This window comes from Nonomuraea sp. NPDC001699, from assembly GCF_053596455.1.
On the sequence record NZ_JBSFGF010000002.1, the window covers coordinates 953494 to 1007787 of the forward strand.

The following is a 54294-nucleotide window of genomic DNA, read 5'->3' on the forward strand; positions in this document are numbered from 1 at the left end:
CGTGTTCGGCGGACGCCCGCTGGCGGTGCCCCTGTGCGGCGACGACCCCGGGGCGCTCGACCTGGTCCGGGGCCTGGTCCGCGACCTCGGCTGCACCCCGCTGGACGGCGGCGGCCTCGACCGGGCGGCGCAGCTGGAGGCGACGGCCGCGTTCGTGATCGGGCTCTGGTTCGGCGGCGCGGACGCCCAGGCGATCCTGCCCCCGCTGGCCTCCTCGGGGGCGCACGACCCGTCGTGAGCGTACGCCGCAGGGCGTAGCCGGGATGACGACGGAGGGCGGATGCCCGGCGACGGCGGCGGCGCGATCCTGGGGGCGTCCACCCGAGGTCGAAGGAGAGTCCAGTGGTCACCCAGGTCGTCAAGGGGAGCGGGTACCGGACCGCGTTCAAGGCCCTCGCCACGCTCAGCATGCTGGCGGTGCTGCTGCAGGCCGTCACGGCGGGGCAGCTCATGAGCGGGGCCGGCACGGGCCTGCACGGGGCGGGGGCGGGCGCGGTCCACCTGCTCGGGCTGCTCCAGCTCGTCGCGGCCGTGCTGATGTGGCGGCCGGGGCGCGGCGCCGGGTGGCCCGCGCTGGTCAGCCTGGGGGTGCTGCTCCTCGGCTTCCTGCAGTCGATGCTCGGCGGGTCGGGGGCGGTGGCCGCGCACGTGCCGCTGGGCATGACGATCTTCGGGCTCAGCGTGTGGCTCGTCGTCTGGGCCTGGCGGCGGTGACCGTCCCGGCGGGACCGGCCGGGGGCGGTCAGGTCCCGCCGGGGTGGCGGGCCAGGTGGTCGGCCTGGCGCACGGGCTCGGGGAGGCGGTAGCGGGGGGTGAGCAGCAGGGTCTGGGACGTGGCGGTGTCCAGGCCGATGCGGTGTCCCTGGGAGACGTAGACCGGTTTCGTGTCCCGCCGCGTGCGCAGCGCCCGGCCCACCGTGACGCCCTCGTGGACGATCGGCGTCCAGTCGCCGCGCTCCCGGCCCGGCGGCTCGTGCTCGCCCACGAAGGGCGTCTTGGCCACCCCGATCGCGGGCAGGCCGGTCAGCACGCCCAGGTGGCAGGCCAGGCCGAAGCCGCGCGGGTGCGCCAGGCCGTGGCCGTCGCAGACCAGCAGGTCGGGGGTGACGGCCAGGCGTTCGAGCGCCTCGACCAGGGTGGGCAGCTCGCGGAAGGCGAACAGGCCGGGCACGTACGGGAAGGCCGCCTTGCCGTGGGCCACCGCCCGCTCGACCGGTTCCAGGGTCGCCGCGTCCAGGACGACCGCCGCCGCCGTCACGTCGTCGTCGCCGTGGTAGTGCACGTCGAGGCCGGCCACCAGGGTGAACTCCGTGGGCCCGGAGAGCTCGACGCGTCCGCGCAGCCGGTCCTGGACGGCCTCGGCCTCGGCGACGTCGTCCGGCCAGGGGTGAAGTCTGTTTACCCGCACCCTGCCCAAGTTAGGGCCTTTCGCGCCCGGCCTTGACCGCAAGGCGCCGGACCGGGCCGTCCCCGTGCCGGGACCGCCGAGCCACCACCGCCCGGCCCGGGCCGCCGTGGCAGGGGCCGGGCGGTGGCGGTGGGTCAGTAGGCCTTGATGTCGTAGGAAGCCGCCACGGCCGTGGCATACCCCCAGGCGCAGTGCGCTTCCGACTGCGTGCCGACCCACTGCCACGAGCCGTAGGACTTGACGGTGTAGGAACCGTTGGAGCAGGTCGCGATGGCCCGCACGTAACCCGCACCGCCGGTGCAGTTCGCCCAGGAGTAGGCGGCGTTGTAACCGATCCCGGCGCGGCAGTTGGACGGGAGGGGCTCGGCACTGGCGGCGGAGGGGGTGAGCGAGACGGCGGCGGCCGCGGCGACCAGGGCGGCGGCAAACTTGATCTTCATGGCCAGACGCTAACTCACGGCGGCGGCCTTGACGCCTCTCTGGACCAGGGATGATCGTCCGGATCTCGTCATATGATCAGCGGCCGGGCTCCGTAGGCGCCCGCGTCGCCGGCGGCCCATGAGAGCGGGCGCAGCGGGGAACTCCTTCGGGGGACTCCCCGTTCGCACGGTGAGGAGAAGGAGGCGCGCCATGAACGAGGAGGCACGAACAGGGCGCTCTCCTGGCCCGTGGAAGGCTGTCGTCACCGGCTTGGGGCTGGTCCTGGCGACGATAAGCGCAGTGGTGGGCATTCTGTCCTTTCTGGGCGACGAGGCGGAGCGGGCGGAGGCCCGGCGGGACCGAGCCAGGACGTCGCCGGCGGTTCAGCAGCCAGAGCCTGCCCCGACCGTCAGCCCCAAAAGCCTGGAACTGGCCGAGACGCTCACCAGCGGCACAGGGTGCACGCCCGAAGGGAACATCGCCCTCGACCGCCACGCGAACGGCACCCTGACCTACAACTACTTCCACACACGAGGCGCGGTCACCACCACGGGGACGTTGAAGAAGACGGGAAACTGACCCCCGCCAGGCCGGCGCCACCGGCCCGCAGTCCTGCCGTGGCGCTCAGGCCCGGTCGGCGGGTGTCCGGCCGCTGACGATCTTGGCGAAGCGCAGCGCCACCTCGCGCCAGACCGGCGTGGAGACCGGCTCGTCGGCCACCGCCCCGGCGTAGACCTCCGCGGGGTCGAAGCCGTCGGGCGTCCACTCGCGTACCCGCGCGGGCAGTACCTCGGGATGGAACTGCACCCCCCACGCCCGCTCGCCGACCCGGAACGCCTGGTACGGGCAGGCACGCGTCTCCGCCAGCCACACCGCCCCGGCGGGCAGCCGGGTGACGGCGTCCTTGTGGTGCTCGATCGCGGGCACCACCGGCGGCAGCCCCTGGAACAGCGGGTCGTCGGCCGCCTCGGGCCGGAGCGTGACCGGCAGGCTGCCGTTCTCCGGCGCGCCGGTGTCGCCGGTCACCTCGCCGCCGGCCACCTCGGCGAGCATCTGGCCGCCCAGGCAGATGCCGAACAGCGGCACGCCCTCCTCCAGCGCCTGGCCCACCAGCCGGCGGGCGCCGGCCAGCCACGGGGCCCGGTCGTCCTCGGAGGGCAGGTAGCCCCCGCCGAGCATGATCATGGCGTCGTGCCGGTCCAGCCGGTCGGGCAGCGGCGCGCCCTCGTGCGCGAGCACCACGTCGAGCCGCAGCCCGGCCTCCTCCAGCCAGCCGCCGAGCCGGCTCGGACCGCCGCTCCTGCTGTTCTGCACGATCAGGACGTCACCCATCGCGGGTCTCCACTCTCCGATGTCCGGGGTTCAGGGCAGGTTCGCCGCTCGGGCGGTGTGCCGCAGCAGCAACGCGGTGGTCACCGGGCCGACGCCGCCGGGCACCGGGGTCAGCGCGCCCGCCACCTCCGAGACCGCCGCGAAGTCGACGTCGCCGGTGAGCCCACCGTCGTCGGTGGGGTTGGTGCCCACGTCGATCACCACCGCGCCCGGCGCGACGTGCGCGGCGCCGATGAGCCCGGCGCGGCCGACGGCGGCCACGAGCACCTCGGCCCCGGCGGTGACCGAGGCCAGGTCACGGGTGCGCGAATGGCAGACGGTGACCGTGGCGTGCCGGTCGAGCAGCAGGTGGGCCAGCGGCTTGCCGACCACCGTCGAGCGGCCGACGACCACCGCCCGCCGCCCTTCGAGCGGCACCTCGTAGTGGTCGAGCAGGGCCATGACGGCCGCCGCGGTGGCGGGCGGGAACGCGGGCAGCCCGGCGGCCAGGCGGCCGAGCGAGAGCGGGTTCGCGCCGTCGACGTCCTTGCGCGGGTCGATGGCGGCGGCCAGCGCCTGCGCCGAGGCCCCGGCGGGCAGCGGCGTCTGGAGCATGACCCCGTGGACGGCGCCGTCGGCGCTGAGCCCGGCCAGCGTCTCGTGGATCCTGTCGGGGTCCGCGTCGGCGCCGAGGTCGACGATGTCGCAGGCGACGCCGACGCCCGCGGCCGCCTTGGCGATCGAGCGCACGTACCACAGGCTGGCCTCGTCGGCCGTGGCGACCACGACGGCCAGCCTGGGCTGCGGTCCGGCGGACGCCTCGGCCTGCGTCTGGGCCTTGATCGCGGTGGCCAGGTCGCGGCCGGTCAGCGTCCTCATCGGGTGATCTCCTCGCGTACCTCGGCGGTGATCCGGTCGGCCCCGGCGACGGCCGCCTCGACCCCCGCCAGGCGGGCGGTCAGCTCCTCGCGGACCGGCTCGTCCTTGATGCCGCGCAGGTTGACCTCGACGTTGATCCGGGCGGTGGTGAGCGCGGCGCGGGCGGCGTCGGCGGCTGCGGCGACGTCGGTGACGACGTTGCGGTTGCCGATCGGCAGCAGCAGCTCGCAGAGCTCGACCAGCCGCGTGGCGGTCTCCACCACCCGGGCCGGGGGCTCGGCCGCGCCGGCCAGGGCGCGGGCGATGGAGACGCTGCGCTCCTCGCCCTTGGGCAGCCGGTAGGCGTCGGAGACCATGGTGAAGGCGGCCGCGTCCTCCTCGGCCAGCCGTAGTGCCCCGGCCCGCAGGGCGTCGGTCTCGCCGATCACCGCGGCGACGGTCTCGGCGTGCTCGGCGTACCGCTCGCCGGTGGTGTAGCGGGCCACCATGCCGAGCAGCGCGGCGGACTGCGCCGCGTGCAACGCGGCGGTGGCCCCGCCGCCGGGGGCGGGCACCTTGTCGGCCAGCTCGGCCAGGAAGTCGACGATCTTCGAGTCGCGCATGGCCGCATTCTGCCAGGCCCGGTACGCCGCTACTCGCGGTGCATCGGCCTGGTGACGTCATGGGCCGCGGTGCCCGGCGGCAGGTACGGCGACCCGGCCGCCCCGTAACCGGAGCCGTAACCGGAGCCGTAGTCGGAGGTGTGGACCGACGGCCGCCCCAGGGACCGCCACCGCGACGGGAACAGCGACACGACCAGCAGGGCCACGCCGAGGAACAGCATGACCCCGGTGTACAGGGCGGTCTGCATGCCCGCCGCCAGCGTCCCGGTGACCAGCCCGTCGGGGATCACCCGGACGCCGGCGCTCAGCTCCACCGCGGGCACCAGGCCGAGCGCGGTGAGGGCGAGGCCGCCGAGGAGCGAGGCGATGGGCGACAGGCGCGAGCCGGCCAGGAACGCCAGACCGGCCCCGGCCGCCGCGACCACGCCGAGCCCCAGCCACGAGATGGTGTACCTGGTGGCCATGGTGAGGCCGATCTCGCCGATGCCGTACATGAGGCAGGCGGCGATCAGTGGAGGAAGGAGCAGCCCCGCGACCACTCCCAGACCATGACGGGCACCGTTGGACATGATTAACCCCGTTTGTTCGGCTGGCTCACCAACCTACCGTGATCGCCCGATCAGCGCTTGATGGTGTACTTGTCCCCGTACACCTTCCAGGTCAGCGGCGGCCTGAGGTCGAGGTTGCCCTTCCTGAGGAAGACGCGCTGCATGGTGTCGACCCGGGTGGTGTCGTCGTGGGCGTCCTCGGCCTTCATCGCCGCCTTCCTGGCGTCGAGGAACGCGTTGAGGTAGGCGACCTCGTCGCCGCCGCGGGCGGGGGAGGCGGCCTTGGCCAGCGCGGCCTTCCTGATGCCGCCGAAGCTCAGCTTGTCGGAGCCGGGGCCGTGCATGACCATGGCGTCGTAGTAGGCGAACTGGCCCAGCGCCCGCAGGCCGTCCCTCTTGGCCCGGCGGACGGCCGGGTCGAAGTAGACCCGGTCGCGCTCGTGGTTCTGGGCCCGCCGGAAGGCCGGGTCGGCGGCGGCCTTCTTCCAGTCCCTGACGAACGGCTTCCCGAGGCCCTTGTGGGAGTCGGTGCCGTTGACCTTGCGCAGCGCCGGCAGGTATTTGGCCAGCACGTTCCCTGGCCTGCGCCGGGTGTAGAGCTCGACCAGCTTCAGCATGTCTCCGGTGCCGGAGCAGAAGCCGATGATGCCCGCGGTGTAGCCCCGTTCGTCCTTGATGTCCTCGATGTAGCCGTACTGGGCCTTCCAGTCCAGCGAGGAGTTCTCCGCACTGGACACCAGCCGCATGGCGATGTCCTTCTTGTGCGGATCGTTAAGGTCTGGGGTAGACGCGCCGGTCAGGACGAGGGACAGCGAGAGGAACGTAGCGGTCAGCACCGCTGCAAACTAGCGCAGCGGGCGCAAAGCCGCGAGCTGCTCCGCAAACGGGACGACCTCCCCATCGTCGCTCGACTTCCGCGGAGCCCGGCCCGTCAGCAGGCCGGCCAGCTCCCCGGCGGCCCGGTCGATGCGCTCGCCGAGCCCGTCGGTGAAGGCGTCACCGCCGCCGCCCCAGTCCTCCGAGGCGGCGTAGACGGCGGTCGGCACGACGATGGCCCGCAGGTACGCGAACAGCGGGCGCAGCGCGTGCTCCAGCACCAGCGAGTGGCGCGGCGTGCCGCCCGTGGCCGCGACCAGCACGGGCGTGCCCGCCAGGGCCGTGTTGTCGATCACGTCGAAGAACGACTTGAACAGGCCGCTGTAGGAGCCGCTGAACGTCGGCGTGACCGCGATGAGCCCGTCGGCCTCCGTCACGGCCTCGATCACCTCGCGCAGCCGGGCGCCGGGGAAGCCGGTCACCAGGTTGTTGGCGATGTCCACGGCCAGGTCGCGCAGCTCGACCACGCGCACCTCGGCCTCGCCGGCCAGCCGCCGCCGGGTGGCCTCGGCCAGGCGGTCGGCGAGCAGGCGGGTGGAGGACGGCTGGGTCAGACCGGCCGTGACGACGACGAGCTTCATGGGGGGATCTCCCTTTCTGGAGGTCAGACCTCGACGGCCTGGGACGTACGGGCCTGGAGCAGCGAGGCGTGCGTCGGCGCGTCCGGGACGCCGGCCGGGCGGTCCTTGGCCAGCTCCTTGCGCAGCACCGGCACGACCTCCTCGCCCAGGAGGTCGAGCTGCTCCAGCACGGTCTTCAGCGGCAGGCCGGCGTGGTCCATGAGGAACAGCTGGCGCTGGTAGTCGCCGAAGAACTCGCGGAACTCCAGCGTCCGGTCGATGACCTGCTGCGGGCTGCCCACGGTGAGCGGGGTCTCGGCGGTGAACTCCTCCAGCGACGGCCCGTGGCCGTACACGGGGGCGTTGTCGAAGTACGGGCGGAACTCGCGGACGGCGTCCTGGGAGTTCTTGCGCATGAACACCTGGCCGCCCAGGCCGACGATCGCCTGCTCGGGTGTGCCGTGCCCGTAGTGGGCGTACCGCTGGCGGTAGAGGTTGATCAGGCGGATGAAGTGCTCCTTGGGCCAGAAGATGTTGTTGGCGAAGAAGCCGTCACCGTAGTACGCGGCCTGCTCGGCGATCTCCGGGCTGCGGATCGAGCCGTGCCACACGAACGGCGGCACCCCGTCCAGCGGGCGCGGCGTGCTGGTGAACCCCTGCAGCGGCGTGCGGAAGCGGCCCTCCCAGTCCACGACGTCCTCGCGCCACAGCTGGTGCAGCAGCGCGTAGTTCTCGACGGCCAGCGGGATGCCCTGGCGGATGTCCTGCCCGAACCACGGGTAGACCGGCCCGGTGTTGCCGCGGCCCAGCATGACGTCCACCCGGCCGTCGGCCAGGTGCTGGAGCATGGCGAAGTCCTCGGCGATCTTGACCGGGTCGTTGGTGGTGATCAACGTCGTGGCGGTGGACAGGATCAGCCGCTCGGTCCTGGCCGCGATGTAGCCGAGCATGGTGGTCGGCGAGGACGGCACGAACGGCGGGTTGTGGTGCTCGCCGGTCGCGAACACGTCGAGGCCCACCTCCTCGGCCTTGAGCGCGATCGCCACCATCGCCTTGATCCGCTCGTGCTCGGTCGGGGTCCTGCCTGTGGTGGGGTCCATGGTCACGTCGCCCACGCTGAAGATTCCGAACTGCACTTTAGTCACCATCCATGACTGTTGAATCTTTGACAGGTACCGTAGCGTCCGGCCGCGTGCGGTTATTCCATCATCTCGTGAGGCGTCCCCGTCAGGCGCCCGCGCGGGCACGGAAGGCCGCCGCCTTGGCCCGGTTGCCGCAGCCGCGCATGTCGCACCAGCGGCGGGTGCGGCGGTGGGAGGCGTCGACGTACAGGCGGGTGCAGGGGTCGGCCTCGCACTCGCGGATCAGTGCCGCCTGCGGGCCGCCGAGCAGCTCGATCGCCGCCCGCGCCGTCGCGGACAGCGCGCCGGTCAGCCCGCCGCCGCGCCGCAGGCCGCGCTCGCCGAGCACGACGTCCGCGGGCGCGGGCCGGGCGGTCTCGTTGAGCAGGTCGCGGTCGGCCCGGTCGTACGGGCGGCCCTCGCGGGCGGCCGTGGCCAGCCGGTAGACCGCCTCGCGCAGGGCCGCCGCCCGCGCCAGGTCGTCGTCGCCGGTCGCGGGCGGCTCGTCGAGGAGCCCGGCGGCGACCGTCCAGCGGGCGAGGTCGGCGGGGGCGGCCATCAGGTCGATGCGCGCGCCCCGGCGGTGGCCGATGGTGCCGGCGAGGTCGAGGCCGAGGTTGCCGCTGACGAAGGTGAAGTCCACGACTCCGATGGTAACCGCATTGACAAGTTACTTTCGGCGCTGCGAAGGTTGCTAACCACTGAATGCGGTTATTTGGGGGCGTACGTGACGACACTCATCACCACTCGCGGCGGGACGCGCCGCTTCGGCGCGCGGCACCGATGGGTCGTGCTGTCCGTGGGCGTCGGCGCCCAGGCCGGCTTCTCGGCCATGTTCTCCGGCATCCCGGTGACCGCGGTCTTCATGCGCTCCGGCTACCACCTGTCGCTGGGGTCGCTCGGCCTGGTGCTGTCCTGCCTGGGGCTCGGCGTGGCCGCCTCCGACATCGCGTGGGGCATGCTGACCGACCGGTGGGGCGACCGCCGCGTGCTGCTCGCCGGCCTGACCGCCACGGGCGCGCTGCTGGTGGTGATGGCCGCCGCCGTCACGCCGTCCGAGAACGTGGGGGTGGCCCTGCTGGCCGCGTGCCTGCTGGCCGCCGGTGCGCTCGGCGGCAGCGTGAACGGCGCCTCCGGACGGGCCATCATGACCTGGTTCGCCGACGGCGAGCGTGGGCTGGCGATGAGCATCCGCCAGACGGCCATCCCCGTCGGCGGCGCGGTCGGGGTCGCCCTGCTGCCCTGGCTCGCCGAGCGGTACGGGTTCCGCGCCGTCTACGCCGTACCGGCCGTGTTCTGCCTGCTGGCGGCGGCGGCCACCTGGCGCTGGCTGCACGAGCCGGCCCACGCGACCGCCGCGGCCGCCCCCGAGCCCGGCCCCTCACCGCTGCGCCGCTGGGACGTGTGGCGCCTGGCGCTGGCCAGCGGGCTGCTCACCGTGCCGCAGTTCGCCGTGCTGTCCTTCACCGCGGTCTTCCTGCACGACGTCAAGGGGGCCGGCGCCGCCCTGGCCAGTCTCACCGTGCTGATCGCCCAGCTCGGCGGCGGCGCCGCGCGCATCTGGACCGGCAGGCGCACCGACCGCCACGGCGGGCGGCGCACCTGGATCCGCGCCATCGGGACGCTCTCCGGGGTCGTGATGGCCGCCGCCGCGGTGCTCACCTCCGCGCCCACGCCGGTCACCGTCGCCGCCCTGGCGCTCGGCGGCCTGCTGGCCAACTCCTGGCACGGCATCGCCTACACCGAGATCGCCGCCATGGCGGGAGCGGCCAGGGCGGGCACCGCGCTCGGCCTGGAGGGCACCGCCTGCTTCGCCTCGGGCTTCCTGACCCCGCTGCTCGTCCCCGTGGTGCTCGCCCTCGCCTCGTGGGAGGCGGTGTGGGGGCTGGCCGCGCTCGCCCCGCTGCTGGCCGTGCCGCTGGTGCCCGGGACCGCCGTCACAAGGCGTCGACGGCCGGGGATCGCCTTCACAGGGCGTTGATGGCCGCCGGGCCGAGGATGTGCTCGGGAGCGCCGCGCTCGGCCACGGTGATCATCGCCTGGCCGATGCGCTCGGTCGTCGTCACCTCCGCCGGGAACAGCCGGCGCAGCAGCGGGTAGAGCGGCGCGACCACGACGTAGGCCAGCCGGTACCAGCGGGTGCGCGAGGTGATGCCGTGCATCGGCTGGATGTATCCCGGACGGAACATGTAGGCGTGGAACGGCAGCGCGAGCAGCGCGTTCTCGGTCGCGCCCTTCACCCTGGCCCACATCGCGCGGCCGTGCGCGTCGGTGCCGGCGCCCGAGACGTAGACGAAGGTCGAGGACGGGCTCAGCCGGGCCAGCGTGGTGCCGGCCGCCAGCGTGTAGTCGTAGGTGACGTGCCGGTAGTCCCGCTCGCTCATGCCCGCAGAGGACACACCCAGGCAGAAGAAGCACGCGTCGTAGCCGGACAGCTCGTCCTCGATGGGGGACAGGTCCGACAGGTCGGCGTGGACGATCTCGCGCAGCTTGCCGTGGACCGTCCCCGTGGGCGACCGGCCGACCGTCAGCACAGCCGTCACGCGCTCGTCGAGCAGGCACTCCCTGAGCACGCCGCGCCCGACCATGCCGGTCGCCCCGAAGATGATCACTCTCATGGTTCAGCCAGATCCCACCCGCCGCGCCGCCGCAGCACCCCCAGATAGTACGCCGCCGACAGCACCGCGATCCCGGCCGTGACGTACAGGCTGGGCCGGCCGATCACCGGGTCCAGCGCGTTCAGGTAGATCACGTACGCCAGCGCCGCCAGCGCCGCCACCGGCGCGAGCGGGAACCACGGCATCCGGTACGCCGCGTGGCCGGTCGTGCCGTTGCGCCGCCCCGCGAGCGCGCCCAGGCACAACGCGGCGTACACGGCCACGATCGAGGTGCCGGTCACCACCAGCAGGAAACGCTCGTCGATGAAGCAGCAGGCCGCGCTGACCACGCCGGTCAGCGCGGTGGCCACCCACGGCGAGCCGTACCGGGCGTGGATGGACGACAGCATGCGGCTGACCGGCGCGGGCCAGGCGCGGTCCCGTCCGGTGCTGAACAGCATGCGCGAGGTGATGAGGATGATGGCCAGCACGGCGTTGAGTATGGCCAGCGCGACGGCCAGGGAGATCACCGTGTTGGCCACCGAACCGGCGCGGGCGGTGACGAAGTACTGCATCATGTTCTCCGCGCCGAACAGGCCCTCCAGCGTCGGCGCGCCCACCAGCACCGCCGTCACCGGCACCAGCTCGGCCGCCACGGTGACGCCCAGCGCCCACAGCACGGTCCTGGCGATGCTCTTCGGCGCGTCGTGGACCTCCTCGCCGAAGTAGACCGCCGAGCCGTACCCGTTGTAGGAGAAGATCGCCACGGCGGTCGCGGCGCCGATCAGCCCGAGCGAGGCGGGCACCAGCGCGCCGCCGTCCCCGGCGACCACGGGGTGGGCGATCAGCTCGATCGGCGACCGCTGCGGCCGGAACAGGCCGAGTGCGGACACGACCACCAGCGCGATCATCTCGATGGCCAGGAAGATGCCGGTCACCCAGGCGTTCAGCTTGATGTCGAAGACCGCCACGACCGTGGTGAGCAGGCACGTCACGGCCGCCACCAGCGGCCCGTCCAGGCCGGGGAGGACGACCGACAGGTACGCGCCCACGCCCAGCGCGATGACGGCGATGATGAGCAACTGCGTGATGAGGATCAGCCCGAGCACCACGAACCCGGGCAGCCGGCCGAGCGTCCGGGCGGTGATGGCGTACTCGCCGCCGGTGAGCGGGAACGCCGAGCCCAGCTCGGCGTAGACGAAGGCCATGAACACGCCCACGACGGCGCCGGCCAGGTAGCTGAGGATCGCGCCGCTGCCGGCCTGGGAGATCACGCCGGGGGCGATGATGAAGACCGAGGACGCGGGGGTGATGGCGGACAGGGTGAGGAGGAGGGTGCCGAGGAGCTTGAGTCCCCGGTGCAGGTGTGGATGGGCGGCCGTTGTTGCCACGACGCCTCCTTGGGGGGTTCCTTGAGCGAGTATCAAAGAACTAACCGGGGCCTGCGTCAAGGAGGGCTTGCGTTTTTTGAAGGGCCTATGAAGAATCGCGGCCATGGCGCGACCCAGCCGGGCCCGGGAGAAACGGGCCGAACTCGTCACCGCCGCCCGCCGGGCGGTGCTCGAACGCGGCATCCTCGACCTGCGGCTGCGCGACGTCGCCGAGGTCGCCGGCATGTCGGCCGGCTCGGTGCTCTACTACTTCCCGAGCATGGCCGACCTGCTGCAGGAGGTGCAGCGCGAGGCGGTCGACCGGTTCTGCGCCGCCCGCGAGGCCGCCGCCGCGCGCGAACCCGACCCCCGGCGGCGCCTGGTCATCACCATCGGCAGCGGCCTGCCCGCCGGTCCGGACGACGAACTGTGCGTGCTGCTGTACGAGCTGGGGGCGCACGCCCGGCGCGACCCGGCGTACGCGGCCCAGCACATCAGGCTGTACGAACGGCAGGTGGGCCTGTACGCCGCGATCCTGGAGGCGGGCTCGGCGACGGGCGTCTTCACGTTGACGCGGGACGCCAGGACGATCGCCCGGAACCTGGTGGCGCTGGAGGACGGGCTGGGGTTGCACCTGCTGGACGCGGTGCGGCCGTTCGACACGGAAACCGCCCGCGACCTCCTCCTCTCCTACGCCACAGACACCACCCAATGCCCCCTCCCGACCCCATAGACCTCGCCCTTCTCCACGTCAGCCACGCGCCTCCCTCTCCGCGTTCCGGAGTGTGTGGCCCTGTTACCCCCAGCCACCCCGCGCCACCGACCAGTACGAGGGAACATTCGTCCAATCCTTCGCCGCACCCCGGCCGAGACAGTGGCCCCATGACCAGTTTCACCGGCGACAGCACCAAGAGCACGACCCTCTCCCTGGACGACGGCGACCTCCACGTCTACCAGGACGGCCCCCGCGACGCCCCCGCCCTCCTCCTCATCCACGGTTCCGCGTCCTCGGCCCGCTCCTGGGACCAGTTGGTCCCCCTGCTCACGGGCTCCCACCACGTCATCCGCATCGACCTGCTCGGCCACGGCCGCTCCGCCAAACCGGACGACCGTGACTACACCACCCCGGATCAGGCCCGCCGGGTCGGCGAGGCACTGGACCGGCTCGGCGTACGGCGGGCCGTGGTCACAGGCCACTCCAGCGGTGGCGCGGTCGCCACCGCCCTCGCCGAGGAACGTCCCGACCTGGTGTCCGCGCTCGTCCTCATCAACACCGGCCCCAGCCTGGACGCCTTCATCGCCCCGGCCTCGGCCGCGTTCACCCCCTCACAGTGGCCGCCGACCGACGAACAGCTCCGCGGGTTCGCGAGCACCGGCTTCAGCCGTCCGGGCTACCAACTGCCCGACGAGCTCCTGGACGAGGTGCGCTGCATGACCCTCCACACGCTCGCCGCGACCATGCAGGGCACCCGCGACTACCTGCAACAACGGCCGCTCCCGGACCGGCTGGCGCCCCTCGGCGAACCGCTACTGGTGATCTTCGGCGAGGACGACCGCCGATGGCGTTCCTCGTCCGCCGCCGACTACCGCATCGTGCCTGGCGCGGAGGTCGAACTGCTGCCCGGCCTCGGCCACACCCCCATCCTTGAGGACCCCGAACGGACCGCCGTCCCACTCCTGGCCTTCACCACAACCCACGCCAAGCAGCCCCACTGAACACACCGAAGCGGGCACACCGAACGCCCCCGCCGCAAAGCGGCTGCATGCACCGACAAGACGCCGACCCACAGCCGGCCACGAAGCCGCTCCGCCACCGGCCAAGGCGCAGACCGAGGGCCGGGCGGCTCCGTACGGGCCGTCGCGTCGATCCAGGGTGGCCGTGCAGGTGTTCCCTCCGACCCAGCCCCCGAGGCGGACCCCGCAGGGGGTCCCGGCAAGCTCACTGGGCCGTGCGCCAGCTCTGCTCCTCCACCAGTTCCTCACTCCGCCAGCCACCGGCCGTGCGCCGCATCCGGTGGTGGTACCACCCACCGCCGTGCACGAACCCCTTGGCATCGGACGCGGCCATCTCCCGGGTCGGGGCGAGGGTGTCGGTGAACGGCGCGCTCACCTGCGCCTGGTCACCGGTGAGGACGATCCGCGCGGCCCCGATCAGGTGCAGGCGTCCCGGCCAGTGCGGCAACACCTCGGCGAGCCAGCTCTTGACCTCCGCGAGACCGCCCCTGATCCCGCCCGCGGACCGGTAGTCGATGACCGCGTCGGGGCTGAACACCTCGTCGAGCAGGTCCCACTCACCGGAGTCGACGGCCCGCGAGTAACGGGCCAGCAGGTCGGCGATCTCCAGGCGGTCGGCGATTTCCTGAGCGTCCATGCCCCTGATCGAACCAAACGCTTGCTACCAACACCAGGCCCGCAGTCCGGGAACAGCCGGAAACGCATCAGCCAGGCCGGCGATCCGCCGACCTGGCTGATGAGAGATGGTGGACGATACTGGGAATGTGCCATCTGGGAGCAAAAGTGCCTTGTAGATAGCCCATTGAGACCTCCTGGAGTCAGCACATAGTCAGCACGCCGCGCGATCTTTAACGGGCGTGATGGCCTCCTGGTAGGCCGTTTCCATGACCTCAAGGGCACGGTCCCATGCCTCCTCCAGTAGATGGGCGTAGGTCTTGTTAGGTCTCGTTGATGTCCTTGTGGCCGAGCCAGTGGGACAGGTCGGTGATCGGGATGCCCTGAGAGAGCTGCATCGAGGCATATGCGTGCCTGAGGCCGTGGATGGTGAAGCTGTCAGGGATGCCCGCGACCTTGAGGGCGGCTTTGAACTTGACCCGGAACACCTCGTGGTTGACGTACGGGTGCTTGCGGCCCTGGAAGAGGTAGCCGTCTGGGTTGGTGCCGTGTGTGTCCAGGTGGGTGGTGACGACCGCGTGGACGAACGGCGGTAGTGGTGCGTCTCGGTATTCGCCTTCCTCGCGGTGCTTGAGCGGGCCGAGGCCGTGTTTCTGGGTGACCTGCTGGGAGATCCTGATCCTTCGGCCGCCGAAGAGGAGGCAGTCTTCGCTGAAGGCAAGTGCTTCGCCGATGCGGAGGCCGCATCCGGCCATGAGCCAGATGGCCGCCGCCCAGTCTTTCGGCATGGCGTCGGCAAGCTTGGCGATCTGTGCCCAGGTGGGGACGTAGAAGTCCTTCTTCCCGACCGCTGAGGGAAGTTCGATCTCCGTGCAGGGGGAGTCGGTGAGCAGTTTGTCTCGTACGGCTTCGTCAAGTATGGAGTTGAGTACGGCGTAGCAGCCGTTGATCGTGCTGGCGGCGTAGCCGTCGTTCCGCATCTTGGCGATGAGGTCTTTGACGTGCTGGCGCTTGATGGCGCTGAGTTTGAGGTGGCCGAGGGCGGGTTTGATGTGGTTGCGGAGGTAGGAGCGGTATCGCTCCAGGGTGTTGGGCTTGAGTACGCGTCCGGTGAGCCATTTGTCGGCGTAGTCGGAGAAGACGACCTTCCCGGCTTTGGGGTCGATGACGCGGCGTAAGCCGCTGACCTTGTCGGACTTGATTTCCAGGATGAACGCTTCGGCGTCCTTGCGCATGTGGTGGGGGTAGGACTGCTCTTGCTGTTTGGCGTCGCGCCCGCCGAGGCGGTAGCGGACTACCCAGGAGTGTCCGCACTTGCCCCACACCCGTTCTGCGGTCTTGCGGTCGTCGGCCTTGCGAAGGTCGAGTGCGCGCCCGGCCTTGGTGTCGGCGCACTCACACTTCTTGATCAGGCTGGCCACGTTAGTTAGTTCCCTCGTCTTCCTTGAGTTGTGCCGAGTATTCGGTGAGGACTTGTTCGGCTTCGGCGCTCCACTTTCCGCCCGGCATGCCGGGCATCGGGGCGCTGAGCATGCCCCGCTCTCTCGCGAGGCGCACCCAGTTCTCGGCAGTCCGCCGATCGGCCCCGGTCGCCTGTGCGAGCGCGTTGACGGGGCTCTTGGAGCGGAGGGCCTGGATGGCGTAGGCGAAGGCCACCATCACGTAGAACAGATCTGGTCGCCCCCGGCTGCCAGGCCGAGGGTCTTCCTCGACCATCCGTGTGATTTCACGTGTTGCGGCGTGCAGGACGGAGTTGTGCCGCTGCTGATTCACGGTCTGGAGCTTCTTCCGGCCCTCGATCACTTGCGCGAGTGGGATCGCGCGCAGCGTGCTCGTGGTGATCCCGCGCGCCAGTTCAGTCGGGTCGGCACCGGGGGCAGGCTTGATCGACAGTTCGATGGGGCCGCCCTGCGCCGCATCGTCGGGCCAAACGTAGGTGATCAGCCATGGGCCGACCTGTGCAGTGGCCTGGCTGCCGCCCGCTTGGGGGGCGTCGGTGTGCTCTGTCATGCGATCAACTTATGGGCTAAGTGTGGTGCTTGACAAGATGTCTATATAGGTGGCTTGACAAGAGCCGCATGTATTGCCCAGGCTTTCGTGTGCCCGCCGCGCCGGGCAGGGAAGGGCCAACCAGGTCACGCCCGGCCAGGGCGGTCACGGGCATGCCTTTGACAACTGCACAGCGGACACGAGACGCGAGCGGTACCAAACCTGCGGGCGAAGCGCCCGCACATGGGAGAGGAGAGCGATTGGCCAGCGGTGGCAGTAACCGGCTGATGAGTGTGGAGGAGGTGGCCGCCTATCTCGGCGTGCCCAAGAGCACCGTCTATGACCGATGGGAGCGGTGGGGCCTGACGGGAATCAGGGTCGGCCGCGCTCTGAGGTTCCGACAACGTGACGTGGAGACGTGGATTGACCGCCAGGTCATTGCATGAAGGCTAGCGGAGGACGTATGGATGTGATGTTTGTTAGTGAGCGCAGATCGCACAGGCGGTACAGGCCAAGGTGGTGGAAACTTCAGGGAAGAACGGCCGAGGAGACCTCACAGGCTCTCACTCTCGACCCAGGCTTTCGCCTGTGGCTGCTGGCGGTAGGGCGGGCTTGCCAGGGCGGGCATGCCAACTTTGAGGCCGGGGAACTTCGCGATCTGGTGCCAAAGCTGAACCGCGCAACCGGAGAGGTGGCCGGCTACTCAGATCGGCAGCTAGGACGGCTGATCACGGAGTTGATTGAGGTGGGATTGCTTGCGCCGGAGTTGAACCGGCGATGTCTGGTGATTCCATTCTTGTTGCTGGATGCTGATATCCCATATTCGCCGGTGCCGTGCCCTGAGCACGGGCACGACCTGTCATGGACGCCGGACGGCTGGATAGACCCCACAGCGCTCGCTGCGACGAAATCCGTGTAGGACAGCATCCGTCCATAGATCTGGGTTGATGGACAGTATTTGTCCATGTGCAACGCTGTCACCAGCGGGAATAGCAGACTCCTTCTTATATAGGGGTTCTTCAACGGCGGAGCGAGGGGGAACGATGAGCAGTAGGTGCGGCCAGCCCTTCAGGGGGCTGGTCCTATCTCTTACTCACCATCCACTCGTAAGGGCCTGGAGGGCCTAGCCGGAAGGCCCAACTACTTACCGGTTAGTTGTCTACACAAGGCAGCCTTCGGGGCTGCCAGTGGATTGATAGTTACTTTGAACGATTGGAGGGCCGTTGGCCCTGGCTAACAAGATTTGTAATGAGAGTGGTTGCCATCAGATCGCCGTACGCGGTGAAGGGAAGTGTTCCGCCCACCGCCGCAAGCCGTGGGCGGTGACGTCCAAGAGGAACCTTTCTCGGCCGAAGGATTGGAACCGCCGCCGAAGGGCGGTTCTCAAACGTGATGCCGGAGTTTGTTACTTGTGTGGGCTGTTCGGTGCCAGCGAGGTGGATCACGTCACCGCCGTAGCGGACGGCGGTAGCTGGGACGACGACAACCTTCGTAGCGTCCATCGGGCGTGCCATACGGCCAAGTCGTTGCAGGACCGCCATCGGCGGTCCAGGGCATGAGAAATGAGCTGTGGCGTCGTAAGGCCGGTGGCTCTCTCACCCAGGTTTTCCGCTGTGGGCACTGCGGTGAGCGGGTGCGGGAGACGCGCCAACTCGGCGCGGGCCGCCCCGGCCCGTGGCGTCGGTACTGCTCGGCCGGATGTCGTCAGGCCGCCAAGCGCGTACGTGATCGTGAGCAAGCGCGGGAGCGCTACCGGCTTGCCAAAGGCTTATGCCTGTCGTGCGGCACAAAGATTGAAGCCGAGCATTTCCATCCATACTGCTCAGTGCGTTGTGATGAAGTCCTTTGGGAGCTGCGAACTCTAGTGAGGTGAGTTTTCTCGCCAAAATAACAAGCTTCCCCCTCTAATACAGGTTAGGGAGAGATACCTCGGCTCTCCCCACTTGTGAAAGCCTGTTGAAGGCCCTCGGTGACCTCGTGCCGGGGGCCTTCTTCGTACCCCTACACCATTTGAGAGAACACTGATGATTAGCCATGCCCAGCTTGAGAACATGTGCGCCCTGGAGATCCTCGCCGCCTGGCGGGACGGCGATTTGGACCCCGCCATCCGCATCGTGTCTGTGAACGGCGATTTGGACAACCCGAAGTCGCTCACCTACGCGTGGCAGACAACGCCAGAACATGACGAGCTACGTATGCGCACCTGGTAGGCCCGTCCAAGCCTTCATCGTTGACAACACATAGGGAGTGCCGAAATGGAAAACTCACCAACCAACACGTCTGACGCCGCCCCCGAAATGGAGCCGGTGGCCGAAGTGCCCCCAGAAGGCTCTCAGATCGATTCTGAGGCCGATAAGTGGAAGAGCCTGAGTCGGACCAACGAAGCTCGCTGGAAGGCCGCCAGCGCCGAACTGGAGGCCGTGACCGCTAAGAACGCGGAACTGGAACAGGCTATTGCCGACAGCCAGGCTGAGCACGTGCACCAGCTTGCCGTGATCCAGCTCGACCATGCGGCCAAGGATCGTGGCTTAGAGCTTGGCCCTGAAGCCATCGGCCGACTCAACGTGTCGTCGTTCATCGACGCGGCCGGACAGGTTGACTCGGCCGCCATCGCTGATTTCATCACCACCCTCGTACCGGCCCAAAGCCAGCCCAGGTTTCCTCAGAACGTGGGTATCGGCCCGCAGGGCAGTGGACCGCCAGAAGGTCCCAAGTCCGTGCCCTTGGATGCACGGGCACGCCGGTAGACGTCCCCTCCGAGAAAGGTTTGTTAGTTAATTGGCTATCACCCCCATTCCTCCGTACGCACACGCAGGCACGCATGCATTCGTGCCCACTGAGTGGAGCAGCGAGCTGCTCACACAGTTTGACCCCCTGCTGGTCTGGGCTTCGCCACTGGTGGTGAACACCGACTATGAGGGCGACATCACCGCCCAAGGCGACCGAATGGTGGTCAACGGCCTCATCCGGCCCAACGTAGGCAAGTACAACGACGTGGCCGGAATGACGATCGAAGACCTGAAGACCGTTGAACAGTACGTGGACATCACCGAGGCCGACTATGTGGCCTTCTACGTGCGCAACATCGAGACGGTTCAGGTAGCCGCCGCTTTGGCGGCGCCGGCCACTTTGGAGTCCATCCGCGCTCTCGCGTCCTCCACCGACACGTTCGTTGGTGCCACCATCGCGGCCTCAGCCTCCAGCCTGCCTCAGGTGGACGTGAGCAGCCTGCCCACAAGTGTTGCGAAGGGTGAAGCGCTGCTGGAAGCCATCTTCGACATGATGGAGAAGCTCGACGGCAGCGACGTGCCCGCAGGCCGATACGTCGTCGTCTCGCCCACGGCCAAGCGCTACCTGATGCGCGCCCCCGACGTGGCCAACGCCGCCGCCCTGGGTGAGGCCGGAGCCACCGCCAACGGTGTCGTTGCCCGCCTGGCCGGGTTCACGCTGCTGTCCACCACGGCCATGCCGAACGGCGTGGACATCCTGGCCGGGCACAAGTCGTTCACCACGTACGCCAGCCAGTTAACCGACTTCCGTAGCCAGCCGGTAGAGAAGTATCGACGTGACCAGATTGACGCCCTGCACCTTTACGGCGCGCGGGTGCTGTCTTTCCCCGGCGGCAAGCAACCCACCGCACCCAACGTCGCCGTGCAGAATTCCGAGGGCCTCGTGAAGGCCGCCGTGAAGTGGGCCGCTTAAATTCATTTCGACTATCCCCGAACTCATCGCCTGGGTTCGGGGATTTCTTTGTTTTAAGGGCTGCGGGTTTGTTAGTTCTTTCGCCCTCACATGAGGGTGTTACTCCAGGTCAGCGCACAGATGATGCCCTGCCTGAAAAAGTTCGAGACCCGTACTTGGTCGGAGGAAGGTACCCCCTGGCGGGGTCCATGGCCTCATCGAAAGTGCATTACCCCAGGGTGCGGGCAGCGCACTAACAAACACCGATTTTCCTGGAGTTTCGTAGTTTTGTGTTGACAGACAAAACTCGAATGGCTAGCTTTCTCGGCGCTGGCTCCGATTCAACCGGGTAAACGAACAAACTCGGGACTGCGAGACAGCGTTAGACATAGACCAGCCCCAGAGCGACACAGATTGCCGTCCTAAGCGCTCTGGGGCCAGCAGAGGAAGGCTACCAAGCCATGCAGAGCAACGCTCCTGTTATCTCCAACGAGGCGTTCCACGGGCTCTTTGGTCGCATCACTGATGCGCTCGACCCCTACACCGAAGGGTCCAAGGTCGGCGTCATGGTGTCCCTCATGTCGGCCTACAGCGCCTACATCGGCTACAGGCCGACCGTCGAGACAGGCAAGGGCTCTTCCCCGCTGGCACTGTGGGGTGTCCTGGTCGGGCGTAGCGGTGTCGGACGGAAGGGCACCGCTACCGGCATCGCGCGGCGCGTGATCGAGTCCGCGTTCGCCACGTTCGCGGAGGAGAGCGTGGTGGAAGGGCTTCCGGCCACGGGCCTGGGGTTCATCACCGAGCTGGCCGACCGGGCAGAGGGCACGCTGGCCAACCCGGTGTGGTTCATTGAGGAGGAGGGAGACGCGCTCCTGTCCAACGCGCGCCGGGATGCCAAGGTGGGCGTCTACCTCCGCAAAGCGTTCGACGCCCAGACCATCGCCCACAAGACCAAGCTGGATGACCTCCGGGTGAGGCGTCCGCACCTGGGGCTGATCATGCACGTGCAGCCTCGCAACTGGGCTGCTGTGGCGGGTGGCAAGGACGCCACCGGGGGCACCTGGAACCGTCTTCTCCCTGTGTGGGTGCAGCAGTCCAAGACGCTGCCGGTGTTCGAGTCCTCCGACGCCCACGAGGCCATCCGGCAGGCCGCGCGTGCACTGCGGCAGTCTGGCGACTACGCCCGCCAGGTGGACACGGTGACCGTACCGGGGTACGTGGCCCGCGTGTTCGAGGCCAAGCACCGGCCCATCGTGGAAGCCATGATCTCCACCGAGGCCATGAGCCAGTACGCCGAACGCGCGGTGGCCTACATGATCCGGCTGGCCGGACTATTCGCCCTGTCGGAGCGGCGTGATGAGATCAGCGAGCGCGACTTTGACGCCGCTCTGGCCCTGGTCTGCTACTCCATCGAAACTATCGCGTACGTGCTTCCCGAGGCCGAGACTTCGGAGGAGGCCAGTCTCGCCGTGAAGGTCGAGAACTTCGTACGGGAGGCCGGGGAGGCTGGCCGCACGGCCACCGAGATCTATCGAGCCCTGAACATCAAGGCGGCCGATCTTCGGGAGATCGTGGCTCAGCTCGACACGATTGAGGTGGCGAAGGGGCACAGTGCCAAGGGCACCGGGGGTCGTCCGAGCATGCGCTACCTCTACGTTGACTCTGCGGTCGCCGAAGCAACGAACGAACTCCACGCGGAGGCGACCCCGGAGATTGTTACGGAGGATCCTGCCGAGCTTGCCACGCACGAGGAGGAGACGGCTCCTGAGGAGGAGGCCGTCCCGGTGGCTGAGGTTCCCGCTTTCCTGCCCTTCCTGAGCGATGACGAGTGGGACGAGATCGACGCTGCGCGCAGCGTCACGCCCGAGCCTGAGACGACTCCTGAGCCCGAGCCGGTTGCGGAGGTCACCGAGGAGCCTGCCGTCTCGGAGGAGGCCGTGAAGGCGTTCCTGTCCTCCCCCGCGGGGGCGGAGATGCTTCAGGAGATCCTGATGACCATGATGGCCAAGCAGGCCGCCGCCAGCGCTCCCCAGACGGCCACGGTGACCAAGGCTTCTCGCAGGAGTCGGGCCAAGGGCACCCCTGAGGCCCTGTTCCAGGCTCCCGTGGTGGCGGCGTAGCAATCCGGCAGAACCAGTAGAACTATGCCCCCGGCTCACGGGTCGGGGGCCTTCGCCGAGTTGCTTGTTGCGGCGAACCGCGTTGGTCTTCGGGGCAGGGCCTCTGTCAGTTATGGCACATACCTCCTTCCATGAGAAGCCGCTCTTCGACGTAGTTGCTCGGTACGATGAGATCACTGCCTTCCAGGGTGCGATCTGGAGAGGGCAGTGCGGCAGTCTCGTCGGTGCAGAAGTGGCGCGACTGACGCTCAAACCGGCTGAGCCCTAAAGCCGGACGAGTTGTCCATTAGTAGGATCGACTGATGCACAACTTAGTTTGCGCTGCCCTTTGACGAGACCCGCAACGCTGCGGTTGCGTATGGCTGTCTGGCGTGCGTGTAGTCAGTCCGACTTGCATACCGATTAGCTGCGGGGAGGGAAGATGCTTAGCTGCACTGCACTGGTGGGCTGAGATAGATCGCTATGGGGACCAATCCGGGAGCATGGCTCTCGGGCTTGGGCCCCGCTGGTGCGGCCCTCATCCTCGCCGGATGCGTACTTGGGATCCTGGGCGCCAGGTTGATTCTGGCAGCAGCCCACAAGTACAAGCTCGGCAGTGGAGAGGTACGTATCTCTTGGAAGGAAATCTCAGTCCGATGGAGCCAAGAGGCGCCACAGGAAGAGTCTGAGGCGTTAAAAGCGCCAGAAGACACACCCGCGGTTGAGAAGCCGCAAGCAGCCGCAGGCGAAGACGTCACCCCGGATGGGGGTGATGCAGTCGCCTAGACAGGCCCCCTCGCTCGAGGGGGCCTTCTGCATGTTGAGCAGGATGGAGGGACTCGAATCCTCACTCCCCACCCTCTTTCCCTGATGAAAAAGTCGGGCACTCGGGGCGAGGGTGCACGCCTACAGCACATCCCTAGGCTGCGCCCAGTCGGTAGGGGGTGAAGGCGCTGCAGCAATCGCGAGACTCTGGGTCTCCCTGCCGGCCTATTCTCGGCTTGTAAGTCGCCCCCCGGCCAGAAGCGCCGGCTGCACGTCATGTAGCCGCACGAGCAGCTCACGAGCGAGCGCGTGATGCATGTCGTAGTCGTCGAACCTGAGGATGGCGTTGCCTTCGAACGGCACCACTGGAGGCAAGTAAGGAACAAACACATCCGCTCGTACTCCGAAGGCAGAGCAGTCGCCCACGGTGAAGACGGCGGCGTTGCGTCGTAAGTGGGAACACCGTGAGATCGCTTCCGGGATGCACGCCCGGCATGTCGGCGGCGCGTTGGTGTAGCCGTCGCCCTCGCGCCCGTCACCGGACAGCAGCCACCAGATCCGGCCCGTGTCCCGATCTACAGCCGACCGTGCGCACACCTGGCACAGCCGCTTGTCCATGCAGCGCCACTGCCGCAGCGTATTGACCGTCGTGAAGTCGGGTCGGCCCGCACGGTTCTGGCCCTGTCGCAGGAGGAGGGCACCGTTGCGGAAGTCGTCCCGCTGGGGCACGGCGTAGCTCAGCCGCAACCCGCCGCGACGCGGTACCCACTTCAGCGGAGGGTTCTGAGCCTCACCTGTCCACCCGATCACGTACGGGTAGCGAAAGCTCGTCTCCGACAGCTTCGTGATCAGCGTCACGACGCCTCCCGGTCGTAGCCAGGGATGAACGCCGCGCGCAGCTTCTCAAGGGTGGTCACGTGTGCCCCATGCTCATGGCGATCTCCAGGGCAACGTCCTGGGGCCGGTGCTCCGGCACCACCCGCATGCGGTCGGCAAGCGCCGCGTTGTTATCGGCCACGCGCGCCAGCTCGACCATGTAACTGCCCGAGCGCGCCCCCAGCGTGACAGTGGCCACCGTCCATCCGGCGTCGGCGTAGATGACCAGTTGTGGGGGGTGCCACAGCGGCTCGGCAGGTGACTCTGGCCCGCTCTGGCGGGGGTCCGTGGAACAACGCTTGACGAGCTGGGCGTTCACTCCCGACACCGTCAGATGGGGAAGAATCCGTTCAAGCGCGTCACGCTGCGCGTTCGCAGCGTTCTCCGGGATGGGGTCTCCTACCGTGTAATCGGTTGCGGGGGTGGGGTGCGTGAGGGCCATGCCTCGACGCTAGGAGTGAAGGATCTCGGCATCCAAGGTGTTTGCCGCTCTTTGCCGCACTAACTCAGCCGTGCCCGTGCCTCGCGGATAAGCGTCTTGGCTTTGGCTCCGTACACGGCGGACGCCGCGAGCTGCTCAAAGGCTCGCTCGTACAGTGCGACCTCATGAGACTGGCTCAGGGCCAGGCTGGCGGTAAGGGTCTCGATCTGGACCACGCGGCGATCGAGGATCCAGAAGCCCGTCAAGGGCAGTGCTTTATGGCGAGCTGCGGTGGGGATGATGCCCAACCTGACCGTGGGCAACTCCATGTCGTGAAGGAGCTGATCGAGTTGGCCCGGGATCACGTCGGGGGGCACGACGCCTGCGCTGAGGGCCACTTCGCAGATCACCGCATGGAAGCGATGCTTCTTCCGAAAGAGGATGTGACGACGCTCCATCCGGGCTTGGACCCCTTGTGCCACGTCGTTGGGTACACGCAGTAGCTCCACGACGCTGGTCATCACCGAGCCGGCGTATTCGGGGGTCTGGAAGAGCCCGGGTATGTAGAACGTCTCGAACATACGAAACAAACTCGTCTCGGCTTCCATCGTCAGCCGGTCACGCTGACGCTTACGCGTTCCGATGCTGAGTTGCCTCCGCCATTCCACGTACATGGTCTCGATGGAGCGGAGCGTGGCCACCAAGTCGGCTAGCTGATCTTCCGCGTGGCAGTGCTCGCACCACACCCGTAGATCGTCCTCGGAAGCGTTGCGCTTGCCGTACTCGATACGGGAGACCTTGGAGGAGTGCCAGCCCGCCATGGTCGCCAGCGCGACGCCTGACAGCCCGGCATCCCTGCGGATGTCCCTCAGGCGCACGCCGAGTGCCTCGCGTGCCTTCTGTGCTGGCGTAGACACTGGAGCGGCTACGCGACGTACAGGGCGTAGGGAATCGCCCTCGCCCACACCTGGTCTCGCGCCGTGCGGCATTCCTCAAGCAGGCCGGGATCAGAGACTAGGCCGAAGCCTCCTGAGGAGCCGTCCGGCATGAACAAGCTGAGGACCAAGGTGTCCTCGTCGAGCAGCCAGTAGTCCTCTTCGGGCAGGTGGAGGTCGGCGGCCTGATGTCGGGGCAGATAGCGGATGTCCTCGCCTGCCTCGATGTTCTGGGGATCGATGGTCATGGCCCATTTGATGTAGTCGCTCAAGGGCTCGGTCACGATCCGGGCCCGCTGGATGATCGTGCCTCGGCGGGTGGACATCCGGGCGAAGGACAACCAGGACTGGTGCCACTGGTAGTCGTCCGTTTCGCCCAGAAGCCACCTGCGGAACGGTCCCTCTTCGTCCTCGACGCCGTAGGAGTCCCTCATCTCCAGATGGAAGGCTCGCCGACGCCTGAGCCACAGCGCCCGGAAATCGTCACGGGTTAGGCGCTGCGTCTCCATGGTCGAGCCACTCCTTGGGTAGGTGCCGCATCAGTTCCCTGGGAACCTCCAAGAACGTCTCGTGGTCGGGTACGTCCTTGAGGGTTTCGAGGGCTTCGGAGTCTGTGATCTTCCATCCTTGCACCACGATGGTGCCCCGGTCGGTGGCGTACAGGGTTGGGGACTGATCCCCGGTCGTCTCCTTGCCCAGGAACGTCAACTTCATGATCGCTACCTCCGCTGGAGCTTTGCCGCACTTTGCTCGACTCCGCGATCGTCAGCCCAGGTCGGAGCTACGTCAACCCCTCGCTCGGAGAAGCGTCTGTCATGGGGTCAGCACAACGTCAGCACCGGTGCTGACAACAACCCTGATCAACCCGGAACAACAAGAAGCCCCAGACTCTCGGCGTGTGCCGTGAGCTGGGGCTATAGCTCCTGTTGGACCAGGTCAGACCTGATCTGCTATGGAACCTGGTGGACGATACTGGGATTGAACCAGTGACCTCTTCCGTGTCAGGGAAGCGCTCTCCCGCTGAGCTAATCGTCCTTGCAGAGGTGGCGACGGGATTTGAACCCGTGTGGACGGCTTTGCAGGCCGCTGCCTCGCCTCTCGGCCACGCCACCGAGCCGGAAGCTCCGAGCGGAAGACGGGATTCGAACCCGCGACCCTCACCTTGGCAAGGTGATGCTCTACCACTGAGCCACTTCCGCGTGCACCCTGCTCGTGCCGGGCGACGAGAGAACTCTAGCGAATCCTCGCCGAGTCCCCAAACCGGAGCGCTTCCGCGCAGGTCGTCCTAGGTGTGGCCGCCGTTGACGGTCACGCGCTGGCCGGTGACGAACGCGCCGCCGTCCGAGGCGAGGAAGGACACCGTGGCGGCCACGTCGGCCGGCGTGCCCATGCGGCCGAGCGGCACCTCGGCCAGGTAGTCGGCCTCGTCGTCGCCCGCGTGCCGCTCCACCGGGATCCAGCCGGGGGCGACGACGTTCACCGTGATCCCGTACGGACCCAGCTCGCGCGCCCAGGCCTGGGTCATGGCGTGCTGGGCGGCCTTCGCGGCGATGTAGGCGGACATGCCGGGCAGCTTGCGGTCGACGATGTCGGAGCCGATCTGGATCACCCGGCCGCGTCCCCGTTCGCGCATGCCTGGCAGTACGGCCTGCACCAGCAGCGTGGGGCTCTTGACGAAGAACAGGAGCTGGTCGAGGTGGTCCTGCCAGGTCAGCTCCTCGACCGCCACCGACGGCTGCGGCCCGGTCGCGTTCACCACCAGCACCTCCACCGGCCCGAGGCGGGTCGCGACGCGGGCGACCAGGTCGGCGGTCTGGCCCTCGTCGGTGACGTCCCCGGCGAACGCCTCCGCCGCGCCGCCCTCGGCCCGGATCTCGGCCACCACCTTCTCCGCGCCCGCGCGGTCGGAACGGTAGTTGACGGCGACGGCCAGACCGTCGGCGGCCAGCCTGCGCGCGATCACGGCTCCCAGGCCGCGCGAGGCTCCGGTGACGAGGACGACACTCATGCCGCGCACTCTAACCCCCGCCCAACGCCGCCCGCGCACCCCCAAGCGGGCCGTTGCGAGGAGGGGCGACACGTCCGGCAGGGGGCGCGGGGCGGTGGGTTGGCGTGAGGAGGCGAACCCACCGCGTGCCGCTCAGGTCAGCGGCCCAGTTGCATGCCCGCCGGATGCGGCCCCTCCGTCTCCAGCCGGTACTCCCGCCCCGACACCGCCCGGTTGTCATCGATGACCTGCTCCGACGCCGGCTTCTCCCCGCCCATGACCGCCTCCTGCATCCGCGAGAAGCGCTCGTGGGCCTCCTGCACGTACCCGGTGCCCAGGGTGGTGCAGTCGATCTGGGTGGTTAGCAGCTCCCGCAGGTACGCCTTGTTCGGCTCGAACGTCACCGGCGGCGGCAGCTCAGGAGCCAGCACCTGGTCGGGATCGCGCCCGTCGAACCGCTTGAACAGCTCGCAGGCCAGCCGCAGGTGCTCGATCTCCATGTTCAGGTGCAGCTCCCAGACGGCCTTCACCTTCGGGTCGGACTCGGTCTCCATGAACGAGTGGTACAGGTAGCACTCGTTGTACTCGTGGTTGAGCAGCATCTCCCACCAGCTCTCGCCCGGGTCGACCAGCGACTCGTAGTGGGTGACGTGCTCCTCCTCCACCATGCCGATCTCCTGGTAGAGGCGGCGCGCGATCGGCTCCATGGCCATCGGCCCGACGTTCATGTAGTAGTTCATGGTCTGCTGCTCGGCGGCCATCACGGTCAGGGCGTGCAGCTTGGACAGCGGCTCGGTGCGGTGCCGGTCGTAGGGCTCGCGCACGTTGTCGACCGGGTCGCGGTGGTGCAGGTACGTCGGCCGCCCCGGCATGACCTCGGTGACCCCGTCCACGATCTTCTCGGCCTTGCGGTGCTCGATCATCTCGTAGAGGTTGGCGTACCGGTAGAGATGGTCGAAGTCCTCCAGCACCCCGAACTGGTACGCCTGCGTCAGGTACGGGTCCGGCTCCATCCGGGCCACCCACGCCGTCAGGTCCACGGCGACCTGCTCGTACGCGATCGTGGTCTCCAGCACCGACGAGACGCCGGGCAGCAGCCAGTTGACCACCTTCTGCTGCTGCGCCTCGATGTAACGCACCCGGGCGAGCTGCCGCTTGAGCTCCAGGTCGGTGCAGTGGCGGGCGAGCTGGTGGCTGAACAGGATCGCCTCGGTCTCGATGCCGTTCATCGTGATGATCCGGCAGCGGGTGTAGGGATCGACGTGGTCGGGATCGATGGGCGGGACGTCGAGCTCCCGCCAGTTGCGCAACTGCTCGTCCAGCGGGATGCCCCGCTCCTGGAGTGGGTCGAAGGCCATGTCGCTGCGCCTACCCGCGCCATAGTGGGGCAACCTCCGCGTTGCGTCGCCGAACGACCCGCGTTCGGTAAGGAGGAGCGTGCCGGACCGGCGCCCGGGTAGGCCGCTGGACGTGGCTGAACACGATGTCATCGACGTGCTGATGGCCCAGCACGGCCAGATCAGGGACCTGTTCGACGAGGTGGAGCAGGCGCCGCCGGAACGGGTGGAGGAGGCGTTCGAGCGGCTGATCCGCCTGCTGGCCGTGCACGAGACCGCCGAGGAGGAGATCGTCCACCCGTACGCGCGCAGGAAGGTGGACGGCGGTCCCGGCGTGGTGGCCGACCGGCTGGCCGAGGAGAACCGCGCCAAACACCTGCTCGTCGAGATCGACCGGGCGGGCGTGGACGATCCGGCGTTCTGGGAGAAACTGGCCGAGCTGCGTACGGCGGTCACCGCGCACGCCCGCAGCGAGGAGCGCTACGAGTTCGCCCAGCTCCGCCACCACACCTCCGTCGTGGAACGCCGGGCCATGGCCGCGGCGGTGCGGGCGGCCGAGGCGGTCGGGCCGCTGCGGCCGCGTCCCGGCGTGGAGTCGGCGACCAGGAACGTGCTGGTGGGCACGCCCCTCGCGCTGATGGACCGGGCCCGCGACATCATCAGGAAGGCCCTGGGGAACCGCGGCTGACACTTCGTTCCTGAGCGAAATGTCGGTGTATTAGCGTCGTGAGCATGGAGTACATCGCTCGCGACGCCGACATCGCGCCCGTGGCCGCGCTGATCGCCGACCCCACCCGTGCCGCCATCCTGACGGCGCTGCTCGGCGGCCGGGCGCTGGCCGCCGGCGAGCTGGCCAGGGTCGCCGGGGTGAGCGCCGCCACCGCCAGCGCCCATCTGGCCAGGCTACTCGACGGCGGCCTGGTCGACGTCGTCCGGCAGGGCCGCCACCGTTACTACCGGCTGGCCGGGCACGAGATCGCCGAGGTGCTGGAGACGCTGGCCAGGGTGAGCGCCCGCCCGCCGGTGCGCTCCCTGCGGCAGTCCCGGCAGGCGCGGCTGCTGGAGGAGGCCCGCACCTGCTACGACCACCTGGCCGGACGCGCCGGCGTCGCCCTGCTCGACCACCTCAAGGACGGCGGCCACTACGACCGCCAGGACCTCACCCCGGACGGCGAGCGGCTGCTCATGGGCCTGGGCGTGGACGTCGAGGGCGCCCGCAGGGCCAGGCGGCGCTTCGCCCCGGAATGCCTCGACTGGACCGAACGCCGGTCGCATCTCGGCGGCGCCCTGGGGGCCGCGATCACCGACGTCCTGCTGGAACGCGGCTGGTACCGGCGTGGATCGGTGCCCCGCGCGGTGGTCCTCACCGACGAAGGGAGGGAAGGGCTGGCGGCGATCTTCCCGAGTAAGGAGCTAACATCGGGTACGCCGGTTACCTAAGTGAGAGAGACGATCATGCGCGACAACGGAGTCGTGAACGTCGGCCCCGAGCCCTTGAGCTTCGACGACGTCATCAGGGTGGCCCGCCACGGCGCCCCCGTGCAGCTCACCGACGACGCGGTGGCCGCCATGGCGGCCGCCCGCCAGCGAGTGGACGAACTCGCCGAAAGCCCGGTGCCCGCCTACGGCGTCTCCACCGGGTTCGGCGCGCTGGCCACCCGGCACATCGACCCCGCGCTGCGCGCCCAGCTCCAGCGCTCGCTGGTGCGCTCGCACGCGGCGGGCAGCGGCCCGGAGGTGGAGACCGAGGTGGTGCGCGCGCTCATGCTGCTGCGCCTGCACACCCTGGCCACCGGCCACACCGGCATCCGGCCGGGCACCGCCAAGACCCTGGCCGCGCTGCTGACCACCGGCATCACGCCGGTCGTGCACGAGTACGGCAGCCTCGGCTGCTCCGGCGACCTCGCGCCGCTGGCCCACGTGGCGCTGACGCTGATGGGCGAGGGCGTCGTCCGCGACGCCGCCGGCGAGCTGCGACCGGCCGGGGACGCGCTCAAGCAGGCCGGCATCGAGCCGGTCGAGCTGGCCGCCAAGGAGGGCCTGGCCCTCATCAACGGCACCGACGGCATGCTCGGCATGCTCATCCTGGCCATCTCCGACCTCACCAAACTGGTCAGGACCGCCGACATCAGCGCGGCGATGAGCGTGGAGGCGCTGCTCGGCACCGACCGCGTCTTCATGCCGGAGCTCCAGGCGCTGCGCCCGCATCCGGGCCTGGCCAGGTCGGCCGCCAACATGACCAAGGTCCTGGCCGGCTCCGGCGTCATGGCCAGCCACCGCGACCCGCAGGCGTGCACCCGCGTCCAGGACGCGTACTCGCTGCGCTGCGCGCCGCAGGTCGCCGGCGCCGCCCGGGACACGATCGCGCACGCCGCCACCGTGGCCGGCTGGGAGCTGGCCAGCGCCGTGGACAACCCGGCCGTGCTCGACGACGGCCGGGTGGAGTCCAACGGCAACTTCCACGGCGCGCCCGTGGGCTACGTGCTCGACTTCCTCGCCGTCGTGGCCGCCGACCTGGCCTCGATGTCCGAACGCCGCACCGACCGCTTCCTGGACGTGGCGCGCAACCACGGGCTGCCCGCGTTCCTGGCCGACGACCCCGGCGTGGACTCCGGCCACATGATCGCCCAGTACACCCAGGCCGCGATCGTCTCGGAGCTGAAGCGGCTGGCCGTGCCCGCCAGCGTCGACTCGATCCCCAGCTCGGCCATGCAGGAGGACCACGTCTCCATGGGCTGGTCGGCGGCGCGCAAGCTGCGCAGGTCGGTCGACGGGCTGACGAGGGTGCTGGCCGTCGAGGTGCTCACCGCGGCCCGCGCGCTCGACCTGCGCGCCCCCCTGGAGCCCGCGCCGGCGACCGCGGCCGTGGTCAGGGCGCTGCGCGAGAACGTGCCCGCGCCGGGCCCCGACCGCTTCCTCGCGCCGGAGATCGAGTCCGCCGTGCGGCTGGTGGCCGAGGGCGGCGTCGTGGCCGCGGCGGAGTCGGTCACCGGGCCGCTCGAATAGCCCGTCCCGCTCAGCGGGGGAGGGCGACGATCAGGTCCATCTCCATCACGAGCCCCGGCCGGAACAGCTTCGAGACCTCGACGGTCGTGCTGGCCGGGGGAGTGCCGGTGACGTACCGGTTGCGCACGTCCCTGAGCTGGAGGATGTCGTCCATGTCCGTCAGGTACGTGCGGATGAAGGCGACGTCCTGCCAGGACGCGCCCTGGTCGGCCAGGATGCGCGTGGTGACCGCGAAGATGTGCTCGGCCTGGTCCTTCAGCGAGCCGGGGGCGACCACCGTCCCCTGCTCGTCGAAGGCGGCCTGGCCGGAGACGTAGAGCATGTCGCCGACCCGCACCGCGTGCGAGTAGGCGCCGTTCGTGGCCGGGATCGTGGACAGGTTCAGCGGCACCGCCCGGGTGGCCGGGGCGCCGCCGACGTGCTCGGCGACCGCCGTCAGGTCGCGGTCGCCCAGCCCGGCCGCCCGCGCCTCCTGAAGGCGCTGCCGGGCGGCCGTCGCCAGCGACGCGCCCTCCCACGCCGCCAGCTCCAGGTCCTTGGCGGCCAGGCCGAGCGCGTACCGGGTCTCGGTCGCGGGTGTGCGCAGCCGTTCGGCGACCTGGCCGAGCGGGGTGCCCGCCAGCACGTCGAGCAGCGCGTCCCGGTCCACGCCGTGCGCCGCCCCGTACGCCAGCGTCTCGGCGACCAGCACCTGCGCGGGCACGATCGCGCTCATGACGGCGAGCTTCATCGCCGCGCCGGACCCCGGCGGCCCGGTCTCGCGCACCTTGCCGAAGACCGACAGCACCTCGCGGCAGCCCGAGACGTCGCCACCGGCCAGCACCACCAGCGAGCCGTCCGCCGCCGGGCCCACACTGCCCAGCACCGGCGCGTCCACCAGGCCGACCGACGCCGGCAGCAGCGCGCGTAGTTCACGCACCGCCTCCGGGCCGATCGTGGACATCTCCACCACCGTCGCGTCGGGCCGCAGGCCGGGCAGCGCGGCCGTCAGCACCTCGCGCACCGCCGCCGGATCGCTGAGCATGGTGATCACCAGCTCGGCGCCGTCCACCGCCTCGGCGGCCGGCACGCCGGTCCCACGCCGCCACGTCGTCACCTTGTGCCCGGCCTCCACGAGTCGCCGAGCCATGGGGACGCCCATGCGTCCCTGTCCGAGAAATGCAATCACGGGAACAGTCAACAGGGATGCGAGGTATTCCACCACCGACTAGATTGCATGGCAGCCATGCATGACACGAATGCCTTCGACCTCCAAGCCCTCCGCCTCTTCGACGAGGTGGCCAGGAGCGGATCCTTCACCGCCGCCGCCGAGCTGCTCGGCTACACCCAGTCGGCGGTCTCCCGGCGCATCGCCGCGCTGGAACGGACCGGCGGCGGCCCGCTGTTCGAACGCCTGCCGCGCGGCGTGCGCCTGACCCCCGCCGGCACGGCCCTGCACCGGCACGCCGTCGCCGTGCTCGACCGGCTGGCCCGCGCGGGCGAGGAACTGGCCGCGATCCACGGCGGACGCGGCGGCACACTGCGCGTGGGCGCGTTCGCCACCGCCAACGTCGACCTCATGCCGGACACACTGCGACGTTTCATGGCCGCCCATCCCGGCGTCGAGCTGCGGATGACCGAGGGGCTGACCGCGCGGCTCGTGGAACGCCTGCACGCCGGGGCGCTCGACGTGGCCGTGATCAGCGACTACCCGGCCGGGCTGCCCGCCGAGGGCGCCCGGCTCGTGCGGCTGCGCGAGGACCGGCTGTTCGTCGCGCTGCCCGCCGGCCACCGGCTGGCCCCCGACGCCGACGTGGACCTGCGCGACCTGGCCGAGGAGAGCTGGATCGAGGCGGCGCCGCGCGGGCAGCCGACGCCGCTGGTGGCCGCGTGCGCCGCCGCCGGGTTCACACCGCGAGGCGGGCTGCGGGTGGCCGAATGGTCGGGGAAGTTCGGGTTCGTCGCCGCCGGGTTCGGGGTGACGCTCGTACCCGAACTGGCCGCGCGGGCGGTGCCGCCGAACCTCGTGCTCAAACCGCTGCGCGGCGCCACCCCCATCCGTACGGTGTACGCGGCCCTTCCCGAGATTCCCCTCCCCGCCGCGCTGGAACTGGTCGAAATGCTGGGACAATGGGAGATGTGTACGACGGTTTCGCCCACTTAAACGGTCATCTCGCCACCGGACTCCGCGACGTGACGACCGACCTGGCCGCGCTCGACAGCGAGGGCTGGTGGGCCGTCGTCGCCGACTACGAGGGCACGGTGACGTGCGCCCGCTTCGACCGCGTGCGCCCGTCCGCGCTGCCCGAACCCAAGGCCGCTTGGCACGGTCCACATGTCGGTCAGTGGCGTACCTCGCTCGACCGCGCCGCCTACGAACGCGGCGTACGCGCGATCCGCGACCATATCGAGCGGGGTGAGGTCTACCAGGCCAACCTCTGCCGCGTCCTGTCGGCCCCCGTCCCGCCCGGCGCCGACCCGCTGGCGCTGGCCGCCCGGCTGGCCGAGGGCAACCCGGCCCCGTACGCCGCCGTCATCGACGTCCCGGGGCTGAGCGTGGTGTCGGCCTCGCCCGAGCTGTACCTGTCGCGCGAGGGCGACGTCGTGGAGTCCGGCCCCATCAAGGGAACCGGCGTCACCGCCGCCGACCTGCTGGAGAAGGACTACGCCGAGAACGTCATGATCGTCGACCTGGTCCGCAACGACCTGGGCAGGGTCGCGGCGGTCGGCTCGGTCGAGGTGCCCTCTCTGTGCGCGGTCGAGGAGCATCCCGGTCTCGTCCACCTCGTCTCCACCGTGCGGGCCAGGCTCGCGCCCGGAGCGGGCTGGCCGGAGCTGTTCGCCGCCACATTCCCGCCCGGATCTGTCACGGGCGCGCCCAAGTCGTCCGCTCTGCGCATCATCAATGAGCTCGAACCGGTCCCCCGGGGGCCCTACTGTGGTGCCGTGGGCTGGGTCGACGCCGACCGGGGCAGGGCGGCGCTGGCCGTGGGCATCAGAACATTCTGGATCTCAGCAGGCGAGATCCGCTTCGGCACCGGTGCGGGCATCACGTGGGGCAGCGACCCCGCGCGTGAATGGTCCGAGACGGAGCTGAAGGCAGCCAGGCTCATCGCACTAGCATCCTCAGGAGGAAACCGATGAACATCCCTGTCTGGGTCAACGGGGAGCTGATCGACCCCACGCAGGCCACCGTCTCCGTGTTCGACCACGGGCTCATGGTCGGCGACGGCGTCTTCGAGACGATCAAGATCGTCGACGGCGAGTCGTTCGCGCTCACCCGCCACCTCGACCGGCTCACGCTCTCGGCCCAGCGCATGGACCTGCCCGACCCCGACGTCGAGGCCATCGCCGAAGGCGTCGGCAAGCTCCTGGCGGTCGCCCCCGCCTGGTCGCTCGGCCGCATCCGCATCACCTACACCAGCGGCCCGGGCCCGCTCGGCTCCGACCGTGGCAACCAGGGCACCACCTCGATCGTCATCGTCGACGAGCAGAAGCCGTTCCCGGAGACCGCCAACGTGGCCGTCGTCCCCTGGCCGCGCAACGAGCGCGGCGCGCTGTCCGGCGTCAAGAGCACCTCCTACGGCGACAACGCCAAGGCCCTGCTGCACGCCAAGAACCAGGGCGCCGGCGAGGCGATCTTCGGCAACCTCGCGGGAAACCTGTGCGAGGGCACCGGCTCCAACATCTTCATCGTGCGCGACGGCCGTCTGATCACCCCCACGCTCGACTCCGGCTGCCTGGCCGGCGTCACCCGCGCGCTGGTGCTCGAATGGTGCGGGGGCGAGGAGACCGACGTCCCGCTGCAGGCCCTGTACGAGGCCGAGGAGGCGTTCCTCACCTCCACCACCCGCGACATCCAGCCGATCAGGCTGGTCGACCGGACCGAGCTGCCCACCGCGCCCGGCCCGATCACCGCCAAGGCCATGCGGATCTTCGCCGAGCGCGCCGCCGCCGACCTCAACCCCTGACCCGCCCCCGACAGGGCCCCGCCTCCGGGGCCCTGTCCCTTCGTCCCTCAGTACGACTTCTGCGTCTGGACGTTGAACTCGTCCATCTTCACCTGCTTGGCCGGATCCGTGATCGGGTCGTCGATGCGCAGCACGTCCAGGCCCTCGCGCATGTCGCTGGAGTAGATGTAGCCGTTGTAGTAGTAGGCCGACCACGAGCCGGCGATGCCGCCCTCCGGGTACGGACGCCGCTCGAAGAAGCCGATCTCCCTGGGGTTGGCCGAGTCGGTGAAGTCCCAGATCGACACCCCGCCCTGGTACCACGACTGGACCATGACGTCCTTGCCCTTCACCGGGATCAGCGAGCCGTTGTGGGCCACGCAGTTCTCGTCCGGCTCCTGGCTGCGCGGGATCTTGAAGTAGCCCCGGCGCTCCAGCTTGCCGTTCACCAGGTCGTACACCGCGTCGGCGCCCTTGGTGCGCGGCGTGCCGGCGTCGCAGGTGGCCTGGCTGCCGCCGCCCAGCTCGTCCCCGAAGACGACCTTCGTCGCGTCGTTGTTGAACGTCGCCGAGTGCCAGATCTGGAAGTTCTCGGTGTCGCGGATCTGCTGGATCACCCGGGGTTTGACCGGGTCGGAGATGTCGAGCAGCACGCCGTCGCCGAAGCAGGCCGCCGCGGCGAGCTTCTTCTCCGGGTAGGCGGTGATGTCGTGGCAGCCCGCGAACATCTCGGTGTCCTGCTGCTGGGGGAAGATGTCCGGCTGCGCCACGACCTTGGCGGACTTGGGGTCGTCGAGCGGGATCTCCACGATCTGGATGTTCTGGTGCGGCGGCGAGCAGGTCCGCGAGTCCGGCTCAGGGCCGGGGGAGGAGACGTAGACGTAGAGCTTGTCGTCGGTGGGCACCATGGTGTGCGTGTGGGAGCCGCAGTCCGTCAGCACCGCGCCGACGTAGCGCGGGCTCTTCTTGTCGCTGATGTCGAACAGGCGCAGACCCTCCCAGTCGCGGGTCTCCTCGTTGGAGTCGCAGTCTGCGCTGCCGCGCGGCTCGTCGACCGAGAGGATCAGCAGATCGCCGTGCACGCTGACGTCGTTCTGCTGCGCCGGGCAGGACACCTGGCTCACCGTCTTCGGCTTGGCCGGGTCGCTGATGTCGTAGATCACGAATCCGGCGAAGTTCCCGACGAATGCGTAGTCGCCCTGAAAGGCCAGATCGGTGTTGAAATTGTCATCCCCGGCGAACGGGCCGGTGCGCGGGACGTTCGCCACGTGCTTGACGTTGGGGCTGGTCAGCACGTCGCCCGAGCCCGATGCCGTACCGGACGCCGTGCCGCTCTCGCGTGAGGAGGCGGCCCCTGGCTCACCGGCCGACGGCGGTTCCCCCGCGCACGCCGAAGCCAGCAACAACACCGCGCACAACACCGCTCCGCGCAGCTTGGCGAAGATCAACACGCGTCCCCTTTGTCTCTCGTGGCTCACTATGGAAGTTATGCCAGCACGTTGGTGGCCGCGTACGGTCTTCATCACAGTTGTGATGACATTTGCTCTTTCGGCCTGCTCCGAGCCACCCGCCCCGGACGTCCAGGTTGTCGGGACGGACGCCCCTGTCCTGGTGCCCGGCAGCCCCGGAGCCCCGGCCCGTACGGCGAAGCCCGGCGACCGGATCGGCCCCAGCCCCGCCCCGACCCTGGCCGCCGACGTGCGCTTCGCCGAGGCGATGATCCCGCACCACCGGCAGGCGCTGGAGATGACCGCCCTGGTAGAGGCCCGTACGACCACCCCGGTCATCCGCGCCTTCGCGCGCTCGATCACCGCCGCCCAGACCCCCGAGATCAGGGCCATGACCGTCTGGCTCGCCGAACTCGGCCGCCCGGCCCCCGCCGACCACGCCCACGGCGCGGCGACCGGCTACGGGATGGCCACCGAGCAGGAGCTGAACGCCCTCAGAGCCGCCAGGGGAGCCGCGTTCGACCAGCTGTTCCTGCGCCTGATGACCAGGCACCACCAGGGCGCGGTAAAGATGGCGGGGGAGGAGCTGGCCGGCGGACGCGACCACCGCATGCGCCTGCTCGCCAGGGACGTCTACTCCGGCCAGAGCATAGAGATCGAACGCATGCGCCAGGCCCGGACCACGCTCCCGTCCTGACGCCGCGCATGCCGAGGCCCCGGCGTCGGGGTGGACGCCGGGGCCTCGGGTGCAACGGTTCAGGACGGCCAGAGCATGTTGGTGAGCTCGGCGTCCAGGTTCATGAAGTCGGTCTCGCGCCCCGCGGGCACCTTCTCGTACGTCCGGTGGAGGAACTCCGTGAGGGGGGCCAGCGGCACTTCGAAGAGCGCCTGCCCGAACGGCGAGGTGAGGCTGATGTGCAGGGTGCGCTCGCCATCGGCGCGTGCGGGCCAAACCTGCACGTCGCCGTCGCCGACCCGCCGCACGATGCCTACGGTCAGCAGTTCACGAGCAAAGATCCACTCGACCGGCTCGTCGTTCCCTACGTGGAAGGCCATGCGGATGGCATACGGATCGTCGGCTGTGTAGCTCAGTCCGGCGAGCAGGGGGACGGTAGTACGGTCGGGGACCACTAGCCGAAGGCCAAGCTCGGCGGAGACGGTGGTGCTGTTCATCGTCAGCCAAACCTTTTCGTCGTAGGTCCCCTCTTCGGGGCTTTCACTGCTCTGACGGACTTCGTCCTGAGCTATGACGCGGAACGAAGAAACCTGTAGGAAAGATTCCGCCTCAAGGGCCTTCTGTAACGCACATCACAGCTGGACATTTAGGCATCTACCTGGCTAAACGGCATCAATCGGGTCGTATTTGCGAGGGTTTTGCTGTTGTAGAGCCTGCCCCGACGGGCCCGACCAAGAACGTTTCTACCGAAAAGATCGCGATCGGTGCCTTACGGCACACGTCGATGGTATGACACCGACCCACCATGCCGGTGGGCAACCGCCGCCTTTCGCTCGAATCCCTCCTACCCGGAGCTCCCGAAGATCGCCCTCGGACGCTCCGTTTCGCCAGCACCCCCAGAGTGCGGTATGGTTTTCCCCGTCAGCACCGCAAGGCGCCGACAGGGCGGGCGATTAGCTCAGCGGGAGAGCGCTTCGTTCACACCGAAGAGGTCACTGGTTCGATCCCAGTATCGCCCACTCGTAAGGTGCAGGTGGAGGGGTTTCGGAGATCATCCGAAGCCCCTTCTCTCATGTCTGGGGGTCGACGGGAGCCAATCGGGGAGCCATCCCACTCGGATGGTGTTCATCGTCTGGGCGCCCTTGATGATCACCGGCCGGAGCTGGTGGCGGTAGACCGCCTCGGTGACGCTGGTGCCCGCGTGTCCGACGAGATCCGCGTTCGTCTCGATCGGTACGCCCTGATCGTTCATGATCGAGACGAACGAGTGACGCAACTCTCGTGGGCTCCATGTCGTTCCGAGCCCGGCCTGCTTGGTGATCCTGCGGAAGGTGCGCCGCACGTTCGCTGCGTCGAGCGGGGTGCCGACGTTCGTGCAGAACACCAGATCGTGGTCCTCCCATGCCTCGCCGGCCTTGAGCTTCTGGGCGGCTTGGCGGGTGTGGTGCTGTCTGAGCGCTTGGGCCGCCAGCTTCGGCAGCTCCAGCGTGCGGCCTGACTTGCGGGTCTTGGTGTCTCCTCCTTCCCGGACGGTCCGCCAGACGTAGATGGCGAACTTCTTGTGCTTGAACCCTGCCTCGGTGACTGGCCGCCACTGTTTGAGGCTCATTCGCGGGGCCAACGAGTCGCCGTCGATCTTCGCCTTGGGCAGGCGCGGAATATCCCCGCGTCCGCGGGGCCGACACGCTCGGGCTGAGCACGACGGCGCCGGAGGAGGGAACATCCCCCCGCGGGGCTCGTCCCATGACGTTCGAGTCGCTCGACGCCGCCGGGAAGTCGGCCCCGCACGCGCGGGGGATCGCCCCGTTCCGCAGCGGCATTCGCAAGACATGTGGATGTCGGCTCCGCGGGGCGGGGTCGTCCGTCTGAGCTTGGCAGCGAGTTCCTGAAGGAATGTCGGTCGGCCAGTCGACGCTCTGCACATGGAGGGACCGGCCGGACGACGATATGTGTGAGAGAACGCCGATCGGTCCATCCCGCTGGCAGCCGAGAATCGTGCGGTTTCAGACCATCAACGGTGGGAGTGAACGTAGGGACTATCTATCCATAACGGAGAGGAGCTGCGGGAGCCAATTCGGGGAGCCATCGCCCTTCGATTCCAGCAGACTTGCTAAGTCTTCCTGGGGCGTTCTGCCAGGTGAGAGGCGCCCCGATCGACTCACATCGACCTGTTCAGACTGGCCTGCGTTCCTTCACGCCGAAGGGGTCACTGGTTCGATCCCAGTGATCATCCGAAGCCCCTTCTCTCATGTCCGAGGGGTGACGGGAGCTGTCCCATTCGGCTGCTCAACTTGTCCGAAGACTGGGCGCTCTTGGGAATCTGGTGATGCCTCGACGGCTTGCTGTGCGGGCCGTCATGGGCGGCGGTGTGTGGCCAGGATGAGTGGTGGTACCAGGAGGGTCAGGGTGGCGCCGATCCACAGGACGCTCGCCGGGCCGGCGGCATCGACCGCCAGGCCGCCCGCGAAGGCGCCGAGGGCGATGGACAGGTTGAACGTCGAGACGTACAGGGAGGACGCGGCCTCGGTGGCGGTGGGGGCGGCGTTGAGTATCCAGGTCTGGAAGGTGACCGGGACGGCGCCGTACGCCAGCCCCCAGACGACCAGGATCGCGGCCGCGGACCGGACGTCGTGGCTGCCGATCGCGACGGCGGCCATGGCGGCGGTGAGCAGCAGGCCGATGCCGCACACGGTCTGGCGCAGGCGCGTGGTGACCAGGGCGCCGGCGAGGAAGTTGCCGCAGATGCCGGCGACGCCGAAGACGAGCAGCAGCACACTGATCATGCCGTCGGCGACGCCGTCGTCCTGGAGGATGGGCCGCAGGAAGGTGTAGGCGGTGAAGTGCCCGGTGATGGCCAGGAAGGTCATGGCGATGCCGGTGCGTACGGCACGGTGGGTGCGCAGCACGCGCGGCAGGTCCGCGAACGTCATGGTGCGCTCCGGCGCCACCTTCGGCATCACGATGACCATGCAGGCCAGCGAGATCAGGCCGAGCACGCCGACGGCGGCGAACGCGGCGCGCCAGCCGGCGAGGTCACCGGCCAGGGTGCCGGCGGGCACGCCGAGCACGGACGCGGTTTCGACGCCGCCGAAGACGACCGCGGTGGCGCGGGCGACGTGGCGTTCGGGCACCAGGCGCAGGGCGATGCTGCCGGCCAGGGACCAGAAGCCGCCGACGCTGATGCCGATCAGGAAGCGGGCCAGCAGGACGACGGCGAAGCTGGTGGCGAAGGCGGAGGCGAGGTTGGCCGCGCCCACGATGCCGATCAGCAGGGCCAGCACCAGGCGGCGGTCGATCCGGGCGGTGGCCACGGTGACCAGCGGCGCCGCGACGGCGGCGACGAGTCCGGGCACGGTGACCATGAGCGCGGTGGTGCCCTCGGACAGGTCGAGGGCGGTGCCGATGGGGGTGAGCAGTCCGACGGGCAGCAGCTCGGACGTCATCAGGGCGAAGATGCCCAGCGTGACGGCGAGGATCGCGAACCAGCCCCGGACGGGTGACGGGCCGGGACCCTGGGCCGCGTCCGATGGCCTGGCGCCGATGGTGGTCATGGGTGGGGGCCTTTCCGGGCGTGGTCAAGGCGCGGGCGGCGGCCACGCGGGCGGCGGCCACCGCCCGGAAGCGGGGAAGCGGGGAAGCGGGGAAGCGGGGAAGCGGGGAAGCGGGGAAGCGGGGAAGCGGGGAAGCGGGGAAGCGGGGAAGCGGGGAAGCGGTGGGGCTACTCGGTGCCGGGGGTCTTGCGCGTGGTCACGTTCATGCGGTTCCAGGCGTTGACCGTGAAGATCAGCGCGATGAGGTGGGCCAGTTCGTTGTCGTCGAAGTGCCGCGCGGCCTCGTCGTACACCTCGTCCTCGACTCCTTGCGGCAGCAGGGTCACCGCCTCCGTCAGCGCCAGGGCGGCGCGCTCCTTCGCGGTGTAGAGGCCGGCCTCCTGCCAGGCGCTGAGCTGGTAGATCCGCGCCTCGCTCTCACCCGCCCGGCGGGCGTCGCCGGTGTGGTAGTCGATGCAGTACGCGCACCGGTTGATCTGCGAGGCGCGGATCTGCACCAGCTCGACCAGCACCGGGTCCAGCCCTTCGCGGGCCACGGCGTCCAGGGCCAGCACGGCCTTGAAGACCTTGGGGGCGACACGCGACAGGTTCATTCGTTCGGCGATGGCGACGTTCGTCATGGGCACCACGCTAGGAGCGTGATCGGCCCACGGTATGGTGCATTCCCGTGACGCTTTTCTGGGCCAATTCGTGAGCGGCAGCGACCTGCATCTGGAGCTCACCGGCAGCGGCGGCGCGCGCGTGCGGCTGATGCGGGCCCTGCGCGAGGCCGTCGGCTCGGGACGGCTGGCCCCCGGCACCCGGTTGCCGCCCTACCGCGCCCTCGCCCTCGACCTGGGCATCGCCCGCAACACGGTGGCCGCCGCCTACGCCGAGCTCGTCGAGGAAGGCTGGCTCACCGCACGTCAGGGCTCGGGCACCGAGGTCGCGCACCGCGCCGCGCCTCTGGAGCCGGACCTGTGGCGGGCTCCCGCGCGTCCGTCCCGCCCGCGGGTCGTCCACGACCTGATGCCCAGTTCCCCCGACGCGGCCGCCTTCCCCCGCTCGGCCTGGGCCGCCTCGGCCCGTCGGGCGCTGACCGCCGCGCCCAGCGACGCCTTCGGCGTCGGCGATCCCCGCGGCCGGCTCGAAGTGCGTCAGGCGCTGGTGGACTATCTGGCGCGCACCAGAGGTGTGCGCACCACGGCGCGGCACATCGTGATCTGCTCGGGCTACGCGCACGGGTTGCGGCTGGTGTGCCAGGTGCTGCGCGGCCCGGTCGCCGTCGAGTCCTACGGCCTCGCCTTCCACCGCTCTCTGCTGACCGAGGCGGGGCTGAGCACCGTCCCGCTCACCGTGGACGCCCACGGCGCCCGGATCGAGGACCTTCCCGCCACGGACGCGCGAGCGGTCCTGCTGACGCCGGCGCACCAGTACCCCACCGGAGGCGCGCTGCACCCACGGCGGCGGGCCGCGGTCATCGACTGGGCCCGCGCCACGGGCGGCCTGGTGCTGGAGGACGACTACGACGGCGAGTTCCGCTACGACCGCGAACCGGTCGGCGCCGTGCAGGGGCTCGACCCCGACCGGGTCGTCTACTTCGGCTCGACCAGCAAGAGCCTGTCTCCCTCGCTGCGGCTCGGCTGGATGGCGCTGCCCACCCGGCTGGTGGACGACGTGCTCGCCGCCAAGGGCGCGCGCGAGTTCTGGTCGGGCGTCACCGACCAGCTCACCCTGGCCGACTTCATCGTCGGCGGTGCCTACGACCGCCAGCTGCGCCGTATGCGCGCGATCTACCGGCGCCGCCGGAGCCTGCTCACGGCCACGCTCGCCGAGCGCGCCCCGCACATCACCGTCAGCGGCATCGCCGCGGGCCTGCACGCCGTGCTCGACCTTCCCGCCGGTACGGAGGAGGCCACCCTGCGCGCCGCCCGCCGTCTCGGCCTCGCCCTGGACGGCCTGGGTCCCTACCGGCATCCGGACAGCGCCATGCCGGCCCGCGACGGCCTGGTCATCGGGTACGGCACACCGGCTGAGCACGCGTTCGCCGCCGCGCTGGACGCCCTGTGCCTGGCCCTGCCCGACCCCGGTGACACCGAGGTCGACGAAGATCGGCCGTTCCGGTCCATGGGGGCAGAGGCCGGCGTGCCCGGGGCGGGATCGACGGGAGCCGGGGCGGTGAGGACGCCGGAAAGCACATGACGCGGGGACCCGGTGACTGCTCGGCCGGGTCCCCGCGCCGTGACCGGCTCAGGTCGCGGTGAAGACGACCGGGCCGGCCAGGATGGTGTAGCCGTCGTCGTGGAAGTACCAGGCCGCGTGGGAGCCCGGTCCGGGCACCTTGCCGGTGTCCAGGGCGGCGCTGCTGCTGGCGTCGGGCGTGTACGTCCAGACGAAGGACTCCTCCTTCGCGATGGTCGCGCCGTTGTTGTCGGGGTAGACGCCGACCCAGTTCTTGCCGCTGACGGTGTTCGCCGGGGTGGAGTAGCGCACCGTCAGGGGCGCCCCCTTGGCCACGGTGGGCGTGGCGGTGGTGAGGGAGCTCTTGGCGGGGGGCGGCGGTGTCTTCTGCGGTGGCTTCGTGGGCTGGACGGTCAGTTCGCCGGGCCGCACGGGCTTCTTGTACACGTCAGGCAGGGAGTCGAGCCCGGACGGCACCTGGGCCCAGGTGCCGACGATCCTGGGACCGAGGGGCCAGTGGAAGATCATCGCCTTGTCGCCCTTGATGAACAAGGTCTCGTCCTGCAGCTGGTCCGGTGAGTCGATCATCACGGCGTGGTCGAAGTCGCCGCGCATGTCCGAGGGCGCGTTCCCCCGGCTCCACCTGGGCATGTCGGCCAGGGCGCCCTTGTAGGTGCAGCCGCCCTGGGCCCCCACTGGACGGCCTCGGGGAAAGATCACCGTAAACATCGCCCTCACGTGGCCTCATCCGGCCACCACCGGCAGGGGGTGGCGCCCACGCGGGCCCGCCCCCTCTGTCGCGGTCCGGGATAGAGGGGGCGGGCCTGAGCCCTACCGCCGGTGTGCCTTGGTGGCGTTCCTTGAGGCGGCGTCGCCGTTCATGGGGAGGCAGGACGGGGTCTGGAAGACGACGCCGTCCAGGAAGTTGCCGAATGTCGGCCTTCCGCCTGCCGCCGAGACCGACTCGAAGGCGAATCGGGTGACGGTCTGACCGGCGGGGACGACGTAGGTGCCGGTGTAGTGGCCCCAGGCGTTGTTGTCGTCGGAGATGTCGGGGGAGGCGGCCCCGTCCGGGTTCTGGGGGGTGGTGGCGGTCGGGGCGCCGATGAGCACCTGCATGACGTCGGTGCCCAGGCGGCCGCGGTGGTAGAGCGACCAGGTCATCACGGTGCCGGGGACGGTGGGGACGTCCTGGTAGAGGGTGGAGGCCTCGTTGGCGTTCAGTTCGGCGAACTGCCGGCCGTCGGCGGCCGGGACGCCGCTGGCGCTGTTCCAGAACTCCAGCTTCCGGTCGGAGGCGGTGGTGTGCCAGCCGACGGCGGGGTTGGTGGAGGCGTCGGGGATGTCCCAGTCGTAGCGGGCGACGGCGGGCGTCTCGAAGCTGCCGTTGACCAGGTTGATGGGCTCGCGGGTGCACTCGACGGTGACGGTGACCGTGGCGGTGCTGGTGCCGCAGGCGGTCTCGATGGTGTACGTGAAGGTGTCGGTGCCGGCGCGGTCCTTGTCCGGGGTGTAGATCACCTTGTCCCCCGAGATGGTCACCTTGCCGTAGGCGGGCTGGGTGACGGCGCTGATCGTCGGGGCCGTCCCGGTGTCGTTGGCCAGGACGGGCACGGTGACGGGCGTGTCGTCGGTGGTGGCGGCGGTGTCGTCGGCGGCGTTGGTGGGCGAGATGGAGTTCCCGCTGACGATCTGGATGGGCGGGGCCGCGGTGTTGTTGCCGAGCTGGCCGGGGAAGGCGATGACGCTGCTGATGCCGCTCGGCCGGATGGTCATGCTGCGTCCGACGGTGCCGGGGTTGACGCGGAAGGTGATCACGGTCGGACCCGGGTCGGTCTTGGTGCCCGGCGACTGGACGCTCAGGGTGTTGCCGCTGAGGGTGCCGTTGCTGACCGATCCCACGACGGTGGCGCTGGCCAGCAGGGACGACACGTCCCACATGGTGGTGTAGGTGCGGACCAGGGCCGGCCACTGCGCGGTCTGGTGCCGCAGGGTGAGGGTGAAGGTGCTGCCCGGTGCGATCTGGCCGCCCCACAGACTGGGCGAGGTGGTGACCGAGATGGTCCCGCTGCCGAGCCGCCAGCCGAGCGCGTTCTTCCAGTAGTACTCGACGGGGTAGTTGGCCTGGCCGTGCCGGACGCAGGGACCGGCGGCCTGGTGGACGACTCGGGGCGGCGCGGCGGCGGCCTGCGCCGGGGAGGTCGCGGCGAACAGGGGGAGCAGGAGGGCTCCGGTGAGGGTCGCCGTCGCCATGATCTTGACGCGGGAGGCGAGGCGGCGTCGGGGACGCGATGTGGGGGTCACTTGCCATCCTTACTTTGAGTAGTTGGCAAATAACTATCTGTGATCGCACAAAGGCGCAAGGGGTTCCTTGCTCACCTCAAGCGGGTTCAGGACGTGGTGTCGCGGGTTCGGCGTTGTGTGCCCAGTACGGAGTCGAGCAGGCCGGGGAACAGCGCGTCGAGATCCTCCCGGCGCAGCCGGACCAGCCGGGACCGGCCCTGCACCTTCGTCCAGGTGACGCCGGCCTCGCGCAGCACCCGGTAGTGGTGCGACAGCGTCGTCTGGTGCACGTCGATCTCGGCGCCGATCGCGTTGCAGAAGTCCTCGCCCATCCGGTCGAGCCGCATGACGAGGTCGAGCCGTACCGGATCGGCCAGGGCGCGCAGCACCTCCACCAGTCGGATGGCCTCGGTCGCCGGTTGTGACACCTCACGCATGGCCGCCACGCTACCAACATATGGATACATGGACAAGCATCCATATATTGCCTAAGGTTCCCCTCGTTGCTTCCGAGGTTCCTCTGGAAAGGCGGCACCACCCGGTGTTGAAACGACTGCTTCCCCTGGCCCTGGCGACCTTCGCCGTCGGCACCGACAGCTACGTCATCGCGGGCCTGCTTCCGGCCATAGCCGCCGACCTGCGGGTCTCGACCCCCGCCGCGGGGCAGTTGGTGACGGTGTTCGCCCTGGTGATGGCCCTGTCCGCGCCCGTCATGGGCGCGCTCACCAGTGGGCTGGACAGGCGGACCGCGCTGCTGATCGCGTTGGGCGTCTTCGTGGCCGGCAACGCCGCCACCGCCCTGGGCACCGGTTACGGCGTGGTGATGATCGCCCGTGTCGTCACCGCGGTCGGGGCCGGCATGATCAACTCCGCCGCCTCCAGCACCGCCGGGGCCATCGCGGCCCCGGAACGCCGAGGCAGGGCCCTGGCCTTCGTGCTGGGCGGCCTCACGTCGGCCACGGCGCTGGGCCTTCCTCTCGGCACGCTGATCGGCCGTACCGACTGGCACCTCACCCTGTGGGCGGTCGCCGGGATCGGCCTCGTCGCGGCCCTCGGCATCGCCGCCGGCCTGCCCAAGGTGACGCTCCCCGCGGCCTCGCTGGGCGACCGGCTGCGCCCGCTCGGGCAGGGCCGGGTCCTCGCGCTGCTGGCCGTCACCACGCTGGTCTTCCTCGGCGCCTACACCCTCTACACCTACATCGGCCCGGCGCTTCAGGAGGCGACCGGTGGCTCCGGACCGCTGCTCGCCGTCGTGCTGCTGGCCTGGGGGATCGGCGTCCTGGCCGGGAACATCGTCGCCGGGCGGCTGGTCGACCGGCACGACCCCGCGCACGTGCTGACCGGTCCCCTCGTCGTCGCCGCCGTCGCCCTCGCGCTCACTTCGGTGGCGACCGCCACGCTGGCGTCCACCCTGGTGTGGGCCGCGGTCTGGGGCGCGGCCCTGGGCGTTGTCGTCGTTCCGCAACAGCACCGGCTCATCGCGCTCGGCCCGGCCGCGGCGCCGGTTCTGCTCGGCCTCAACTCCTCGGCCATCTACCTCGGGATCGCTCTCGGTGGCGGACTGGGCGGGCTGGTCCAGGAGTGGTTCGCCGTCGTGCCCGCCGCGCTGGGGCTGCCGGCCGCCGGTGTCACGACCCTGGCGCTGCTCCACCATCTGACGACCGCCCGCCGCCGCGCGTCCGCGGCGCCTCGGCCGGCTCCCTCCGCCCCGGAGAAGGCCGAGGCGTGACGCCTCCGCCGCCGCAAGGGTGTCACTCCGGCAACCAGTCCAGGAACTGGCCGTGCGGTCCGGTGAAGGCGACCGGCTCCTCGTCCAGGGCCAGGACGAACGCGCCACGGTCGGTCGACGGGCTCCGGGGGGGCCGAGCGGCCACGCCGGGCAGTACGCCGGGCGCCTCGTTGGAGATCCACCGGGCGGGCAGGCCGCGCATCGTCCGGACGAACCGATCGCGTTCGTCCTGCGGCAGGTAGGCCAGCACCGCGCTGTGGAACACGACCAGCGTGGCGTCCGGCGGGGCCTGCCCGGCCAGGTCGGCGATGCCGGCGTTCAGATCACCCCGCACGAGGTGGGGAGGTTCGGCGCGCGCGATCCGCGCCGCGGCGCGCAGCCGTACCAGCCGATCGTGCTGCTCCGGCCAGACCAGCGCCTCCAGCCAGCGCAACTGGTCGGCATCGGCGACGTCGAGGGGGTTCAGGTCGATCCCGGCCCGCCACACCACCGACGGCACCTGCTGCGGGACCGGCACCGCTCCGCTGGTCCGGCAGGTCAGGACGACCGGGCCGGCCGGACCCAGGACGGGCCGGTCGTCGAAGCGGTAGGCGTACCGGTCCGGGTACAGGCACAGCCCGGCCGAGGCGCCGACCTCGATCAACGCCAGCGGCTGCGGCAGGCGTGCCAGCAGCGGCAGCAGCGTCGCACACCGGCCCGGCTCGTTGGTCTGGGTGCTGCGGGACAGCATCGCGGTGCTGACCTCCGTCCAATGGTCGAGCACCCAGGCGCGGAACGCCCCGAGATCATGCACCGGGCCGCCGAGGAAGCGGACCGCGCCGAACAGGAGGTTGGGTTGCCGCTTGGCCGCGGGCAGCGTATCGGCCAGGGCCAGGAGTTCGGGGTCGGCGGCGACGCCGGCGCACAGCCGCTCGTAGCTGGGGGAGTGACCCCGTGCCTCCATCTCCCCGAACGTCCGGTACCGCTCCGCCGTGGTCGTTTCGGCCATCCCGTGCACGATGATCCACCTCTCCCTGGGGCGGGCAGGACGCACAGTTCCTGACCGTCCGTGTCAGCATGATTGATCATGTCGGGATACGAAACCAGTGACGCGACCCTGGCCGCCATCGCCGGCCTGCTCGGGACCACCGCCGAGCACGTACGGCCCCTCCCGCAGGGGGTGGCCAACCAGGTCTTCCTTCTCGGGGACGACCTGGTCCTGCGTGTCCCACGGGCCGAGCAGTTCCTTCCGGACCTGGTCAAGGAGGCCGCGGTCATCCCGTACGCCCTGCGCGCCGGTGTGCGCACTCCGGAGATCGTCGCCTTCGACGACACCTGCTCGGCGGTGGACGTCCCGTACATGGTGCTCACCCGGACGCGGGGAATGGATCTCGCGCGCCTTGAACTGTCCGACGCGGACACCGAACGTCTCCACCGGCAGGTCGGGCGCGAGCTGGGCAGACTGCATCGGCTCACGCCGGACACCGCACCGGCCCTTGCCGGCGTCCCCGCGGACGACGGCGCCGCGGACCCCTGGGCGCTCACCGACGGCCTCGCCGAGGACGGCTGGATCGACGCCGAGACCGCCCGCTGGCTCACTGGATGGCTCGACCGGCTCTCAGCACATCTCCCCCCGACTGCGCCGACGGTCCTGATCCACGGCGACATCGCTCCTCAGAACCTGCTCGTCGCCCCGGAGACGGCCCAGCTCAACGGGATCGTCGATTGGGGCGACGCCGAATGGGCCGACCCCGCTGCCGACTTCGCCAAGATGCCCCTCACCGGCGTCCCGGCCATGCTCGACGGCTATCGACGGGAAACCGGCCAGGAGAGCTCGACGACCTGGGAAGCCCGCGTGTTGTGGTGCCACCTCACCTGGGCGCTGGGACGCCTGAAGGACCCCGTCCCGCGTCCGGGCGAACGCCACTGGACCGCCCCTCCGGCCAGCCGGCTCCTCGGCCTGCTCCGCTTCTTCGCCTCGGCTCCACCCGCTCCTTGGGCCGATCTGTCCTGACGGCCCGCCGGAGCTCCTGGTTCCCCGATCGGGGAATTCAATGTAGGTTAGCCTAACCTAAGTAAGGAGCCCTGTGGTGGTTGACCCTTTTCGTGCCTTCGATGTCCAGGTTCGAGGCCTGCGGCGGCTGAGCCCGTCGTTTCTCCGCGTGACCTTCACAGGGGATGATCTGCACGAGTTCGCCGACAACGGGTACGACCAGCGCATCAAGCTGGTCCTGCCGATCCCCGGCGCGGGCGTGACACGCTTCCCGCGCGGCGCCGACTGGTTCAAGCAGTGGTACGCCCAGGGCGACGAGCGCAACCCGCTGCGCACCTACACCGTCCGCGCGGTCCGGCCCGAGGCCGCCGAGGTCGACATCGACGTCGTCCTGCACGACGACTGCGCCGGACCCGCCGGACCGGCCGCCCGCTGGATCGCCGCCGCCGCACCCGGCTCCCAGGCGGCTCTTTTCGGCCCGAACGGCCTCCACGACGGCTTCCACGGCGGCCTGGAGTTCCGGCCGCCCGCCGGTTTCGGCAACGTGCTGCTCGCCGGGGACGAGACCGCCGTCCCCGCGATCGTCGGCATCCTGGAACGCCTGCCCGCCCACGTCACCGGCGAGGCCCTGCTGGAGGTGCCGCACGAGGAGGACGTCCTGCCGGTCGTCACCGGGTCGGGCGTGAAGGTCACCTGGCTCGCCCGCGGCGACGCCCCCTGGGGCGCCCGCCTGGAACCCGCCGTCGCGGAGGCCGCCGCCAGGCTCCTGCCCGCGGGCGCGGCAGGCGTCGAGCCCGAGGAGGTCGACGTCGACACCGAGATCCTCTGGGAGGTCCCCGAGGACGGCGACAGCCCCTGCTACGCCTGGCTGGCCGGCGAGGCGGCCGTGATCAAACGCCTGCGCCGCCACCTCGTCTCCGAACGCGGCATGGACCGCAAGGCCGTGGCCTTCATGGGCTACTGGCGCCAGGGCCGCTCCGAGGACGCGTGAGCCCGCCGTGACCGACCTCTTGCTCCCAGGCCGCTCCGACCACGCGCTCACCGGCACCGGACTGTGCCTCGGCTACGCGGGCCGCCCCGTCGTCGACGACGCCTGCATCAGCCTGGCCACCGGCGCCGTCACCGCCCTGGTCGGCCCGAACGGCAGCGGCAAGTCCACCCTGCTGCGCGCCCTGGCCCGGCTGCACCGCCCCGACTCCGGCGAGGTACGGCTGGCCGGCGGCGCCGACGCCCTGGCCCTGTCCGCCCGCGACTTCGCCTGCCGGGTGACGCTGCTGGCGCAGAGCCGCCCCACCCCGACCGGCGTACGCGTCAAGGACGTCGTCGGCTACGGCCGCCACCCCCACCGCGGCCGCTGGCGCGCGGGCGACCCCGGCGGACCGGCGGCGATCGAGCACGCCATGGAGCTGACCGGCGTCAGCGCCATGGCGGGACGCCCCGTCGACGAGCTGTCCGGCGGCGAGATGCAGCGCGTGTGGCTGGCCACCTGCCTCGCCCAGGACGCCGGCGTGCTCCTGCTCGACGAGCCCACCACCTTCCTCGACCTGCGCTACCAGGTCGAACTGCTCGAACTCGTGCGCGACCTCGCCGACCGGCACGGGGTGGCCGTCGGCGTCGTCCTGCACGACCTCAACCAGGCCGCCGAGATCGCGGACCGGGTCGTGCTCCTCCAGGGCGGCCGGGTCCGCGCCGACGGCGCGCCGCACGAGGTGCTCACCGAGGACCTGCTCACCGAGGCCTACGGCATCCGCGTCGAGGCCACGATCGATTCCCTCACCGGACTGGTCCGCACCAGGCCGCTGGGCCGCCATCTGGCGATGAAAGGCTGAAAGATCCCATGCGTTCCCTCCCGGCGGTCATGGCCGCCATGCTGCTGCTGACCGCCTGCGGCACCACCGAGGCTCCTGCGGCCCCCGCGTCCCCCGCGGCTCAGGAGCCGTCGGCCGGTGCCGCCGTCCCGGTCACCGTGACCGACGCCCGCGGCAAGCAGGTCACCCTCGACCGGCCCGCGACCCGCGTCGTCGGCCTGGAATGGGGCGAGGTCGAGATGCTGGTCGCGCTCGGGGTCCAGCCGGTCGGCGCGGCCGACGTCAAGGGGTACGGCACCTGGGTCACCGCGGCCCCGCTCGACGCCTCCGTCAAGGACGTCGGCACCCGCCAGGAGCCCAGCGTCGACTCCATCGCCGCCCTCCAGCCGGACCTCGTCGTCATGGAGTCCGACGACTCCGGGCTCATCGGCCAGTTGGAGAAGATCGCCCCGGTCATCGTCGCCAAGGGCAGCGACGCCGCCGCGAACCTCACCCGCCTGCGCGACGACCTCACCCTGCTCGCCACCGCCGTCGGCCGGACGGAGCAGGCGACCAAGGTGATGGCCGACTTCGACGCCGCGATGGCCGAGGGCAGGGCCAAGATCGCCGCCTCCGGCTCGGCCGGGGAGAAGTTCATGATGGCCGACGGCTGGAAGGACGGCAGCAAGATCTCCATCCGCCCGTTCGGCAAGGGCTCGCTGGTCTCCGACGTGGCCGAGCGGCTCGGCCTGGCCAACGCCTGGACCGGCGAGGTCGACGAGCAGTGGGGCCTCGGCAGCACCGACATCGAGGGCATGACCGCCGTCAAGGACGAGAACCTGCGCTTCTTCTACAACGCCTCCGACGGCGCCGACGTCTTCGCCGACCTGGCCGGCAACGCCCTGTGGAAGTCGCTGAGCTTCGTCAAGCAGAACCGCGTCACCAAACTCCCCGACGGCATCTGGACCTTCGGCGGCCCCCTGTCGTGCCGGCAGTACGCCGACGCCCTGGTGAAGGCCTACACCGGGTGATCACCGCAGTCGAGGCCCCCACGACGCCGCTGCGCAGGCTCGGCGTCGCGGGGGCCTTCCTCGTGACCTTGGCCGTCATCGCGGCCCTCGCCGCGCTGCACCTGACGCAGGGCACCTCCGACACCGACCTGTTCGCCCTCGACGACCAGGCGATGAACGTGCTGGTCGCCTCCCGGCTGCCGCGCCTGCTGGCGGCGGTCAGCGTCGGCGTCGCGCTCGGCGCGGCGGGCGCGCTGCTGCAGTCGGTCGCCCGCAACCCGCTGGCCTCGCCCGACACCCTCGCCGTCAGCAACGGCGCCTACTTGGCGGTCGTGCTGGCCGCCACCTTCGGCCTGAGCCTGCCGGCCTTCCTGTCCGGCGGCCTGTCCTTCCTCGGCGGCCTGGCCGCCGCCGCCCTGGTGCTCGCCCTGTCGGCGGGCGGCAGGACCGGTACCACCCGGCTGATCCTCGCCGGCTCCGCGACCGCGCTGGCCCTGCAGTCGATGACCACCCTGCTCATGATCCTCTTCCAGGAGGAGAACACCGGCCTGTTCGCCTGGGGCAGCGGCTCGCTCGTCCAGAGCGACCTCGGCGGCGTCACCCAGATGGCCCTGGTCGTCGTGCCGGCGATCGGGGCGGCCGTCGCCCTCGGCTCCCGTCTCGACATCCTCGGCCTGGGCGACGACACCGCGACGGTGCTGGGCGTCGACGTCCGGCGGCTGCGGCTGACCGTCATCGTGCTCGCCGTCCTGCTCTCGGCCGCCGCGGTCACCGTCGCCGGGCCCGTCGGCTTCGTCGGCCTGTGCGCGCCGGTCATCGTCCGCCTGATGGCCCGGCGGCTGCCCGAGCTGAGCCGGCACCGCGCCCTGGTGCCGCTCTCGGCGCTGGCCGGCGTGGTCATCCTGCTCGCCTCCGACCTCGCGCTGCGCTTCGTGCTCGGCGCGCAGGCCGGGGTGGACGTGCCGCCGGGCGTGGTGACCGCGATGCTGGGCGCGGGCGTGCTCCTGTGGCTGGCCCGCCGGCACCGCGACGCCGGCCCGACCAGGCAGCCGCCGACCGTCCGCACCGCCGACCCCGGCCGCGCCGCCTTCGCGGTGATCCTCCTGTCCGGTACGGCGCTGCTGGCCGGCGCCGTCGTGCTGGGCCTGCTCGGCGGCGACACCTGGCTGCTGCTCGGCGACGTCGCCAACTGGCTGCAGGGCAGGACCGGCAAGGCGCTGACGTACGTGCTCGATCAGCGCTGGCCCCGCGTCGCCGCGGCGGTCCTGGCCGGTGCGGCGCTCGCCGTCTCCGGCGCCGCCTTCCAGGCCGTCTCCCGCAACCCGCTGGCAGAACCGGGCGTGCTCGGCATCACCGCGGGCGCCGGCGCTGCGGCCGTCGCGACGCTCACCCTCGTGCCCATGGCCGGGATCGCCGCGGTGTCCGGCGCCGCCGGGCTCGGCGCGCTCGCCGCCTTCGCCCTGGTCTACCTGCTGGCCTGGCGCGGCGGGCTCAGCTCCGACCGGCTCGTGCTCATGGGCATCGGCGCGCACGCGCTGTTCAACGCGGTCACCGTGCTGATCATCGTCAGGTCCGACCCGTGGAACACCGCCAAGGCGCTCACCTGGCTCTCCGGTTCCACCTACGGACGGGTCCCCGCCCAGCTCCTGCCGGTCGCCGTGGCGCTCGCGCTCTTCCTGCCACTGGCTCTGTGGCTGCGGCGCGACCTCGACCTGCTCGCGCTGGACGAGGACACGCCCCGGGTGCTCGGCGTGCCGCTCGAACCCGTGCGGCTGCTGGCGCTGGGCGGCGCCGTGCTCCTCACCTCCACCGCGGTCTCGGCCGTCGGCGTGGTGGGGTTCGTCGGGCTCGTCGCCCCGCACGCCGCCCGCGCGCTCGTCGGCGGCGGGCACGTCCGGCTCCTGCCCGCCGCGGCGGTGCTCGGGGCGGTGCTGGTGAGCCTGGCCGACACGCTGGGCCGTACCGTCATCGCACCCGCCCAGGTGCCGGCCGGGCTGGTCACCGCGCTGCTCGGCACGCCGTACTTCGTGTGGTTGCTCTGGCGCTCGCGCGCCGCCTCCGCTACGTGATCTACGTTGTAAAGGGGCCCGGCTGAACTGCCTGGCGCACCGGGCCCGGCTGAACTGCCTGGCGCACCCGGTCCGGCGAGGTGCGCCAGGGGGCGCCGTGGCCGGGGAGCACCCAGGACGCCGGCAGTCCGGCGATCCGGTCGAGGGAGTCGAGGGCTTCGGCGGGGTCGTCGGTGAAGGGCGCCGGTTGGGGGCCTTCGCGTCCGGTGAGGACGTGGCGCGTGGTGAGGGCGTCCCCGACGAAGACGGCGTCGGCGAGCGGGACGTGCACCGCCACGCTGCCCGGGGAGTGTCCCGGCATGCCCACGATCACCGGGCTCCCGGGCAGGTCCAGGACGTCGCCGTCACCGATCTCGGTGACTTCGCCGACGTAGCGAGGGCGCAGGCCGTTCTTGCGGACGGAGTAGGAGAAGAACCCGAGCGTCGGCCCGAGACGCATGGGCCCGGCCGCGACCTTGGGCTTCTCCCCGGTACGGGTGCGGACGGCGTCGGCGGCGTGCACGAACACCGGCACGCCGTGGGCGCTTCGCAGCCGTTCGGCGA

59 protein-coding genes and 4 tRNA genes (1 of these 63 only partly in view) are annotated in these 54294 nt (G+C 70.1%); 27 read left to right on the forward strand and 36 right to left on the reverse strand.

Going from position 1 to position 54294, the window contains the following annotated elements; all coding sequences use genetic code 11:
- Nucleotides 1-238, forward strand: partial view of an NADPH-dependent F420 reductase gene (locus tag ACWCSU_RS09940; protein ID WP_449934719.1) — the 3' end only. It extends 416 nt beyond the left edge of the window; only the last 238 of its 654 coding nucleotides appear in the window; its start codon lies beyond the left edge, outside the window; it ends in the stop codon at nucleotides 236-238.
- 104 nt (nucleotides 239-342) lie between these two features.
- A complete protein-coding gene (locus ACWCSU_RS09945) occupies nucleotides 343-714 on the forward strand; it encodes a hypothetical protein (protein ID WP_357703084.1) in 372 nt (123 codons plus the stop codon).
- A 28-nt stretch (nucleotides 715-742) separates the two neighbouring features.
- Here ACWCSU_RS09945 and ACWCSU_RS09950 read toward each other — a convergent pair whose 3' ends face one another.
- Nucleotides 743-1408 (reverse strand): endonuclease V, encoded by a 666-nt coding sequence (locus tag ACWCSU_RS09950; RefSeq protein ID WP_364096464.1) that lies wholly within the window; start codon nucleotides 1406-1408, stop codon nucleotides 743-745.
- Between the two features lie 134 nt (nucleotides 1409-1542).
- Nucleotides 1543-1848 carry a hypothetical protein gene (locus ACWCSU_RS09955; RefSeq protein ID WP_357703088.1) on the reverse strand — a complete coding sequence of 102 codons (306 nt, stop codon included), beginning with the start codon at nucleotides 1846-1848 and terminating at the stop codon, nucleotides 1543-1545.
- 190 nt (nucleotides 1849-2038) lie between these two features.
- Here ACWCSU_RS09955 and ACWCSU_RS09960 point away from each other — a divergent pair, with 190 nt between their 5' ends.
- Nucleotides 2039-2407: a hypothetical protein gene (locus tag ACWCSU_RS09960; RefSeq protein WP_449934720.1), complete on the forward strand. Its 369-nt coding sequence runs from the start codon at nucleotides 2039-2041 to the stop codon at nucleotides 2405-2407.
- A gap of 45 nt (nucleotides 2408-2452) precedes the next feature.
- Here the strand turns inward: ACWCSU_RS09960 and ACWCSU_RS09965 are convergent, their stop codons facing one another.
- The 8 genes from ACWCSU_RS09965 to ACWCSU_RS10000 all read right to left on the reverse strand — a co-directional run bounded on the left by ACWCSU_RS09965 (nucleotide 2453) and on the right by ACWCSU_RS10000 (nucleotide 8368).
- Complete coding sequence (locus ACWCSU_RS09965) at nucleotides 2453-3160, reverse strand: type 1 glutamine amidotransferase (RefSeq protein ID WP_357703092.1); 708 nt, start codon at nucleotides 3158-3160, stop codon at nucleotides 2453-2455.
- A gap of 30 nt (nucleotides 3161-3190) precedes the next feature.
- Nucleotides 3191-4018 carry a bifunctional 5,10-methylenetetrahydrofolate dehydrogenase/5,10-methenyltetrahydrofolate cyclohydrolase gene (locus ACWCSU_RS09970; protein ID WP_397037152.1) on the reverse strand — a complete coding sequence of 276 codons (828 nt, stop codon included), beginning with the start codon at nucleotides 4016-4018 and terminating at the stop codon, nucleotides 3191-3193.
- On the reverse strand, nucleotides 4015-4620 hold the full coding sequence (locus ACWCSU_RS09975; RefSeq protein ID WP_357703096.1) for a cyclodeaminase/cyclohydrolase family protein: 606 nt from the start codon (nucleotides 4618-4620) through the stop codon (nucleotides 4015-4017). The genes ACWCSU_RS09970 and ACWCSU_RS09975 overlap by 4 nt, the downstream gene beginning before the upstream one ends.
- A gap of 29 nt (nucleotides 4621-4649) precedes the next feature.
- Nucleotides 4650-5189 (reverse strand): hypothetical protein, encoded by a 540-nt coding sequence (locus ACWCSU_RS09980; RefSeq protein ID WP_449934721.1) that lies wholly within the window; start codon nucleotides 5187-5189, stop codon nucleotides 4650-4652.
- Nucleotides 5190-5239: 50 nt separating this feature from the next.
- Nucleotides 5240-6004 (reverse strand): chitosanase, encoded by a 765-nt coding sequence (locus tag ACWCSU_RS09985; protein ID WP_449934722.1) that lies wholly within the window; start codon nucleotides 6002-6004, stop codon nucleotides 5240-5242.
- Nucleotides 6005-6013: 9 nt separating this feature from the next.
- Nucleotides 6014-6625 (reverse strand): FMN reductase, encoded by a 612-nt coding sequence (locus tag ACWCSU_RS09990; RefSeq protein ID WP_449934723.1) that lies wholly within the window; start codon nucleotides 6623-6625, stop codon nucleotides 6014-6016.
- 23 nt (nucleotides 6626-6648) lie between these two features.
- Nucleotides 6649-7740, reverse strand: a complete 1092-nt coding sequence (locus ACWCSU_RS09995; protein WP_357703104.1) for an LLM class flavin-dependent oxidoreductase — start codon at nucleotides 7738-7740, stop codon at nucleotides 6649-6651.
- A 91-nt stretch (nucleotides 7741-7831) separates the two neighbouring features.
- Nucleotides 7832-8368 carry a CGNR zinc finger domain-containing protein gene (locus tag ACWCSU_RS10000; protein WP_364096486.1) on the reverse strand — a complete coding sequence of 179 codons (537 nt, stop codon included), beginning with the start codon at nucleotides 8366-8368 and terminating at the stop codon, nucleotides 7832-7834.
- Nucleotides 8369-8452: 84 nt separating this feature from the next.
- On the opposite strand from ACWCSU_RS10000, the gene ACWCSU_RS10005 reads away from it, so the two are divergent.
- Nucleotides 8453-9706 (forward strand): MFS transporter, encoded by a 1254-nt coding sequence (locus tag ACWCSU_RS10005; protein ID WP_449934724.1) that lies wholly within the window; start codon nucleotides 8453-8455, stop codon nucleotides 9704-9706.
- Here ACWCSU_RS10005 and ACWCSU_RS10010 read toward each other — a convergent pair.
- A complete protein-coding gene (locus ACWCSU_RS10010; protein ID WP_449934725.1) occupies nucleotides 9693-10343 on the reverse strand; it encodes an NAD-dependent epimerase/dehydratase family protein in 651 nt (216 codons plus the stop codon). The genes ACWCSU_RS10005 and ACWCSU_RS10010 overlap by 14 nt on opposite strands.
- The gene (locus ACWCSU_RS10015) at nucleotides 10340-11713 is read right to left on the reverse strand and encodes an APC family permease (RefSeq protein ID WP_397037160.1); all 1374 of its coding nucleotides are present in this window, start codon (nucleotides 11711-11713) and stop codon (nucleotides 10340-10342) included. The genes ACWCSU_RS10010 and ACWCSU_RS10015 overlap by 4 nt, the downstream gene beginning before the upstream one ends.
- A 103-nt stretch (nucleotides 11714-11816) precedes the next feature.
- On the opposite strand from ACWCSU_RS10015, the gene ACWCSU_RS10020 reads away from it, so the two are divergent.
- Both ACWCSU_RS10020 and ACWCSU_RS10025 read left to right on the forward strand, forming a co-directional pair.
- Nucleotides 11817-12425, forward strand: coding sequence for a TetR/AcrR family transcriptional regulator (locus ACWCSU_RS10020; RefSeq protein WP_357703114.1), 609 nt, complete (start codon nucleotides 11817-11819; stop codon nucleotides 12423-12425).
- A 149-nt stretch (nucleotides 12426-12574) separates the two neighbouring features.
- Nucleotides 12575-13408, forward strand: coding sequence for an alpha/beta fold hydrolase (locus tag ACWCSU_RS10025; RefSeq protein ID WP_449934726.1), 834 nt, complete (start codon nucleotides 12575-12577; stop codon nucleotides 13406-13408).
- A gap of 223 nt (nucleotides 13409-13631) precedes the next feature.
- Here ACWCSU_RS10025 and ACWCSU_RS10030 read toward each other — a convergent pair whose 3' ends face one another.
- The 3 genes from ACWCSU_RS10030 to ACWCSU_RS10040 form a co-directional block, all read right to left on the reverse strand.
- The gene (locus ACWCSU_RS10030) at nucleotides 13632-14063 is read right to left on the reverse strand and encodes a nuclear transport factor 2 family protein (protein ID WP_449934727.1); all 432 of its coding nucleotides are present in this window, start codon (nucleotides 14061-14063) and stop codon (nucleotides 13632-13634) included.
- 301 nt (nucleotides 14064-14364) lie between these two features.
- Entirely contained in the window at nucleotides 14365-15462 is a 1098-nt protein-coding gene (locus ACWCSU_RS10035; protein ID WP_449934728.1) for a tyrosine-type recombinase/integrase, read from the reverse strand.
- A 1-nt stretch (nucleotide 15463) separates the two neighbouring features.
- The gene (locus ACWCSU_RS10040) at nucleotides 15464-16051 is read right to left on the reverse strand and encodes a hypothetical protein (RefSeq protein ID WP_449934729.1); all 588 of its coding nucleotides are present in this window, start codon (nucleotides 16049-16051) and stop codon (nucleotides 15464-15466) included.
- A gap of 266 nt (nucleotides 16052-16317) precedes the next feature.
- On the opposite strand from ACWCSU_RS10040, the gene ACWCSU_RS10045 reads away from it, so the two are divergent.
- From ACWCSU_RS10045 to ACWCSU_RS10070, 6 genes are all read left to right on the forward strand, one after another.
- On the forward strand, nucleotides 16318-16476 hold the full coding sequence (locus ACWCSU_RS10045; RefSeq protein ID WP_449934776.1) for a helix-turn-helix domain-containing protein: 159 nt from the start codon (nucleotides 16318-16320) through the stop codon (nucleotides 16474-16476).
- 876 nt (nucleotides 16477-17352) lie between these two features.
- Entirely contained in the window at nucleotides 17353-17589 is a 237-nt protein-coding gene (locus ACWCSU_RS10050; protein ID WP_449934777.1) for an HNH endonuclease, read from the forward strand.
- 492 nt (nucleotides 17590-18081) lie between these two features.
- Nucleotides 18082-18240 (forward strand): hypothetical protein, encoded by a 159-nt coding sequence (locus ACWCSU_RS10055; RefSeq protein ID WP_449934730.1) that lies wholly within the window; start codon nucleotides 18082-18084, stop codon nucleotides 18238-18240.
- Between the two features lie 45 nt (nucleotides 18241-18285).
- Nucleotides 18286-18777 (forward strand): hypothetical protein, encoded by a 492-nt coding sequence (locus tag ACWCSU_RS10060; RefSeq protein ID WP_449934731.1) that lies wholly within the window; start codon nucleotides 18286-18288, stop codon nucleotides 18775-18777.
- A gap of 82 nt (nucleotides 18778-18859) precedes the next feature.
- On the forward strand, nucleotides 18860-19732 hold the full coding sequence (locus ACWCSU_RS10065) for a hypothetical protein (RefSeq protein ID WP_449934732.1): 873 nt from the start codon (nucleotides 18860-18862) through the stop codon (nucleotides 19730-19732).
- Nucleotides 19733-20172: 440 nt separating this feature from the next.
- Nucleotides 20173-21831, forward strand: coding sequence for a hypothetical protein (locus ACWCSU_RS10070; RefSeq protein WP_449934733.1), 1659 nt, complete (start codon nucleotides 20173-20175; stop codon nucleotides 21829-21831).
- A gap of 969 nt (nucleotides 21832-22800) precedes the next feature.
- Here ACWCSU_RS10070 and ACWCSU_RS10075 read toward each other — a convergent pair.
- From ACWCSU_RS10075 to ACWCSU_RS10120, 10 genes are all read right to left on the reverse strand, one after another.
- Nucleotides 22801-23433 carry a hypothetical protein gene (locus tag ACWCSU_RS10075; protein ID WP_449934734.1) on the reverse strand — a complete coding sequence of 211 codons (633 nt, stop codon included), beginning with the start codon at nucleotides 23431-23433 and terminating at the stop codon, nucleotides 22801-22803.
- A 55-nt stretch (nucleotides 23434-23488) separates the two neighbouring features.
- Nucleotides 23489-23893: a hypothetical protein gene (locus tag ACWCSU_RS10080; RefSeq protein ID WP_449934735.1), complete on the reverse strand. Its 405-nt coding sequence runs from the start codon at nucleotides 23891-23893 to the stop codon at nucleotides 23489-23491.
- Between the two features lie 59 nt (nucleotides 23894-23952).
- Entirely contained in the window at nucleotides 23953-24750 is a 798-nt protein-coding gene (locus ACWCSU_RS10085) for a helix-turn-helix domain-containing protein (RefSeq protein WP_449934736.1), read from the reverse strand.
- 47 nt (nucleotides 24751-24797) lie between these two features.
- Nucleotides 24798-25316 (reverse strand): DUF6879 family protein, encoded by a 519-nt coding sequence (locus tag ACWCSU_RS10090; protein WP_449934737.1) that lies wholly within the window; start codon nucleotides 25314-25316, stop codon nucleotides 24798-24800.
- The gene (locus ACWCSU_RS10095; protein WP_364338107.1) at nucleotides 25291-25521 is read right to left on the reverse strand and encodes a hypothetical protein; all 231 of its coding nucleotides are present in this window, start codon (nucleotides 25519-25521) and stop codon (nucleotides 25291-25293) included. Before ACWCSU_RS10095 ends, ACWCSU_RS10090 begins: the two co-directional genes overlap by 26 nt.
- A 246-nt stretch (nucleotides 25522-25767) precedes the next feature.
- Nucleotides 25768-25842 (reverse strand) — tRNA-Val (locus tag ACWCSU_RS10100).
- Nucleotides 25843-25848: 6 nt separating this feature from the next.
- Nucleotides 25849-25919: transfer RNA gene (locus ACWCSU_RS10105), tRNA-Cys, on the reverse strand.
- Nucleotides 25920-25934: 15 nt separating this feature from the next.
- Nucleotides 25935-26006 (reverse strand) — tRNA-Gly (locus tag ACWCSU_RS10110).
- Nucleotides 26007-26092: 86 nt separating this feature from the next.
- The gene (locus tag ACWCSU_RS10115; RefSeq protein WP_364096507.1) at nucleotides 26093-26815 is read right to left on the reverse strand and encodes an SDR family oxidoreductase; all 723 of its coding nucleotides are present in this window, start codon (nucleotides 26813-26815) and stop codon (nucleotides 26093-26095) included.
- Nucleotides 26816-26952: 137 nt separating this feature from the next.
- A complete protein-coding gene (locus tag ACWCSU_RS10120) occupies nucleotides 26953-28152 on the reverse strand; it encodes a hypothetical protein (protein WP_449934738.1) in 1200 nt (399 codons plus the stop codon).
- Between the two features lie 112 nt (nucleotides 28153-28264).
- On the opposite strand from ACWCSU_RS10120, the gene ACWCSU_RS10125 reads away from it, so the two are divergent.
- The 3 genes from ACWCSU_RS10125 to hutH are packed head-to-tail and all read left to right on the forward strand — an operon-like array spanning nucleotide 28265 to nucleotide 31137.
- Nucleotides 28265-28819: a hemerythrin domain-containing protein gene (locus tag ACWCSU_RS10125; RefSeq protein ID WP_357703124.1), complete on the forward strand. Its 555-nt coding sequence runs from the start codon at nucleotides 28265-28267 to the stop codon at nucleotides 28817-28819.
- Nucleotides 28820-28863: 44 nt separating this feature from the next.
- Nucleotides 28864-29571: an ArsR/SmtB family transcription factor gene (locus ACWCSU_RS10130; protein WP_357703126.1), complete on the forward strand. Its 708-nt coding sequence runs from the start codon at nucleotides 28864-28866 to the stop codon at nucleotides 29569-29571.
- Between the two features lie 15 nt (nucleotides 29572-29586).
- Nucleotides 29587-31137, forward strand: a complete 1551-nt coding sequence (hutH, locus tag ACWCSU_RS10135; protein ID WP_357703128.1) for a histidine ammonia-lyase — start codon at nucleotides 29587-29589, stop codon at nucleotides 31135-31137.
- Between the two features lie 10 nt (nucleotides 31138-31147).
- Here the strand turns inward: hutH and ACWCSU_RS10140 are convergent, their stop codons facing one another.
- Complete coding sequence (locus ACWCSU_RS10140) at nucleotides 31148-32341, reverse strand: Rid family hydrolase (RefSeq protein ID WP_449934739.1); 1194 nt, start codon at nucleotides 32339-32341, stop codon at nucleotides 31148-31150.
- A 21-nt stretch (nucleotides 32342-32362) separates the two neighbouring features.
- Between ACWCSU_RS10140 and ACWCSU_RS10145 the strand changes: the two genes are divergently transcribed.
- Genes ACWCSU_RS10145 through ACWCSU_RS10155 form a run of 3 tightly spaced genes read left to right on the forward strand, consistent with a single transcriptional unit; the run spans nucleotide 32363 to nucleotide 35087 of the window.
- Nucleotides 32363-33280, forward strand: coding sequence for a LysR family transcriptional regulator (locus tag ACWCSU_RS10145; protein WP_357703132.1), 918 nt, complete (start codon nucleotides 32363-32365; stop codon nucleotides 33278-33280).
- 29 nt (nucleotides 33281-33309) lie between these two features.
- Nucleotides 33310-34260 carry a chorismate-binding protein gene (locus ACWCSU_RS10150; RefSeq protein WP_357703134.1) on the forward strand — a complete coding sequence of 317 codons (951 nt, stop codon included), beginning with the start codon at nucleotides 33310-33312 and terminating at the stop codon, nucleotides 34258-34260.
- Nucleotides 34257-35087 carry an aminotransferase class IV gene (locus tag ACWCSU_RS10155; protein ID WP_357703136.1) on the forward strand — a complete coding sequence of 277 codons (831 nt, stop codon included), beginning with the start codon at nucleotides 34257-34259 and terminating at the stop codon, nucleotides 35085-35087. Before ACWCSU_RS10150 ends, ACWCSU_RS10155 begins: the two co-directional genes overlap by 4 nt.
- A gap of 47 nt (nucleotides 35088-35134) precedes the next feature.
- Here ACWCSU_RS10155 and ACWCSU_RS10160 read toward each other — a convergent pair whose 3' ends face one another.
- Nucleotides 35135-36514: an LVIVD repeat-containing protein gene (locus ACWCSU_RS10160; protein WP_449934778.1), complete on the reverse strand. Its 1380-nt coding sequence runs from the start codon at nucleotides 36512-36514 to the stop codon at nucleotides 35135-35137.
- A gap of 85 nt (nucleotides 36515-36599) precedes the next feature.
- Between ACWCSU_RS10160 and ACWCSU_RS10165 the strand changes: the two genes are divergently transcribed.
- Entirely contained in the window at nucleotides 36600-37211 is a 612-nt protein-coding gene (locus tag ACWCSU_RS10165; protein ID WP_449934740.1) for a DUF305 domain-containing protein, read from the forward strand.
- Between the two features lie 59 nt (nucleotides 37212-37270).
- Here the strand turns inward: ACWCSU_RS10165 and ACWCSU_RS10170 are convergent, their stop codons facing one another.
- Nucleotides 37271-37687: an SsgA family sporulation/cell division regulator gene (locus ACWCSU_RS10170; RefSeq protein WP_449934741.1), complete on the reverse strand. Its 417-nt coding sequence runs from the start codon at nucleotides 37685-37687 to the stop codon at nucleotides 37271-37273.
- 450 nt (nucleotides 37688-38137) lie between these two features.
- Here ACWCSU_RS10170 and ACWCSU_RS10175 point away from each other — a divergent pair.
- Nucleotides 38138-38209: transfer RNA gene (locus tag ACWCSU_RS10175), tRNA-Val, on the forward strand.
- A 32-nt stretch (nucleotides 38210-38241) separates the two neighbouring features.
- On the opposite strand, the gene ACWCSU_RS10180 is transcribed toward ACWCSU_RS10175, so the two are convergent.
- From ACWCSU_RS10180 to ACWCSU_RS10190, 3 genes are all read right to left on the reverse strand, one after another.
- Complete coding sequence (locus tag ACWCSU_RS10180) at nucleotides 38242-38799, reverse strand: site-specific integrase (RefSeq protein WP_449934742.1); 558 nt, start codon at nucleotides 38797-38799, stop codon at nucleotides 38242-38244.
- Between the two features lie 745 nt (nucleotides 38800-39544).
- Nucleotides 39545-40741 carry an MFS transporter gene (locus ACWCSU_RS10185; RefSeq protein WP_449934743.1) on the reverse strand — a complete coding sequence of 399 codons (1197 nt, stop codon included), beginning with the start codon at nucleotides 40739-40741 and terminating at the stop codon, nucleotides 39545-39547.
- A gap of 167 nt (nucleotides 40742-40908) precedes the next feature.
- A complete protein-coding gene (locus tag ACWCSU_RS10190) occupies nucleotides 40909-41361 on the reverse strand; it encodes a carboxymuconolactone decarboxylase family protein (RefSeq protein WP_449934744.1) in 453 nt (150 codons plus the stop codon).
- Between the two features lie 70 nt (nucleotides 41362-41431).
- Between ACWCSU_RS10190 and pdxR the strand changes: the two genes are divergently transcribed.
- The gene (gene pdxR, locus ACWCSU_RS10195) at nucleotides 41432-42922 is read left to right on the forward strand and encodes a MocR-like pyridoxine biosynthesis transcription factor PdxR (protein WP_449934745.1); all 1491 of its coding nucleotides are present in this window, start codon (nucleotides 41432-41434) and stop codon (nucleotides 42920-42922) included.
- 48 nt (nucleotides 42923-42970) lie between these two features.
- On the opposite strand, the gene ACWCSU_RS10200 is transcribed toward pdxR, so the two are convergent.
- From ACWCSU_RS10200 to ACWCSU_RS10210, 3 genes are all read right to left on the reverse strand, one after another.
- Nucleotides 42971-43621, reverse strand: coding sequence for a hypothetical protein (locus tag ACWCSU_RS10200; RefSeq protein WP_449934746.1), 651 nt, complete (start codon nucleotides 43619-43621; stop codon nucleotides 42971-42973).
- A 111-nt stretch (nucleotides 43622-43732) separates the two neighbouring features.
- On the reverse strand, nucleotides 43733-45205 hold the full coding sequence (locus ACWCSU_RS10205) for an Ig-like domain-containing protein (protein WP_449934747.1): 1473 nt from the start codon (nucleotides 45203-45205) through the stop codon (nucleotides 43733-43735).
- Nucleotides 45206-45291: 86 nt separating this feature from the next.
- Entirely contained in the window at nucleotides 45292-45621 is a 330-nt protein-coding gene (locus tag ACWCSU_RS10210) for an ArsR/SmtB family transcription factor (protein WP_449934748.1), read from the reverse strand.
- Between the two features lie 107 nt (nucleotides 45622-45728).
- On the opposite strand from ACWCSU_RS10210, the gene ACWCSU_RS10215 reads away from it, so the two are divergent.
- Nucleotides 45729-46913 carry an MFS transporter gene (locus tag ACWCSU_RS10215; RefSeq protein ID WP_449934749.1) on the forward strand — a complete coding sequence of 395 codons (1185 nt, stop codon included), beginning with the start codon at nucleotides 45729-45731 and terminating at the stop codon, nucleotides 46911-46913.
- Between the two features lie 22 nt (nucleotides 46914-46935).
- Here ACWCSU_RS10215 and ACWCSU_RS10220 read toward each other — a convergent pair whose 3' ends face one another.
- Nucleotides 46936-47901, reverse strand: coding sequence for a DUF2332 domain-containing protein (locus tag ACWCSU_RS10220; RefSeq protein ID WP_449934750.1), 966 nt, complete (start codon nucleotides 47899-47901; stop codon nucleotides 46936-46938).
- A 78-nt stretch (nucleotides 47902-47979) separates the two neighbouring features.
- On the opposite strand from ACWCSU_RS10220, the gene ACWCSU_RS10225 reads away from it, so the two are divergent.
- The 5 genes from ACWCSU_RS10225 to ACWCSU_RS10245 all read left to right on the forward strand — a co-directional run bounded on the left by ACWCSU_RS10225 (nucleotide 47980) and on the right by ACWCSU_RS10245 (nucleotide 53751).
- Nucleotides 47980-48906: a phosphotransferase family protein gene (locus ACWCSU_RS10225; protein ID WP_449934751.1), complete on the forward strand. Its 927-nt coding sequence runs from the start codon at nucleotides 47980-47982 to the stop codon at nucleotides 48904-48906.
- Nucleotides 48907-48982: 76 nt separating this feature from the next.
- The gene (locus tag ACWCSU_RS10230) at nucleotides 48983-49876 is read left to right on the forward strand and encodes a siderophore-interacting protein (RefSeq protein ID WP_449934752.1); all 894 of its coding nucleotides are present in this window, start codon (nucleotides 48983-48985) and stop codon (nucleotides 49874-49876) included.
- A gap of 7 nt (nucleotides 49877-49883) precedes the next feature.
- Nucleotides 49884-50714 (forward strand): ABC transporter ATP-binding protein, encoded by an 831-nt coding sequence (locus tag ACWCSU_RS10235; protein WP_449934753.1) that lies wholly within the window; start codon nucleotides 49884-49886, stop codon nucleotides 50712-50714.
- 8 nt (nucleotides 50715-50722) lie between these two features.
- Nucleotides 50723-51703 carry an ABC transporter substrate-binding protein gene (locus tag ACWCSU_RS10240; protein ID WP_449934754.1) on the forward strand — a complete coding sequence of 327 codons (981 nt, stop codon included), beginning with the start codon at nucleotides 50723-50725 and terminating at the stop codon, nucleotides 51701-51703.
- Nucleotides 51700-53751, forward strand: coding sequence for an iron ABC transporter permease (locus tag ACWCSU_RS10245; protein WP_449934755.1), 2052 nt, complete (start codon nucleotides 51700-51702; stop codon nucleotides 53749-53751). Before ACWCSU_RS10240 ends, ACWCSU_RS10245 begins: the two co-directional genes overlap by 4 nt.
- Nucleotide 53752: 1 nt before the next feature.
- On the opposite strand, the gene ACWCSU_RS10250 is transcribed toward ACWCSU_RS10245, so the two are convergent.
- On the reverse strand, nucleotides 53753-54294 hold a 542-nt coding region (locus ACWCSU_RS10250), incomplete at its 5' end, for an MBL fold metallo-hydrolase (protein ID WP_449934756.1).

Coding starts and splice junctions, on each gene's coding strand:
- ACWCSU_RS09955 (WP_357703088.1), bottom strand. CDS start 1,848: ATGAAGATCAAGTTTGCCGCCGCCCTGGTCGCCGCGGCCGCCGCCGTC.
- ACWCSU_RS09960 (WP_449934720.1), top strand. CDS start 2,039: ATGAACGAGGAGGCACGAACAGGGCGCTCTCCTGGCCCGTGGAAGGCT.
- ACWCSU_RS09965 (WP_357703092.1), bottom strand. CDS start 3,160: ATGGGTGACGTCCTGATCGTGCAGAACAGCAGGAGCGGCGGTCCGAGC.
- ACWCSU_RS09970 (WP_397037152.1), bottom strand. CDS start 4,018: ATGAGGACGCTGACCGGCCGCGACCTGGCCACCGCGATCAAGGCCCAG.
- ACWCSU_RS09975 (WP_357703096.1), bottom strand. CDS start 4,620: ATGCGCGACTCGAAGATCGTCGACTTCCTGGCCGAGCTGGCCGACAAG.
- ACWCSU_RS09980 (WP_449934721.1), bottom strand. CDS start 5,189: ATGTCCAACGGTGCCCGTCATGGTCTGGGAGTGGTCGCGGGGCTGCTC.
- ACWCSU_RS09990 (WP_449934723.1), bottom strand. CDS start 6,625: ATGAAGCTCGTCGTCGTCACGGCCGGTCTGACCCAGCCGTCCTCCACC.
- ACWCSU_RS10010 (WP_449934725.1), bottom strand. CDS start 10,343: ATGAGAGTGATCATCTTCGGGGCGACCGGCATGGTCGGGCGCGGCGTG.
- ACWCSU_RS10020 (WP_357703114.1), top strand. CDS start 11,817: ATGGCGCGACCCAGCCGGGCCCGGGAGAAACGGGCCGAACTCGTCACC.
- ACWCSU_RS10025 (WP_449934726.1), top strand. CDS start 12,575: ATGACCAGTTTCACCGGCGACAGCACCAAGAGCACGACCCTCTCCCTG.
- ACWCSU_RS10030 (WP_449934727.1), bottom strand. CDS start 14,063: ATGGACGCTCAGGAAATCGCCGACCGCCTGGAGATCGCCGACCTGCTG.
- ACWCSU_RS10040 (WP_449934729.1), bottom strand. CDS start 16,051: ATGACAGAGCACACCGACGCCCCCCAAGCGGGCGGCAGCCAGGCCACT.
- ACWCSU_RS10045 (WP_449934776.1), top strand. CDS start 16,318: ATGAGTGTGGAGGAGGTGGCCGCCTATCTCGGCGTGCCCAAGAGCACC.
- ACWCSU_RS10055 (WP_449934730.1), top strand. CDS start 18,082: ATGTGCGCCCTGGAGATCCTCGCCGCCTGGCGGGACGGCGATTTGGAC.
- ACWCSU_RS10060 (WP_449934731.1), top strand. CDS start 18,286: ATGGAAAACTCACCAACCAACACGTCTGACGCCGCCCCCGAAATGGAG.
- ACWCSU_RS10070 (WP_449934733.1), top strand. CDS start 20,173: ATGCAGAGCAACGCTCCTGTTATCTCCAACGAGGCGTTCCACGGGCTC.
- ACWCSU_RS10080 (WP_449934735.1), bottom strand. CDS start 23,893: ATGGCCCTCACGCACCCCACCCCCGCAACCGATTACACGGTAGGAGAC.
- ACWCSU_RS10090 (WP_449934737.1), bottom strand. CDS start 25,316: ATGGAGACGCAGCGCCTAACCCGTGACGATTTCCGGGCGCTGTGGCTC.
- ACWCSU_RS10095 (WP_364338107.1), bottom strand. CDS start 25,521: ATGAAGTTGACGTTCCTGGGCAAGGAGACGACCGGGGATCAGTCCCCA.
- ACWCSU_RS10115 (WP_364096507.1), bottom strand. CDS start 26,815: ATGAGTGTCGTCCTCGTCACCGGAGCCTCGCGCGGCCTGGGAGCCGTG.
- ACWCSU_RS10120 (WP_449934738.1), bottom strand. CDS start 28,152: ATGGCCTTCGACCCACTCCAGGAGCGGGGCATCCCGCTGGACGAGCAG.
- ACWCSU_RS10130 (WP_357703126.1), top strand. CDS start 28,864: ATGGAGTACATCGCTCGCGACGCCGACATCGCGCCCGTGGCCGCGCTG.
- hutH (WP_357703128.1), top strand. CDS start 29,587: ATGCGCGACAACGGAGTCGTGAACGTCGGCCCCGAGCCCTTGAGCTTC.
- ACWCSU_RS10145 (WP_357703132.1), top strand. CDS start 32,363: ATGCATGACACGAATGCCTTCGACCTCCAAGCCCTCCGCCTCTTCGAC.
- ACWCSU_RS10155 (WP_357703136.1), top strand. CDS start 34,257: ATGAACATCCCTGTCTGGGTCAACGGGGAGCTGATCGACCCCACGCAG.
- ACWCSU_RS10165 (WP_449934740.1), top strand. CDS start 36,600: ATGACATTTGCTCTTTCGGCCTGCTCCGAGCCACCCGCCCCGGACGTC.
- ACWCSU_RS10170 (WP_449934741.1), bottom strand. CDS start 37,687: ATGAACAGCACCACCGTCTCCGCCGAGCTTGGCCTTCGGCTAGTGGTC.
- ACWCSU_RS10180 (WP_449934742.1), bottom strand. CDS start 38,799: ATGAGCCTCAAACAGTGGCGGCCAGTCACCGAGGCAGGGTTCAAGCAC.
- ACWCSU_RS10185 (WP_449934743.1), bottom strand. CDS start 40,741: ATGACCACCATCGGCGCCAGGCCATCGGACGCGGCCCAGGGTCCCGGC.
- ACWCSU_RS10190 (WP_449934744.1), bottom strand. CDS start 41,361: ATGACGAACGTCGCCATCGCCGAACGAATGAACCTGTCGCGTGTCGCC.
- ACWCSU_RS10210 (WP_449934748.1), bottom strand. CDS start 45,621: ATGCGTGAGGTGTCACAACCGGCGACCGAGGCCATCCGACTGGTGGAG.
- ACWCSU_RS10220 (WP_449934750.1), bottom strand. CDS start 47,901: ATGGCCGAAACGACCACGGCGGAGCGGTACCGGACGTTCGGGGAGATG.
- ACWCSU_RS10225 (WP_449934751.1), top strand. CDS start 47,980: ATGTCGGGATACGAAACCAGTGACGCGACCCTGGCCGCCATCGCCGGC.
- ACWCSU_RS10240 (WP_449934754.1), top strand. CDS start 50,723: ATGCGTTCCCTCCCGGCGGTCATGGCCGCCATGCTGCTGCTGACCGCC.